Origin of the sequence: Bacillus sp. AP8 (assembly GCF_000321185.1) — a bacterium.
GTDB lineage: Bacteria > Bacillota > Bacilli > Bacillales > DSM-1321 > Bacillus_AD > Bacillus_AD massilioanorexius.
On record NZ_CAPG01000072.1, the window covers coordinates 1 to 45599 of the forward strand.

At 33.8% G+C, this 45599-nt stretch carries 41 protein-coding genes, 1 pseudogene and 2 riboswitches; of the genes and pseudogenes, 15 read left to right on the top strand and 27 right to left on the bottom strand.

Annotation, left to right across the window (positions count from 1 at the left end; all coding sequences use genetic code 11):
- The first annotated feature begins 99 nt into the window (after positions 1-99).
- Positions 100-708, top strand: a complete 609-nt coding sequence (locus tag BN349_RS17190) for a LysE/ArgO family amino acid transporter (RefSeq protein ID WP_019243574.1) — start codon at positions 100-102, stop codon at positions 706-708.
- A 67-nt stretch (positions 709-775) separates the two neighbouring features.
- Here BN349_RS17190 and BN349_RS17195 read toward each other — a convergent pair whose 3' ends face one another.
- The 3 genes from BN349_RS17195 to BN349_RS17205 form a co-directional block, all read right to left on the bottom strand.
- Positions 776-1909 carry an MFS transporter gene (locus BN349_RS17195; protein WP_019243575.1) on the bottom strand — a complete coding sequence of 378 codons (1134 nt, stop codon included), beginning with the start codon at positions 1907-1909 and terminating at the stop codon, positions 776-778.
- A 330-nt stretch (positions 1910-2239) separates the two neighbouring features.
- Positions 2240-2383, bottom strand: a complete 144-nt coding sequence (locus tag BN349_RS25955) for a hypothetical protein (RefSeq protein ID WP_019243576.1) — start codon at positions 2381-2383, stop codon at positions 2240-2242.
- A gap of 452 nt (positions 2384-2835) precedes the next feature.
- Positions 2836-3993 carry a CapA family protein gene (locus BN349_RS17205; RefSeq protein ID WP_019243577.1) on the bottom strand — a complete coding sequence of 386 codons (1158 nt, stop codon included), beginning with the start codon at positions 3991-3993 and terminating at the stop codon, positions 2836-2838.
- Between the two features lie 310 nt (positions 3994-4303).
- Positions 4304-4381, top strand: a riboswitch (glycine riboswitch).
- Between the two features lie 110 nt (positions 4382-4491).
- Here BN349_RS17205 and BN349_RS17210 point away from each other — a divergent pair.
- Together BN349_RS17210 and BN349_RS17215 are read left to right on the top strand one after the other, a co-directional pair.
- Entirely contained in the window at positions 4492-4767 is a 276-nt protein-coding gene (locus BN349_RS17210) for an ACT domain-containing protein (RefSeq protein ID WP_019243578.1), read from the top strand.
- 17 nt (positions 4768-4784) lie between these two features.
- On the top strand, positions 4785-6146 hold the full coding sequence (locus BN349_RS17215; RefSeq protein WP_019243579.1) for a PFL family protein: 1362 nt from the start codon (positions 4785-4787) through the stop codon (positions 6144-6146).
- Positions 6147-6365: 219 nt separating this feature from the next.
- Here BN349_RS17215 and BN349_RS17220 read toward each other — a convergent pair whose 3' ends face one another.
- The gene (locus BN349_RS17220) at positions 6366-7682 is read right to left on the bottom strand and encodes a uracil/xanthine transporter (RefSeq protein WP_019243580.1); all 1317 of its coding nucleotides are present in this window, start codon (positions 7680-7682) and stop codon (positions 6366-6368) included.
- 483 nt (positions 7683-8165) lie between these two features.
- Here BN349_RS17220 and BN349_RS17225 point away from each other — a divergent pair, with 483 nt between their 5' ends.
- Entirely contained in the window at positions 8166-8375 is a 210-nt protein-coding gene (locus BN349_RS17225) for a hypothetical protein (RefSeq protein WP_019243581.1), read from the top strand.
- Positions 8376-8794: 419 nt separating this feature from the next.
- Here the strand turns inward: BN349_RS17225 and pdxR are convergent, their stop codons facing one another.
- Positions 8795-10204 carry a MocR-like pyridoxine biosynthesis transcription factor PdxR gene (gene pdxR / locus BN349_RS17230; protein WP_019243582.1) on the bottom strand — a complete coding sequence of 470 codons (1410 nt, stop codon included), beginning with the start codon at positions 10202-10204 and terminating at the stop codon, positions 8795-8797.
- A 255-nt stretch (positions 10205-10459) separates the two neighbouring features.
- Here pdxR and pdxS point away from each other — a divergent pair, with 255 nt between their 5' ends.
- The 4 genes from pdxS (at position 10460) to BN349_RS17250 (ending at position 14730) form a co-directional block, all read left to right on the top strand.
- Entirely contained in the window at positions 10460-11347 is an 888-nt protein-coding gene (gene pdxS / locus BN349_RS17235) for a pyridoxal 5'-phosphate synthase lyase subunit PdxS (RefSeq protein WP_019243583.1), read from the top strand.
- 1 nt (position 11348) lies between these two features.
- Positions 11349-11948 carry a pyridoxal 5'-phosphate synthase glutaminase subunit PdxT gene (gene pdxT / locus BN349_RS17240; protein ID WP_019243584.1) on the top strand — a complete coding sequence of 200 codons (600 nt, stop codon included), beginning with the start codon at positions 11349-11351 and terminating at the stop codon, positions 11946-11948.
- A gap of 444 nt (positions 11949-12392) precedes the next feature.
- Positions 12393-13265, top strand: coding sequence for a dimethylarginine dimethylaminohydrolase family protein (locus BN349_RS17245; protein WP_019243585.1), 873 nt, complete (start codon positions 12393-12395; stop codon positions 13263-13265).
- A 58-nt stretch (positions 13266-13323) separates the two neighbouring features.
- Positions 13324-14730, top strand: a complete 1407-nt coding sequence (locus tag BN349_RS17250; protein ID WP_019243586.1) for an amino acid permease — start codon at positions 13324-13326, stop codon at positions 14728-14730.
- A gap of 108 nt (positions 14731-14838) precedes the next feature.
- On the opposite strand, the gene BN349_RS17255 is transcribed toward BN349_RS17250, so the two are convergent.
- The 10 genes from BN349_RS17255 to pssA form a co-directional block, all read right to left on the bottom strand.
- Positions 14839-15786: an ABC transporter substrate-binding protein gene (locus tag BN349_RS17255; RefSeq protein ID WP_019243587.1), complete on the bottom strand. Its 948-nt coding sequence runs from the start codon at positions 15784-15786 to the stop codon at positions 14839-14841.
- A 3-nt stretch (positions 15787-15789) separates the two neighbouring features.
- The gene (locus BN349_RS17260) at positions 15790-16338 is read right to left on the bottom strand and encodes a hypothetical protein (RefSeq protein WP_019243588.1); all 549 of its coding nucleotides are present in this window, start codon (positions 16336-16338) and stop codon (positions 15790-15792) included.
- A 251-nt stretch (positions 16339-16589) separates the two neighbouring features.
- A riboswitch (cobalamin riboswitch) is annotated at positions 16590-16783 on the bottom strand.
- Between the two features lie 352 nt (positions 16784-17135).
- Positions 17136-17747, bottom strand: a complete 612-nt coding sequence (gene wrbA, locus BN349_RS17265) for an NAD(P)H:quinone oxidoreductase (protein WP_026089363.1) — start codon at positions 17745-17747, stop codon at positions 17136-17138.
- A 124-nt stretch (positions 17748-17871) separates the two neighbouring features.
- A complete protein-coding gene (locus tag BN349_RS17270) occupies positions 17872-18483 on the bottom strand; it encodes an alpha/beta hydrolase (RefSeq protein ID WP_019243590.1) in 612 nt (203 codons plus the stop codon).
- A gap of 17 nt (positions 18484-18500) precedes the next feature.
- Positions 18501-19112 (bottom strand): flavin reductase family protein, encoded by a 612-nt coding sequence (locus BN349_RS17275; protein WP_019243591.1) that lies wholly within the window; start codon positions 19110-19112, stop codon positions 18501-18503.
- Between the two features lie 20 nt (positions 19113-19132).
- Complete coding sequence (locus BN349_RS17280; RefSeq protein WP_019243592.1) at positions 19133-20071, bottom strand: ring-cleaving dioxygenase; 939 nt, start codon at positions 20069-20071, stop codon at positions 19133-19135.
- Positions 20072-20265: 194 nt separating this feature from the next.
- Positions 20266-20691, bottom strand: a complete 426-nt coding sequence (locus BN349_RS17285; RefSeq protein WP_019243593.1) for a MarR family winged helix-turn-helix transcriptional regulator — start codon at positions 20689-20691, stop codon at positions 20266-20268.
- A 270-nt stretch (positions 20692-20961) separates the two neighbouring features.
- On the bottom strand, positions 20962-21189 hold the full coding sequence (locus tag BN349_RS17290) for a hypothetical protein (protein ID WP_019243594.1): 228 nt from the start codon (positions 21187-21189) through the stop codon (positions 20962-20964).
- A 70-nt stretch (positions 21190-21259) separates the two neighbouring features.
- Entirely contained in the window at positions 21260-21505 is a 246-nt protein-coding gene (locus BN349_RS17295; RefSeq protein ID WP_019243595.1) for a hypothetical protein, read from the bottom strand.
- 286 nt (positions 21506-21791) lie between these two features.
- The gene (gene pssA, locus BN349_RS17300) at positions 21792-22520 is read right to left on the bottom strand and encodes a CDP-diacylglycerol--serine O-phosphatidyltransferase (RefSeq protein WP_019243596.1); all 729 of its coding nucleotides are present in this window, start codon (positions 22518-22520) and stop codon (positions 21792-21794) included.
- A 604-nt stretch (positions 22521-23124) separates the two neighbouring features.
- Between pssA and BN349_RS17305 the strand changes: the two genes are divergently transcribed.
- Complete coding sequence (locus BN349_RS17305) at positions 23125-24030, top strand: EamA family transporter (RefSeq protein ID WP_019243597.1); 906 nt, start codon at positions 23125-23127, stop codon at positions 24028-24030.
- A gap of 180 nt (positions 24031-24210) precedes the next feature.
- On the opposite strand, the gene BN349_RS17310 is transcribed toward BN349_RS17305, so the two are convergent.
- The 9 genes from BN349_RS17310 to BN349_RS25005 all read right to left on the bottom strand — a co-directional run bounded on the left by BN349_RS17310 (position 24211) and on the right by BN349_RS25005 (position 33603).
- Complete coding sequence (locus BN349_RS17310; protein ID WP_019243598.1) at positions 24211-24945, bottom strand: amino acid ABC transporter ATP-binding protein; 735 nt, start codon at positions 24943-24945, stop codon at positions 24211-24213.
- Between the two features lie 47 nt (positions 24946-24992).
- Complete coding sequence (locus BN349_RS17315) at positions 24993-25721, bottom strand: amino acid ABC transporter permease (RefSeq protein ID WP_019243599.1); 729 nt, start codon at positions 25719-25721, stop codon at positions 24993-24995.
- 65 nt (positions 25722-25786) lie between these two features.
- Positions 25787-26632, bottom strand: coding sequence for a transporter substrate-binding domain-containing protein (locus tag BN349_RS17320; protein WP_026089364.1), 846 nt, complete (start codon positions 26630-26632; stop codon positions 25787-25789).
- Positions 26633-27179: 547 nt separating this feature from the next.
- Positions 27180-28364, bottom strand: a complete 1185-nt coding sequence (locus tag BN349_RS17325; protein ID WP_019243601.1) for an MFS transporter — start codon at positions 28362-28364, stop codon at positions 27180-27182.
- Positions 28365-28667: 303 nt separating this feature from the next.
- Entirely contained in the window at positions 28668-29411 is a 744-nt protein-coding gene (locus BN349_RS24220; RefSeq protein ID WP_019243602.1) for a DUF975 family protein, read from the bottom strand.
- A gap of 357 nt (positions 29412-29768) precedes the next feature.
- Positions 29769-31019 carry an FtsW/RodA/SpoVE family cell cycle protein gene (locus tag BN349_RS17335; RefSeq protein ID WP_019243603.1) on the bottom strand — a complete coding sequence of 417 codons (1251 nt, stop codon included), beginning with the start codon at positions 31017-31019 and terminating at the stop codon, positions 29769-29771.
- A 5-nt stretch (positions 31020-31024) separates the two neighbouring features.
- Positions 31025-31432, bottom strand: a complete 408-nt coding sequence (locus tag BN349_RS17340; protein ID WP_019243604.1) for a PadR family transcriptional regulator — start codon at positions 31430-31432, stop codon at positions 31025-31027.
- 4 nt (positions 31433-31436) lie between these two features.
- Positions 31437-31970, bottom strand: coding sequence for a sigma-70 family RNA polymerase sigma factor (locus tag BN349_RS17345; protein ID WP_019243605.1), 534 nt, complete (start codon positions 31968-31970; stop codon positions 31437-31439).
- 166 nt (positions 31971-32136) lie between these two features.
- Positions 32137-33603: an S-layer homology domain-containing protein gene (locus tag BN349_RS25005; protein WP_019243606.1), complete on the bottom strand. Its 1467-nt coding sequence runs from the start codon at positions 33601-33603 to the stop codon at positions 32137-32139.
- Between the two features lie 259 nt (positions 33604-33862).
- On the opposite strand from BN349_RS25005, the gene BN349_RS17355 reads away from it, so the two are divergent.
- The 4 genes from BN349_RS17355 (at position 33863) to BN349_RS17370 (ending at position 37330) form a co-directional block, all read left to right on the top strand.
- Positions 33863-34294: a hypothetical protein gene (locus BN349_RS17355; protein ID WP_019243607.1), complete on the top strand. Its 432-nt coding sequence runs from the start codon at positions 33863-33865 to the stop codon at positions 34292-34294.
- Between the two features lie 380 nt (positions 34295-34674).
- Positions 34675-35358 carry a hypothetical protein gene (locus tag BN349_RS17360; protein WP_019243608.1) on the top strand — a complete coding sequence of 228 codons (684 nt, stop codon included), beginning with the start codon at positions 34675-34677 and terminating at the stop codon, positions 35356-35358.
- A 12-nt stretch (positions 35359-35370) separates the two neighbouring features.
- The gene (locus BN349_RS17365; protein WP_019243609.1) at positions 35371-36987 is read left to right on the top strand and encodes a DUF6792 domain-containing protein; all 1617 of its coding nucleotides are present in this window, start codon (positions 35371-35373) and stop codon (positions 36985-36987) included.
- 1 nt (position 36988) lies between these two features.
- Positions 36989-37330 carry a hypothetical protein gene (locus tag BN349_RS17370; protein WP_019243610.1) on the top strand — a complete coding sequence of 114 codons (342 nt, stop codon included), beginning with the start codon at positions 36989-36991 and terminating at the stop codon, positions 37328-37330.
- Positions 37331-37419: 89 nt separating this feature from the next.
- On the opposite strand, the gene BN349_RS17375 is transcribed toward BN349_RS17370, so the two are convergent.
- The 3 genes and pseudogenes from BN349_RS17375 to BN349_RS24230 form a co-directional block, all read right to left on the bottom strand.
- Positions 37420-39801 (bottom strand): polyprenyl synthetase family protein, encoded by a 2382-nt coding sequence (locus BN349_RS17375; protein ID WP_026089365.1) that lies wholly within the window; start codon positions 39799-39801, stop codon positions 37420-37422.
- 416 nt (positions 39802-40217) lie between these two features.
- Entirely contained in the window at positions 40218-41672 is a 1455-nt protein-coding gene (locus tag BN349_RS17380) for a protein adenylyltransferase SelO (protein WP_019243612.1), read from the bottom strand.
- An 863-nt stretch (positions 41673-42535) separates the two neighbouring features.
- Positions 42536-43729: pseudogene (locus BN349_RS24230) on the bottom strand (IS110 family transposase).
- Positions 43730-44336: 607 nt separating this feature from the next.
- Here BN349_RS24230 and BN349_RS25010 point away from each other — a divergent pair.
- Both BN349_RS25010 and BN349_RS24235 read left to right on the top strand, forming a co-directional pair.
- Complete coding sequence (locus tag BN349_RS25010) at positions 44337-44648, top strand: hypothetical protein (RefSeq protein WP_157381030.1); 312 nt, start codon at positions 44337-44339, stop codon at positions 44646-44648.
- A complete protein-coding gene (locus BN349_RS24235; RefSeq protein ID WP_051024286.1) occupies positions 44621-45562 on the top strand; it encodes a chloride channel protein in 942 nt (313 codons plus the stop codon). Before BN349_RS25010 ends, BN349_RS24235 begins: the two co-directional genes overlap by 28 nt.
- Positions 45563-45599: the final 37 nt, after the last annotated feature.

The window sequence follows — 45599 nt, forward strand, 5'->3', positions numbered from 1 at the left end:
TATTTTTTCTTTTCCGATAAACGACATAATGCACGTGAATTTATCTGAATAGTAAGATAAAATGAGTTGACCGTCGTTTTTCTTAAGGAGGATTTATATATGTTTACCGCCATTATTCATGGAATTATTTTAGCATTTGGGTTAATTATTCCACTTGGAGCACAAAACATCTTTATTTTTAATCAAGGAGCAACTCAGCCTTCCTTCAAAAAAGTATTACCCGTAATACTCACCGCCTCTCTTTGTGATACGCTCCTTATCTTATTAGCCGTTTTAGGTGTTTCTGTTATTGTATTAACGATTCCAATCCTTCAAACTACATTCTTCATAATCGGTATCTTATTTTTACTCTATATGGGGTGGACCATTTGGAATAGCCAATCTTCAGACATGAATCAGCAAGCATCTGCTCTTTCAGCAAAAAAACAAATTCTTTTTGCCATGTCTGTTTCACTTTTAAATCCTCATGCCATACTTGATACTATTGGAGTGATTGGCACAAGCTCACTAAACTATAGCGGGATAGATAAAATTTGCTTTACGGTTGCAACCATATTTATTTCATGGCTTTGGTTTTTTAGTCTTGCTATTGTAGGAAAGAAAGTTGGAGAAATTGATCAAAGCGGCAATTTATTAAATAAAATTAACAAAGTATCTGCCATCATTATTTGGGGAGTTGCCATTTACTTAGGTTATCAACTATTATAAAAAACTATGACATCATAAAAAACGAAGAAACCATGAATGGGTTCCTTCGTTTTTATAATAAAACTTCTTATACTTCGAGTGGATTTACTTTATTCATTTTTTTAGCTTGAGTATGATAAATTTGATATAACACTAATGCAAAAACAGATAAAATTGCTCCTGATATGAATGGCAATCCCATCGAAATAGAGAACAGCCAGCCACCTAATGGAGGACCAATGATTCTACCAAATGAATCAAAGGAAGACAATAAGCCCGTGACGTTCCCATGACCAGATGTAGAATTTTTTGTGAGCAGAGCTGAAATAGCTGGACGAATTACACCATTACCTAATCCAAAGATGGTTAGGAAGACAGCTGATGTCCAGAAATTAGTAGCAAATAAAATTAACACAAAACCTATTGTTGATACTATTATTCCAATACGAATAACAGCACCTTCTCCAAATTTCTTCGTTAATGTACCAACTAAACCACCTTGAACAACTGCACTACCTAATCCCATAATCATGAAAATATAGCCTAGATGTACAGTATCGATGCCCGCTTTTTTTGCTGCGAAATAAGCAAAAGTGGCTTCGAGACCAGCTAACGATAGTGTAATAATCAATTGTAAAATAAACATAATCGAAAGTGGACCATTGAAAGCTTTCCACATAGATTCTTTGTTCTTTTCTATATGCTGAGCTCTTTTTTCTTTAGATAACGACTCTTTTAATATCAAAGCCACTAATACTAAAGTAATTAAACTAGATATTCCGGCAATATAGAAAGGTAAAGATAGATTCGTTTTAGAGAATATTCCACCGATTGCTGGACCAAAAACGAAACCTAGACCAGTTGCTGCACCAATAATCCCCATTCCTTTACCACGATCTTCCGGAGTAGTAATATCTGCAACATAAGCCATAGCTGTTGGCATGTTTGCTGCTGATAAAATACCACCGACAATTCGGGCTACAAATAAAAGCCATAAAGAATCTGCAACTGCCATAATGAAAAAGGATGCTGAAAGTCCCGCTATACCAATTAACATCACTGGCTTTCTACCAATACGATCTGAAATTCGTCCCCATATTGGTGCAAAGAATAATTGCATTAAAGAATAGACGGCCATTAAAAGTCCTAGCTCTGTTGGACTGCCGCCAACTTGTTCAGCTACAAAAGGAAGAACCGGAATGATAATCCCAAATCCAACCATAACCAAAAACATCACCAAAAACAAAACCGGTAAAACTTTTTTGTTTTCATTTTTTTTACTCCTTTCAAAATGAGCCGCCAACTTGGTTAATTTATCATATAAAATCCCATTTTCTAATTACTAATTCTTATATTAGTTTAAATCCAATTAATCAAACTTGACTATACGAAAATTATATATAATATTACTGTCTTAATCAACAAATTAAGATCATTTTTATTTTATCTACTTGTTGAATAAAAAATCTCCTTTTTTTACAAGGAGATGTTAAATACTTTCTTTAAATAAAAAATAGATATCATTACTTTTTATGTCTTTTTCTTTTTTTATCTACATATTTTCATCAGCCATCACGATTAGCTTATCAAACATATTCTCCATCTTAGATAATACGCTTTCTAATTCCTCATTAAATTTTTGATAATTTGTACAGATACAAATATAAATAAATTCATCACCAGAAATATGATACATCGTCCCTTCCACATCTCTAAAAAGGACTTTACTTATTTCAGCAAACCTTATTAAATACTCATCCCCGATTTATCATGCATAACAAACGAAAAATTAATAATAACCAATGTCAAAAACTCAAACAAACTCATGATTTGTAATTGTTTATTTGTTTGTAGAGATAGATTACTCAATACATATAGAAATTTCTCACGAACAAACCAGATAAAATGTGTGCAAAGATACGGCAAATTCAATCATTGTGTAAATCCAAGATATACAAACAAGCCATTACCATTTCCTTGACCCATTCATTTTCTTTTTCTCCTAGGAAAAATTATCTTCTACTAATTTGATTTCCCTGCTTATACAATATTTAAACAGCCCCTAATACCAATGCCATTTTAGGTACTTGTATTGCATTGAATAAAAAAACACGACTCCTTCATTAATGAAGAAATCGCGTACTATTTCTATTGTTTTTCATATTGTAGCCAATCTGATCCATTAATTTGATTTGAAGAATCAATCACTTTCTGTTTTACTCTTTGCGCTTCATCACCAGTCAATCTCAACGGTTGATAATTATTACGATTCTTTACGGAAGAAATAGAAAATGGAATGACCTTAATTTCTTTAACATCCATCAGCTGTTTGCCTTTAAAATGAAACGTTTGCTGGAAAACATATGTATCCTTATCGCTTGGATTTCGATTTCCACCAAACATAAAGTTCCCTAAGCTATAGACAATAAACTTTCCTTTATACTCTTCTATCCCTTGAATAACATGGGGATGGTGTCCGAGAATTAAATCAGCGCCGCTATCAATGGCAAACTGAGCTAATGTTCTCTGAGATTGCATCGGTACGTATTCACGTTCGATTCCCCAATGAAAATGAACAAGTACAATATCTGCGCCTTTTTCTCTCAGCCCGTTTATACCCGCTTTTACTATCTCTCTTGTTTCAGGATTGTCTTCCCATCCTTCATATCCGACCGCACCGATTTTAAGCCCTTTGACCTCTTGAACCATAGAATCATCATATCCAAAGTAAGGAATATTTTGACTTTCCAGTGTAGCTTTCGTATCCTGATAACCTTTCTCTAAATAGTCAAAAATATGGTTATTAGCAATATTCACTGCTTCTATACCACCTAAATGTAGTATTTGTGCGTATGATGGATCTCCTTTAAAACGAAATTTCTTTTGCGCTTTTTGTGTCGCATTCGTTAAAGTTGTTTCTAAATTAACAGTGGTAAAATCATCTTCTTTAAAGACATTATCAAGCTCTGCCACAAAATAAGGTAATCCATTCTTTTGGGCTTCATCATCAAACGAGCCTGAATAAGAAAATGTTTCATCTCTCCCTAGAGTAAAATCTCCAGCGGCACTAATGGTAAGTGTCTTTTCAACCTCGGGCTCTGGTTCTATAGGTTTTGAATCAGGTTTATTTGTCTTAACGTTCTCCGACTTATTCTCTGTTTCTTGTTTTATTGAGCCTTCTGTTTTCATAGAATCGTTCTTCAGAAAAAAGTTATACAAAATGATGGCTGTAGCAATAAGAATCAACCCTATAATTACAAGACTCCATTTCGATTTTTTAGTTCGTCTGTTTCTTCGCCTTTCCATAACACAACTCCCTTCAATCACCATATAAGTATATCAGTTAAAAAGATAATAAAAGTGAAAAGTTTAAAAAATTAGTATTTTTTCACAAAACATACTTTTATTTGAAATGACAAAGGTATCTATAAGAGTGTCACATCCTTTAAACTGCCACATTTTATTAATTGACCTTATTAAAAATCAGTGATAGAATTTTAAATTATTTCACAAAAATAATTTGATTGGATATTCCAATCAGATTATAGATGGCAACTTTTAGTAAACATTAACAAAACAATAGTAAGCGATGAATGCTATGGATCACACTATAGCAGGAGCAGCTTCTGGAGAGATTGCAAATATGCAACGCCGAAGGATTCACAATCTCAGGCAAAAGGACAGAAGAGTAACGAGTATCATTTTGTTATTCTGAAGCCTGATGAGATTGGAGAAATTCCAATCTTTTTTTATTGGCTTATGAGATTTCTCATAGCCTTCTAACTACATTATGGGGTGATACAAATGAGTCAAAGAAAAGCAATTGTTAGTGTAATTGGACATGATCAAGTAGGAATTATTGCAAAGGTAACAAATATACTTGCTGAAAAAAATGTGAATATTTTAGATATTAATCAAACGATTTTGAATGACTTTTTCACAATGATGATGTTAGTAGACGTAACAGACTTTGAAAATCTAGATGAACTTCAACATGACCTATCATCTTTAGGGGAATCACTAGGATTAACCATAAATCTACAGCTTGCTGAAATTTTTAAAGCTATGCATCGTGTGTAAGGAAAGGAATGACGAACATGAATATTGCATTAAATGAAATGATGGAAACTATTCGTATGGTTCAACTTGAAAACCTAGATATTCGTACAGTCACAATGGGTATCAATCTAAAGGATTGTGCGGATTCTGATTTCGAAAAAATGAACAAAAGGGTATTTGAAAAGATTACGACATATGCTAAAGATTTAAAAGCAGTGGCTGAAGCAGTTGAAAAAGAAATGGGAATTCCCATTATTAATAAGCGTATTTCTATTACTCCAATTGCTGAAATTTTAGGAACTGCAACAAAAGATCAAGCTGTAGAGCTTGCCCAAACACTTGACAAAGCTGCTGTGCAACTTGGCGTAGATTTTATCGGTGGCTATTCAGCTCTTGTTCACAAAGGTATTTCGAAAAGTGACCAAACTTTATTAGATGCTATCCCTGAAGCATTAAGTGTAACAGAACGAGTATGTTCTTCAGTCTCCATTGGTAGCACACGAGCAGGAATCAATATGGATGCTGTTCGTACCATGGGTGAAGTAATGAAAAAAGCCGCTGAACTAACAAGTGATCGTAATGGATTAGGCTGTGCTAAGCTTGTTGTATTCTGTAATCCTGTAGAAGATAATCCATTTATGGCAGGCGCTTTCCATGGTGCTGGTGAAGGCGAAGTTGTTATAAATGTCGGTGTTAGCGGACCTGGTGTTGTATTAAGCGCCCTCAAACGTCACCCTGACGCTGATCTTGGTGAAGTCGCAGATGTTATTAAAAAAACAGCATTCAAAATCACTCGTGCTGGTGAATTAATAGGACGTGTAGTAGCAAATCGACTTGGAGTACCATTCGGAATAATGGATTTATCACTGGCTCCAACGAATGCACAAAACGATAGTGTTGCAGAAATTCTAGAAGAAATCGGCCTAGAAAGCGTCGGTACACATGGTACAATCGCTGCATTAGCACTAATGAATGATGCCGTGAAAAAAGGAGGAGCCATGGCAAGTTCTTATGTCGGTGGCTTAAGCGGAGCATTCATTCCTGTTAGTGAAGACAACGGAATGATTCGTGGAATTCTTGATAACTCTCTTACTTTACCAAAGCTTGAAGCAATGACATGTGTATGCTCAGTTGGTCTAGATATGATTGCTGTTACTGGAGATGCAACGGCTGCTACTCTATCAGCAATCATCGCAGATGAAGCAGCAATTGGTATGATAAATAAGAAAACAACAGCAGTTCGCATCATACCTGTTCCAGGAATGAAAGAAGGGGATATGGTGGAATTTGGTGGGTTATTAGGACGTGCTCCAGTTATGGGTGTGAATCCATTCCATTCAGAAAAAATGATTCGTCGAGGCGGACGTATACCAGCTCCGTTGCAATCCATGATTAATTAATCAGACATTCATAAATGGTGGTGTGCAGATTTGCCACCACCATTTGTTTCTTGTGATGAGATATTTTTGAATGATATCCCCCATTTTTGAGTGAACTCTCGTGATATATTCTTTTTCTGAGCGATACTTCTGTTTTCTAAGCGTTCCTATTTTTTACACAAAAAATAAAAAACGTAAATGATTCATCACCAAAGGATAAATCATTTACGTTATATATTATCATTGATTTGCAGATATATTGTTTTCTATTGTTTCATATTTTGACCAATTAACCATTTTTTCAAGTACTATCGATATGATTACTCCCATTATTAAACCATTTGATAAAAACGGTCTTAATATCGCAGGAAGACTATTAAAAATTTGAGGTGAAACATTCATAATAGAAATTCCTACAAGAAGTGGTACAGCAATTCTAAATATTGTATTTGAATTAAAAACAACACCATTTAAACTACTATATGCCGTTCCAAACAACTGTAAATAAGCTACAAATAATACAGCATTACCAACAGTAATTGGCATTGTTGCTAGCAATGATCCGATGATTGGAACTAATCCAATCACAGTTAAAATGACTCCGCCTAGGATAAACGGTTTTCTATCAAAGATTCTTGTACTCTGTAAAAAACCAATTGATGAAGTAAAAGGAGTATATGGTACTAATCCAAATCCTGTACCAAACATAGTAAAAATAGCCGTTATAGCAATAGAGCATCGATAATCTTTAGTGGTTCTTTTTTCATCAAGAAGCTCTGAACCAGACTTAATTGAAGCCATTGTGTTAGTAAGATTCATCATTACAGCAATAAAAGCTACAATGACAATACCCCATTCTAAATTTGGCTGACCTAATGGAAATAAGGATAAGGAAAATCCACCTGAATGAGCGATATCCTTTAAGTCATTCGGAAAAAGCAATGCAAAGCCAATCCATCCGACTACCAACCCGAGTAAGATTGAAAAATTGCTTAGCAATCGATTCCCTTTAATTTTTAACAAGCTAACGAGAAGAACAATGCCAATCGAATATAGGCTAATCGGAAGATCAAGAGCACCTGTTTCATCCATTTTGAGCATGCCTTTAAAAAAAATCAAAATAAGTTGAAAAGATAATAAGAACAAATATACCGTCATGACCATTGGTTTAAAAATAGTTTGCAAAATATGTATCCAATTACAGGCGGCAAATAATAAAGTTACTGCACAAGCTAAAAGGGTTCCTGTAACAATTCCACCACCGATTGACGTTAAACTAAGCCCCATTGTTGATGCGGAAATTCCTAAATTTAGAATAACCCCCCATAACAAACCTGAATGCCCTTCCATTAATGGAAGCCTATGCCCTATCCATCCCTGAAAAACGCTTGCAATTCCTGTCAAAATCAATGACACTCGAATCATATTTTCTAAGGAACTAGCATCTAATTGAAAAACGCCTGCTATTGAAATGGGAACAACAATGGTATTGGCAAAAATAAAGAAAAACCATTGAACTGATGAAAAAAAAGTAAAATATATTTTTTGTTTTTCCATATAAACTCCACTTTCCCATTAATAATATTATGAATTCTTTGGAATAATTGGCAAAACCTTTAAAAACACATTATATAAAATTTTTATAATACTGTAATTTATTTTGCTTAAAAATATATTCACTACTATCCTACTATACCAAATATGTTTCAATTACTTTTTTCACATACAGATTGTCTGCTCTGCAAGGATGTTTTTTAGCATTCCTAAAAAAAGGTATTAGATAGCGTAACATGTAAACTCTATCATAAGTTCTTTTTTTAGGCTCTGTTTCTGAAATTAATTCTCTTTTTCTGTATCTAAACTTTAAGCTTTCACACTCTCATACGTTCACCCTGATTGTCACTTGAACGACTTTGCCCATATTCACTACCAATGAAGGAAAATGATTGGTGCAAGTATTGTTTTACCTATTTACATTCAAAATATTCATAGAAAAAGTTCTTTATTCTCTGGATTAATATATTACCTGGTGCCATTTTAATGGGGATTATGGGACCTATCACAGGTCGTATATATGATAAATATGGGGATCGTTGGCTTTCCATTATTGGTTTATTTATCTTAGTTCTCTCTACCATCCCATTTATGAATTTAGGTTTAGAAACTAGCATGGTTTGGATTTCATTCATCTATGCAGCACGTTTCTTAGGTATTTCAATGATTATGATGCCACTTACTACTGCGGCCTAACCACATGATAAGTCATGATACAGCCGTTAATAATACATTAAGAACAGTCGCTGGATCAATTGGTACTGCTATATTAATTATTATTATGATTATGTTACTAAATTGCATTCTCCTAGTGCAGCCCTAATGGAAACAGATAAATTAACTTACATGAAACAAATGGCTAATGCGGCTGTAGATGGTCTAAATGCATCTTTTGTTTTTACTATTGTTCTAGCAACCCTATGTTTCATCTTAGCCTTCTTCTTAAAAGATCGCCAAACTGACTAAAAAAGCAAAAATATTTTTTAGAAAAAATATTACTACATTGTTCTTTAGAATACTTCATTTCAAGTTCTCAATTATTTATTCCTAAAGGCAGAGTCCTCCAAGATGTAGGACTCTGTTTTTTCCCTTCTAAAAATCTAATCACATAGTAGTCATTTTTTCTTTTCAATAATATTCCAGCTTGCTAATAATAGATGAATGGCTTTTTCTATTTCTTCCTCAGGAATTCCTGCAAAGCCCATGACAATAGTAGGTAGCATGTCTTCATTCTTTACCAGCATATAAGATGATAATGGATATACTTTAAGTTTAGCCGCTGCCGCTCTTTCTACTAATTCTTTTTCCGTCATTCCATTGTTAACAACTAGAACGACGTGTAGTCCGGAATGACCACCTATGATAGATATTTGATTATTATAGACCTTTAAAATGTTTCCTACTAAATCTAACTTATGACGATATACCTTTCTCATTCGATTCAAATGTTTTTCAAACATTCCTTGTTTAATAAATTCTGCTAGAATAAGCTGGTCAATTCGCGAAACCGTTGAATGATAGAAGGATAACTCAGTTTCATAACGATGTAGTAAATGTTTTGGTAAAACCATATAACTTATTCGTATAGATGGCATGAGTGATTTAGAAAAAGAACCCAAATATATAACTTTATCGCTCTGATCCATACTTTGAAGGGAAGGAATCGACTTCCCACTATAGCGAAATTCACTATCATAATCATCTTCAATAATATATCTTTTATCTGAAGCAGCAGCCCAATTTAATAGTTTCACTCTTCTATTCACCGGGAGAATGTTTCCATAAGGGAAATGATGCGAAGGTGTTACATAAGCTACATCAATGTCGGACTGTTCTAACCCTTCTATAATTAGTCCATCTTCATCAACAGCTAAAGGATATACTTCTTTAGGATATGTTTTTAAGATGCGATGTATTAGGTGATAACCCGGATCTTCCACGCCATAGATTGTATCGTCCTCTAATAAAACAAGTAATTGCTGTAATAATATTTCAATCCCTGCACCGATAATAATTTGCTCAGCTGAACAAATAACACCACGAGCATGATACAAATAATTCGCAATTTCTTTTCGTAATGCATACTCCCCCTTAGAATCGCCTAATAACAGAATTTCCTGCTGCTCAATCGAAATAAACTTTCTAGAAAGCTTGCGCCATACTTCAAAAGGAAAATTACTTGTATCGATTTGACTCGGATGAAAATGATAACGAAGCTGTACTTTATTTTCTTTTTTTTGATTTGGCATTTGCACTTTCGGTATAAATTCTAAATCGTCATAAGCCATAACAAAATACCCTTTTCGAGGAATAACTTCTAAATATCCTTCTGCCGTTAATTGGTTATAGGCTGTATCTACAGTATTTTCACTAATTTGAAGAAATTCGGCGAGTTTACGCTTAGATGGCAATTTAGTTTGATATGGTAATCTACCGTTCATAACTTCATTTTTAATATATTCATATAATTGTTCATATAATGGTACTTCACTTGATCGATTTAAATTACAGGATAACATCTCCATTTTTCTAATCCCCCACTTTCTGACCCCATCATTTTATCAAAAACTGACCCTTTTAATACAGTCTGACTCTTTTTATACTAAAAAACAAGATAAACCGTCACCGTTCCTTTTTGGTTAAATAGTTATCTTTAAGAAATTGTATTACCTTAACGTATGAGTTTACGATCAATTACTCCTAATCAAAAAGGAGTCACGCGGTAGGCATGTCAGGTGTAGGGTTAGAAAAAAAATAAAAATCAGAAAGGTTTGAATGATATGACAAATACACAAGCAAGTGAAGTAGTTAAACGTGGTATGGCACAAATGCAAAAAGGCGGCGTAATCATGGACGTTGTTAACGCTGAGCAAGCAAAAATCGCTGAAGCAGCTGGAGCAGTCGCAGTTATGGCATTAGAAAGAGTACCTTCAGATATTCGCGCAGCTGGTGGAGTAGCTCGTATGGCTGATCCACGTATTGTAGAAGAAGTAATGAATGCTGTATCTATTCCAGTAATGGCAAAAGCTCGTATTGGACATATTGTTGAAGCTCGTGTTCTAGAAGCTATGGGTGTAGATTATATTGATGAAAGTGAAGTATTAACACCTGCAGATGAAGAATTTCACTTATTAAAAAGCGCATACAAAGTGCCTTTCGTTTGTGGGTGTCGCGATTTAGGTGAAGCCGCTCGCAGAATTGGTGAAGGTGCTTCTATGCTTCGTACAAAAGGTGAACCTGGAACAGGAAACATTGTAGAAGCTGTTCGTCACATGCGAAAAGTAAACGCTCAAGTTCGTAAAGTGGTAAACATGAATGATGATGAATTAATGACAGAATCTAAACTATTAGGTGCTTCTTATGAGATTCTAAAACAAATTAAATCAGAAGGTCGCTTACCTGTAGTAAACTTTGCTGCTGGCGGTATCGCTACTCCTGCGGATGCGGCTCTAATGATGGAACTTGGTGCAGACGGTGTTTTCGTTGGATCAGGTATCTTCAAATCTGAAAACCCAGAGAAATTTGCTGCTGCAATCGTGCAAGCAACTACTTACTATACTGACTATGAGTTAATTGGACAATTATCTAAAGAGCTTGGTACTGCCATGAAGGGAATTGATATTTCAACATTACATCCTTCTGAAAGAATGCAGGAGCGTGGTTGGTAAGATGAAAACAATCGGTGTACTTGGATTACAAGGTGCGGTTCAAGAGCATGTCAATCAGATTGAAGCAGCAGGACAACGTGCGATGATTATCAAGCATCCTGAGCAGCTTATAGAGATTGATGGTCTTATTCTTCCAGGTGGTGAAAGCACAACGATGAGACATTTTATTGATTTATATGATTTTCTTCAGCCACTTAAACAATTCGGTCAAACTAAACCAATATTCGGTACTTGTGCCGGAATGGTTCTTTTAGCAAATGAATTAACAGGTGAAGAAGAAGCCCATCTTCAACTTATCGACATTACTGTGAAAAGAAATGCCTTTGGTCGTCAAGTAGATAGCTTCGAAGCTCATTTACAAATAAATGGTATGTCAGAATTATATCCTGCTGTCTTTATACGGGCTCCATTTATCGAAAAAGTTAGCAGTGAAGTTGAAATACTAGCAACATATGAAGGGAATATTGTTGCTGCTAAACAGAACAATATTCTTGTTACATCCTTTCATCCAGAGTTAACAAAAGATCAACGCTTTATGGACTTGTTCATCAAAATGATTAAACAAGAACAAAAGCGCCCTAATCAGCCTCGACCAGCATAAGCCAAACAGACTAGAAGGTTGCTCTTTAACCTTCTGAACAGATTGACTTATGACCTCGAGTGCTGGACGCTGAAGCAAGAATTCAACATTTTCAAACCAAACGTTCTACAAGTCAAAATTTGATTATTTCCTAAACGAGAACAAATAAGTTTTTGTTCGACAAGACAGAACTATCTTGACCTATAGCTTTTCATTCAAAAGCCATCCACTTTAAAAACGGGTGGCTTTCTGCTTCGTTAAATTTAGTAAGCTGGCGAGTTTTCATAAGAAGTTTATCATCCTCTTAGTCATTTGCGTCTCCATAATATGTTTCTTTAATTTCTTCTGCACCTCCTTTATTTTAATTATTCAAAATAAATTGACAATTATTTTTATCTACTATACTATCAAATTATATTTTTTCATATTAAGGAAAGATATTCCACAATGCGGAAGGTGATGAAAATGAGTTATTGTCAATCTATGTACAAAAAGCTAAATACCGTTATTATTAAACATCCAAATGACGCTTTTATTAGCCAAGAACATTTAAGTAAGGAATGGAAAAAATTCAATTATATCGAGGAACCGAATTTTGAGTTAGCACAAAAAGAGTATGAACATTTTCTTTCCATTCTTAACAGACATATTGAAAAAATAGAGTTTCTTCCTTTTTCAGAGAATGTAGGTCTGGATTCTATTTATGCTCATGATCCTGTTAAGTTTACAAGTAAAGGAGCTATTATACTTAAATCTGGAAAAAAAGTACGACAACCAGAAGCTGAGGTATTCAAGCAATTTTTAAAAGAAAAATCAATCCCTATTCTTGGTGAATTATATGGAGAAGCCGTTGCAGATGCAGGAGATCTCGTCTGGCTAAATGATCGAACACTACTTATTGGAAGAGGCTATCGAACAAATGATGAAGCCATTCACCAAATTAAAGAAATGACAAAAGAAGTAGTCGCTGAAGTGATAGTCGTTCAACTTCCTCACGATCAAGGCGAAGAGGAGTGCCTTCATTTAATGTCCTTTATATCCATCGTTGATTCTAATTTGGCTGTTATTCATTCCAGATTAATGCCCGTTTTTTTACGTCAACTTTTAATTAAACGCGGATTTGAACTCGTTGAAGTACCCGAAAAAGAATACCATAATTTAGGATGCAATGTCCTTGCACTAGCACCCAGAGTTTGTGTCATGATTGAGGGAAATCCAAGTACAAAACAACAATTATTAAACGTCGGAGCGACAGTTTTTGAATATAAAGGGCGTGAAATTTCCTATCTGGGAACTGGTGGACCAACCTGCTTAACCTGTCCTGTAGTAAGGAAGTAAGCCATAATCTACTAGTTATGTATCTATACCACAATAGATTTTGAAGGATGTGTAGCTATTGAAAAATAACGATATACGACATAACCAATTGAATCGATCAATGAAAAATAGGCATCTATTTATGCTATCTCTTGGTGGCGTTATTGGAACGGGCTTATTTTTGAATGCCGGCTTTACAATCAATCAAGCTGGAGCAGGTGGTGCTTTAATAGGGTATTTAATTGGCGGCATCATCTTATATTTAGTAATGGTTTGTTTAGGAGAGCTTGCTGTATATATGCCAGTTACCGGTTCTTTTCAAACTTACGCAACAAAGTTTATTAGTCCCGCAGCTGGCTTTTCATTAGGATGGATGTATTTTATTGGCTCTGCTACAACAGCCGGAGTAGAGTTTACTGCTGCTGGAATATTAATGCACCGTTGGTTTCCAGATATACCAACTTGGATTTGGTGTTTCATTTTTATTGTGTTATTATTCGGCATTAATGCATTAACAACAAAAGGCTTTGCAGAAGCTGAATATTGGCTATCCGGTATAAAAGTTGTAGCTGTACTATTTTTTATTGTCGTCGGATTTGGTGCAATATTTGGAGTATTAGATTTATCAGATCGTCCAGCTCCACATTTCAGTAATCTAGGCTGGAATCATCTTTTTCCGCAAGGAATCGGAATCATATTTGTGACGATGATGAATGTTATTTTTTCCTATCAAGGATCTGAATTAATCGGTATCGCTGCTGGCGAAAGTGAAAATCCTCAAAAGAATATACCTCGCGCAATCAGAAATGTATTATTAAGAATTATTATATTCTATATCTCTTCTATTCTTGTATTATCAGCAGTATTTCCTTCTACTGAGCTAGGTTTATTAGAAAGTCCGTTCGTAACTTTAATGGACCTTGCTGGAATTCCATTTGCACCCGACATCATGAACTTTGTTATTTTGACTGCCATTTTATCTGTAGGAAATTCCTGCTTATATGCTTCAACTCGTCTGCTTTGGTCCATGGCTCATGAAGGAATGGCTCCAAAAGCATTCGGCAAACTTACAAAGCGAAAGGTGCCATTCATTGCACTCGTATTTACCATTATATTCTCACTATTATCTCTGTTAACAAGCTTTATAGCTGCTGATACTGTATTTGTATTACTTATGTCTATCGCAGGTATTTCAGTCACAATTTCTTGGATTGGTATAGCTTTCTCACAATTTATGTTTCGACGAAAGTATTTGAAAGCAGGAGGTAAACTGAATGATTTAAAATATAAAGTACCTTTTTATCCGATCGTTCCCATTGTTTGTATCCTTTTTTGCATAACTATATTAATTTTTCTAGCATTTGATTCCACTCAACTAACTGGACTACTAATCGGTGTAGGTTTCTTTATACTTTGTTATGTATTTTATGCTCTAAAATGGAAACACACTAGCACACAAACGACAGATTTTCATATTGAAGAATAGCCCCCAAAAAACCGCGGATGATACATTCGCGGTTTTTTTAACGGTTATTTCATTAGTTTATTTACATGTACAGTATCAAAATCACAACATTATGACTTAACAAAACTATTATTTAAATAAATCAGGATATACAGCTTTAGCTACAAGCTCTACAGCTTCCCCAATACGCGGTCCTGGACGAGACATAATATCAGCATCTAATTGGATAACTTGATTATTCTTCACTGCATCAAGGTTATTCCAGCTTTTCCGATTTTTAATTTCATCTACCGGATTATCAATATAATTTACTGTTGTTAATATCACTTGTGGGTTACGCTTAATAATTTCTTCCTCAGTAGGCTTCATCCAACCTTCTTTATCCGCAAAAATATTCTCCACTCCAGCACTGTCTAAGATTTCTTGCTGGAATGTTTTTGCACCTGTTGTATAAATATCTGGAGAAGGACTAATTTCATAGTAAACTTTCGCTTTTGTATCTATACTAGCTACTTTTTCTTGAACAGAAGTAAATTGTTCTTTAATATGAGAAATAATTTCTTTCCCCTTTTTTTCTACTCCCATTACTGCCGCTAATTGTTCAATGTCTCCATATACGTCATCAATAGTTGCTGCTGATTGAATAACGAAAATAGGAATTCCTGCATCTTTTATTGGTTGAAGGACTTTTTCATCACCGATTGTATAGGCAATTACAACATCAGGCTTCAAAGCTATTACTTCTTCTGTATTTACGTTAACTGAGTCCGAAACTCGTTTGATTTCTTTCGCTTTTTCAGGATAGTTATCATAATCTGTAACACCAACAAGCTTATCTCCCACACCTAATTCAAACAAAATCTCTGTGTTACTTGGTTGTAGGGAAACAACTGTTTCTGGAACTTTGTCAAAAGTAATTTCTGCTCCTGTATCATCTTTGACTTTATATGCTTGCACTTCGGTTTTTGCATCTTTTGATTCATTTTGCTTTTTTGTTTGATTATCACTGCCACACGCAGTTAAAAACAAGGCTAATAATAGAGCGGAAATCAAGCTAAATAATTTCATCTTCTTCATTCGTTATTCCCCCGACTTTTTCTTTTTTCTCGTATCATAGGATTTACTTATAAATTCAACTTCAGTTAATTCCTTTTGCTTATTCACATATACAGCCATTACAAATAGAACGTTTGCTAACAAATGCGCATAATCAAATAGAATTTTCTCAACATCCATTTCTAAGCTCACTTTGTGTAGAGCTCGGACAGATTTCTTCGCTTCACTTCTACAAGTATGCAATACACAAGCGGCAGTAGATCCTTGCGGAAGCACAAATGTTTCTATCCTTTCTTTAACTTCAGAAACATAGAAGTCGTACATGGAGCTAAGACGGTCGAGATCTTCCTCAGTTATCGCCACTTTACCACGAGCAGAACCATTAAGGTGATAAGCCATTTCAATTAAGTACATTAAATCCTTATGAACAATGGAAATGTCTTTCGTTAATGAGGCAGCTAGCCCAATCCGTGTTGCTAAAGAGTCCGTTCTAATCTCAAAGTCAACAGTTGATGCCGATTCTCTCATATACGGATAGCATAAAAAGCGTAAGTCTTTCTTTACCATATACATATGAACCTCCTTATATATTAGCGATGGACCTCTCGTATTTCTTGTAGTGTCATAAATTACAAGATTAAGCCAATATTCCTCTTATATGACCACTTTCTACTATTTGATAGAATTCCTATTGTCATATAGAAACATCTTCTTTTCTCATAAAAAAAGCCACCCAAGATTATTGGCCGGCATTCGTCATCCATTATTTTATAATTAAATAAGATGAAAATTTGCCATACAATCCTCTTAACTTCCGAAGAGTAAAATACGATGAAAAAAAAGTAGGTATCCTGGCTTGTGCGTCATCTTACTTTAAGAACCTTCCCATTTCAAACACAAATGCTTAAAACAGTGGTATTTTCTTATTTCATCAGCACTTACAGTTGCGGAAACAGCTTCGGACTTACACCGAATTCCCTTTTAACTAATCTAATAGTCTTTTTTCTCTGCAAGGTTTATTCACTTATCTTCTATCATAACATGGCAATAGATGCATATTATAGTAAGTTGCTCAATAATACATACTTCCATATATGACACTATAGATTGATGTATACAAGAATCCTCTAGATAGCCAAAAACGTTTAATCAGGCAATCAGTATATGTCTAAGTTAAACTATGATTGGAAGATCTCTTTTGTAATCCATATCTTATTTTCACCTTAAATAAGATTTTACAGATTACTACTTACATTTCTCTTACAAATAGACTTTCGTACACATTGAGGTCAATGAAAGATTATTTTACTTCATACCCACCCTCAAAAGATAAAGGAGTCTCATCAACGAGGCTCCTTTATTAAAAATACTTATTGATTTGCTTTTTTTATCGCTTCAGCGATAGTGACTGTACGTTTCGCTTGATGCTTAATTGCCTCTTCAACGTCTTCAACCATTTCACCTTGTTGATTAACAGTTACACTAGTTCCGTATGGATTTCCTCCTGCTGCAAATGTTACAGGATCAGTATAACCAGGAGCTGCAACGATTGCACCCCAATGATACATAGTTGTATAAAGAGATAAAATAGTTGCTTCCTGACCACCATGTGCATTTTGGGCCGAGCTCATTGCACTAACTACTTTATTGACTAATTTTCCGTTGAACCATAAACCACCTGTTGTATCCAAGAAATTCTTCATTTGACCAGGCATGTTACCGAAGCGAGTTGGAACAGAGAAGATAATGGCATCTGCCCATTCTAAATCCGCTAGAGTAACCTCTGGAACATCTTTCGTTGCTTCCAGATGAGCTTTCCATGCAGGATTCGACTCAATTGCAGCTTGGGGTGCTGTTTCAGCTACTTTCAATACTTTGACTTCTGCTCCAGCAGCTTTAGCACCCTCTTCTGCCATTTTAGCCATTTTGTAATTTGTACCACCTGAACTATAATAAATAACTGCTAGTTTAACATTTTCCATTTTCACATTCTCCTCACCATTAGTTTTTTTAGTAAATAATCTATTTAAAAACCCCATGTTGTATTCACCCTTCTCGTATATTTCTAGGAATCACCTCCCAAAAGGATTCCTAATATCAACCAATCTAATTACTAAAAATGCTTTTATACCACTTCGCTGCTTCTTCAACCTCAGTGCGAGTTAACGAATGACCAAAATTCTCCCAATATATGGATACATCAGAACCCGCTTGATTTAGTGTTCTCAATAATTCTTCTGATTCTTGCGCTGGACAAATAGGATCATTCTTACCTGCTGCAATAAATGTAAAAGTACCTGTTAAATCTGGTAAATCAATTCCTCTTCTTGGTACCATTGGATGATGCAGAATGGCTCCTTTTAAGGAATGGCTATAATGAAATAACAAACTTGCTGCAATATTAGCTCCATTCGAATAGCCAATAGCTACAACATTTGATCGATCAAAATCATATTTTTCTGCAGATTCATCGATAAATTCATGTAGCTGCTTTGTACGAAAAATTAAATCTTCTTCGTCAAAGATCCCTTCAGCTAAACGACGAAAAAATCTTGGCATGCCATTCTCTAGAATTTCTCCACGAACACTTAATACAGCTGCCTCTTGATCAATAATATCCGCTAATGGTAATAAATCATGTTCATTTCCACCCGTTCCATGAAGTAACAGCAATGTCCGACTTGTTTTACTTTTTCCAGGTATAAAAAGATGTTTCAAAATAATACCCCCTATTCTTATTCTGGTCTCTCTATTGAAAAGACTTTACCTAATGTGGCATAATTACTTCCCGCTAAACGACTCACAGCATTTAATTCTTTAGCATTAATTCGTCCCTTGTCATAAAGACTATCTTCAATATGATATTGAACAATTTTCCCTATCACAAAATCACATCCGTTGTTCTCATCTCCCCCAAGTTCAACTATTCTCTCAAGTACGCACTCCATTCTGATCTTCGCTTCTTTAACTCCGGGCGTAGAAATCTTTTTGCTCGAACAGATGGTAAGTTCCGTTTTTTCTATTTCACTTTCATGAGGTAACAGATTTGCCGCTGTTTGATTAACTTGCTCAACTATATTTTCATCGACTATATGAACTACAAATTCCTTTGAAAAAGCAATATTTCTAGCTGTATCCTTACGCTCAACACCATTTCTTCTTTGAATAGATATCGAAATAAGTGGAGGATTAGAAGAAACAATATTAAAAAAACTAAATGGTGCTGCGTTCAAGGTGCCATCTTCTGAAGTGGAAGTAACAAATGCAATCGGCCTAGGAATAATGCTACCTATTAAAAATTTATAGTTATCTCTTTCACTTAAAGATGTAGGATCAATTGACACCATATTTAACACCTCTTATCTACTTAATCTAAGCTCCGTACATGAACAGGAATCAATATTTCTTCTAATTTTTCTCGATGTATTTCGTACTGAGATGGAAGCATTAAATTTCCGCCCATTGTTTCTTGTGATTCATCATGAGCAAATCCCGGAGGATCCGTTGCAATTTCAAACAATATTTCACCATGCTCTCTAAAATAAATCGCATTAAAATAATTCCGATCTCGAACAGGTGTTACACCGTAACCATGCTCACTCACATATCGCTTCCAATCTAATTGGTCCTCATCATCTTTTGCTCGCCAAGCAATGTGATGAACAGTACCTACTCCCATTTCACCATTTGGTAGCGATGAAATTTTAACATCAATTACATTTCCAATATCTCCAATTGATTGAAAACGAATAATATCTTCTTCTTGACCAATGCGTTCAAGCCCCATCACTTGCTCCAATAATTGAGCTGTATGCTCAGGTCTCTTGGAATATAAGGTCGCTCCACCAAAACCTTTTATCGCTACATCAGAAGTGACCTCACCAAAACTCCATGAATTTTGTTGTCCTTCCGCTCTTTCTACTATCTCTAATAAAAGTCCATGTGGATCTTCAAATGAAAGATACTGTTCACCAAATCTTTCTGTTTTTGAAAACTTAATATTAAATTTTGCTAGTCTTTTTTCCCAAAAGGACATAGCTCCAATTGGTACCACATAAGATGTAACACCTACTTGGCCTGCACCAATTTTCCCTTTATGCGCACCTGCCCATGGAAAAAAAGTTATGATTGTCCCTGGAGTTCCTCCTTCATTTCCAAAATATAAATGATAAGTACCCGGATCATCGAAATTTACTGTCTTTTTTACTAAACGCAAGCCTAGTACACCTGAATAAAAATCAACGTTTTCCTGCGGATGACCAACAATTGCTGTAATATGATGTATACCCATTGTTTTTTTGCTCATGTTCTTTTCTCCTCCGTTTTTGTTCGAATACACAAATGACGTCTCTTATTAACATCACATTGCCTTTTCCTACCACCACAAAACCACTAATTCATATATCTCTATTTCGAGATATTATTTTAAATGAAAAACCGTTGCCGGTTTTTTTGTGTCCTTTTTGATTGAAAAACAGATTCATTTCATTTGTAATGACATTAACTGTTACGAAGACCAATTTTTTTTAATAAATCAATAGTTGTTTCTAACTCTTCTTGTGATAAATTCTCAAAAATTGTTTCAATCGTCTTTTTATGCTTTGGAAAAGCTTCTTCGATAAATGCCTTTCCTTCTTCTGTAATAGAAGCATAAGTTACGCGGCGATCTTTTGGACAAGCACGTCGTGCAACAAATCCTTTATCCTCTAATTTATCAACTACATACGTAATACTACTGCTAGCTAATAATATTTTCTTACCAATATGCTGAATAGGTTGATCACCTTTATGATATAGAAGTTCAAGTACAGCAAATTCAGTTGGGTTTACGCCATACTTTCCCATATCTTGCTTTACTTTATCTTGAACGGACTGTGACGCACGTAAAAGAATAACTAATGCTTTTAAGGATAAGTTGTTTTCCATTTTAGCACTTCCTTTACACTATTATCTCGAGTAAATTTATTTCGATTTCGAGATAATAATAACCGAAATAAAAAAGAAAGTCAAACCATTTTAATTACTTTTTTTAATTTCATCATACTTGTTATCTATCTTGAACATTTTCCACCTTTACTATTCTCTAAGAGACTGTTTTTTAGGATGTTAATGCAAGACATTTACAAATTTCTGTCCATTTATTTCTAAAAAAGGATATTCGCTATTGATAATAACCAAGTATTCTTTAAATCTATTTTAATTGTTTAAAGCAAATCTTTGTTCAACAAACTTTCCAAGTATGCTTATACTAATCATTACAACTGCAATCACAATTATTTTTAATGGATTTACTATAATCTGAAACAAATCATTACCTAGTACACTAAATACGAAAGTCATACCAAAAATTCCAATGGCTGATGCAATTGGAAATACAGGAAGCAAACAAAGCATTGCTACTATTAGGATACATTTTTGATCCATCCAAGCAGAATATTTCTTAACACTGTCTTTTTCACGATATTTTTTTTAAAATGGACGTTCACCAAAATATCTAAACATCCAATATAAGCTCCAGGCTCCAGGCTCCAGCCAGACAACCTACATAAGATAGTATAAATCCTGTAAATAACCCAAATGAAGCTGCATTAGCCATCATAAATGCGGTTAAAGGTAAAAAAGGTAAAAAGGCTTCAATAAACGGGAGAAAAGCACCTGAAAGAGGACCTAATCTCCCATAAGAATCTATTAACGTGCTTAAGCTATCTAACGTAAAAATTTGTTGAATTTCATAGATCATGGTAGTTCCCCTTCCTTATCCATATTTTTCATTCCTACAAGGCAATCTTGAATCTACATTTAGTATAAGGGAGAGCGAAAAAATGTGATATGTCTTTCCCTTACATAACCTTACACTTTTGTAAGAGATACGAAAGTGTCTTATGCATCAAGAAAAAAGGGTCTTTAAAGATTCTATTTTAGAAAACAAAGCCAATAAAAGAAGCAAGAATTTATAAATGAAATAAATCCTTGCTTAATGTTTACACCTTTATCGATATAATAAATGCCTTACATGTTATTCTTTCTTACTTTTTCTTCATCGCTTGCTTTCGTTTTTTCTTTTTTCGTTTTCTAGGTATTGTTTCTTTTTCTTTAATAAAACGAACAATAATAAATGCTAAATAGATCACTAAGGACACGTAAAAAAGAAGCGGTACTTGTTTAAATCCAGTTTTCCATAATAACAAGAACATGTAAACCATAAAAATACTTGTTAGTATCCCGTTTTTTGGAAGCTTAACATCTTTTAAGCTTGGTATTTTAACCTTACTTACCATTAATAAGCCTAATACATAAAACATAATCATAAAAATAATGATATTTATATGATGGCTAAATAAAACAAAAAATGTTACGAGTCCACCTGCCATTGTAATGGGGATTCCTGTGAAGTATTCCATAGATTCTTCTGTTTTTGTTAGATTAAATCTAGCTAAGCGATATGCGCCAAATAGTGGAAATAACGAAGTCATAATAACCCCTACTATCACCATATCAGTAAAATAGCTATGAACCACTAAATATGCGGGTGCCACACCGAAGGAAACAATATCAGCTAAAGAATCCAATTGTTTTCCTAAATCGTTTGATACTCCCAAAATACGAGCTACTCTTCCATCAACTGCATCTAACATAATAGCAATAAAAATTAATATTGCCGCATTGCTAATATCTCCATTCATTGAAAAATGTAGAGATAAAAATCCGCAAAATAAATTTCCAAAAGTAAATAAATTAGGTATATGCCTTTTCATATATTTCTTCTTTCTTTATGATTGTTTTTATCCGTTATAATTGCTTCATTCTTCGGTTCATACTATCGAATATATTTCTATACATAGTCGAATAATCATATTGGTTATAATATGTATTCTTTCTAAGGAATCCATAGGTAATTCCTTTTAATCAATAAAGTCCTCCCTTTTCTTGCGCTTTAGGATTTTATCTACCATTACGTCTGTCTTCCTTAAAGTATACATATACTTTCTCAATTAATACATATTATATAGATAAATAACATTTTCTTAAATTCTTTTTCCTTACAATGCCTTACACTTTTGTAAGAATGATAATAAGCAAGCACCATCCTTCAAGCCAAAGATAGACTTTCTCTTCTTATTTCCTCTAGAAGCTAAGGTGCTACAGCTGGATTAACATTTCCCCTTACCGCATGACTCCATTTCCTCTATTTACAATCCTACTTTAAAATATTTCCAACTCTTTGTTTACTGACAACGACGAATCTTAAATATGTATAATTGTAATGTTTTGAAAATAATTTATCGACTGTTTTTTACAACTATTATACATGAAAGATTGTCTCTATAAAAAGGAAACTTACAACAAGGAGCTAGCATAATGTGGTTTATTTTTTCACTCTTAACAGCATTCGCTTGGGGTGGTGCTGATTTATTTTATAAGAAAGGGTCAGACAGTAACGATAAAACTAGTCATATCAAAATCGTAATTATGGTTGGAGTAGTAATGGGGATTCACGCTACAGCCTATATATTTTTCAAAGGAATAGCTTTTGATCCTATTGATTTAGTAACATACTTGCCTGTTTCTGCACTCTACATATTATCCATGACAATTGGTTATATTGGATTACGATATATAGAATTATCTATTGCATCGCCTATTCAAAATTCTTCAGGTGCAGTTACAACCATCTTGCTTTTTATTTTTTTCACTCACAAATTAAGCATCATACAAATACTCGCAATTATAGTGATTACTTTAGGTATTATTAGCATTGCTATTTTAGAAAAAAAAGAAGAGGTCACGCTGAAAGGCCATTCCAAACCAATCAACCCAAAATATCAAATAGGCTTTTTAGCCATTTTATTCCCGATATTATACTGTTTAATTGATGGTCTTGGAACCTTTGCCGATGGGGTATATTTAGATGAATTAAAACTTATTAGTGAAGATGCTGCTTTAATTGCTTATGAATATACCTTTTTGATTTGCGCTTTCTTTTCTTTTATTTTTCTTACATGTGTTAAGAAAGAACGTTTTTCTATCTTTAAAGAAAGAGACAAAGGAACAGCAGCTATCCTTGAAACAATTGGTCAATTTTTTTACGTTTATGCAATGTCAGCTAATGCAATCATAGCTGCACCATTGGTTGCATCTTATAGCATTTTCTCAATCATATTATCTCGAATCTTACCTAAAAAAAAATTAAATAGAAAACAATATATCATCATTCTTTTTGTTGTTATCGGTATAGCATTACTTGGTCTTTCTGATGAAATGTAAGCAAAATACAAGCGCCGGATTAGAGACGTATAGACTGGAGCTTTTAGACTGAGATAAAAAGGGAAAATAACCAATCCCAAAAAACTTTATAAATTTTTATACTTAAAAGCCATTTCATACGACATATACATATAAAGTATTTATCGTATGAAATAGCTTTCGTTTTTTATACTACTACGATTATTTCAATGTACGTTTTAAAAATGCTTTTGTACGTTCTTGTCTAGGATTATTAAAAATTTGTTCAGGTGTTCCTTCTTCAGCAATAACGCCTTTGTCCATGAAAACGACACGATCAGATACTTCCTTCGCAAAATCCATTTCATGAGTAACAATTAACATCGTTAAACCTGTTTTAGCTAGCTCTTTCATAACCTTTAGAACTTCGCCAACCATTTCTGGGTCAAGCGCGGATGTCGGTTCATCAAAGAGCATAACATCTGGCTCCATAGATAATGCTCTAGCAATCGCCACACGTTGTTTTTGTCCACCTGATAATTGTTTTGGTTTAGCATGAATATATTTATCCATTCCAACAACTTGTAAATATTTCAATGCAACTTTCTCCGCTTCTTCTTTAGAACGTTTTAATACTTTCTTTTGTCCAACAACACAATTACTTAACACATCATGGTTGTTGAATAGGTTGAATTGTTGGAAAACCATACCTAATTTTGTACGATATTCATAAATATCATGCTTATCATCTAAAATATTTTCGTTATTATATATAATTTGTCCACCAGTTGGTTTTTCTAATAGATTGACACAACGCAAAAGAGTCGATTTTCCTGATCCGGACGAGCCAATGATACAGACTACTTCTCCTTTTTCCACTGAAAAATTGATATCTTTCAATACTTCATGTGTACCGAAGTGCTTGCTTAAGTGTTGAATATCAATTACTTTTTCCATACTTCCTCACCATCCGATACCTATCTAATAGCTTGTGATTTTATAATTTACACCTGCATTTGATTACCATTGATATTATAATTCTCGGGACCATCTAATTTCTTTTCGATATATCGTAAAATAGTTGTTACCGTGAATGTCATGACAAAATAAATTAAACATGCGACAAAGAATGACTCAAAATATCTAAAGTTATTTCCCGCAATTGATTTTGTAACGAAGAATAATTCGGTTACAGAAATAACATTTAATACAGAAGTATCTTTAATATTGATAACAAATTCATTTCCAAGTGCCGGTAAAATATTTCGGAAAACCTGTGGAAGAACAATATTCCACATCGTTTGGACATGATTCATTCCTATAGCATGAGCTGCCTCGAATTGTCCTTTATCAATGGAAATAATACCACCACGAACAATCTCCGACATGTACGCTCCTGTATTAATCGTTACAACGAATACAGCTGCAACCATAAGATTCATTTGAATATCAAAGGCTAAGGCTGATCCATAATAGATAACCATAGCTTGCACGATCATTGGTGTGCCTCGGAAAAAAGCAATATAAAAGGCAAGAATACCATTTACTATTTTTAAAATTACTCGCTTAGCACCTCGATCGGGCATTGGAATAGTGCGTATAACTCCAACTATTAAACCGATAACGGTTCCTAATATCGTCCCCAACATAGATACTAAAAGTGTAACTCCAGCTCCACGAAGAAACATTGGACCATTTTCAGATACTATCTTGATTATCCACTCTAAACTCATTTTGATCCTCCTCAAAAAGTACAATAAAACCGAATGCATTACATACACTCGGTTTTAAACATATATTACTTCGCTGCTGGTTGATTCTTAATGGCAGTATCCATAATACTCATGCGATCTTCCTCTGAAATGCCTGCTAAAATTTCATTGATTTTCTTAGTTAATTCACTATTTTTCTTAACACCTACAGCAATCGCTGTATCATCATCACTTGTCACAAATTTATCTGTAAACTCTACCATTTTGAAATTTTTATTTGCTGATTGAGCACTTACTCCCTCAGGGCGCTCTGAAACGTATCCATCAATCATGCCAGATTCAAGCGCAACCCTCATAGCTGGAAAATTATCCATTGCTGGCTTTTGGCCTACGCCTTTAATTTGTTTGATTACTGAATAGTGGAATGTATTTAATTGAGCAGTTACTTTTGCCCCTTTAAAATCTTGAATTGAAGTAGCATCTACATATTTCCCACCATTTTTTACAACCATAACTAAATCTGACTTATAGTAGTTATCAGAGAAATCAATTGTCTTTTTACGTTCTTCTGTCGGAGACATACCTGCAATAATGGCGTCAATTTTGCCTGAAGTTAAAGCTGGTACTAATCCATCCCATTCAATTTTAACGATTTCTAAGTCTTTTCCTAAACCTTCAGCAATTTTCTTTGCAATCTCTACATCATAACCGCCGGCATATTCTGCGTTACCAGAAATTTTTACACCACCATTTGAATCATCATTCTGAGTCCAGTTAAATGGAGCGTAACCAGCTTCTAAACCTACTTTAAATGTTTCTTTCTTTTCGTCTCCATTAGAGCTTGTCTTCGAGCTATCATCTGATCCACATGCCGTTAAAAAAACAAGCATCGATAATGCCATTGCTAATAATAAAGATATTTTCTTTCTCATAATAAATTTCTCTCCTTCGCCCTTTTCCAACATATTTAACCTCTCATTAACAATAAACAAACTAGCAAAGATAAAATAGTAACCCTTCATCTTTTTTCGGAAATTTAAGAAAAATCAATACAATCCTTTTCTAGATGTATATGCCATACATTAAGTCTTTAGGCCAAAAGTCTATCAACCTTTATGTAAAACATCTAAACCTAAAAGGAGCCATGCCTCAGAAATAAGACGTGCACTACAAAGTGATTGGCTTATTTGTAAGCATGGCAGCTGTAAGGTCAGCATGCGCTCACCTGATTTCTACTCATGTTATTAACAAGTGTATAATTTCTTATTCTATTATAAAATTTATATCATTTAGTGTATAACAACACACCATACTCGTCAATAAATAAATAGAATATTTCGCACATTCCGACAAATTATGCATTTTTCTATCAATATATTAATTACTTGCTTAGTTCACAATTCTTGCTATGAATACTAAAGAAACAGGTGTTTATCTATAGATAAAAATAAATTATTTCAATATATATAGATTACATTCTTATTTCTTCAAAAGTTGTGCGTATCGGTAATTTACATAAATTGCAGCCATGATCCCTAAGAGTGCTAAAATTCCATCAAAAATAAATATATGTGAAATAGCACCCTTTTTAGCAATCATTCCAGTAATAAGAGGAAGTAAAACTGACGCTATACTTGACGCCGTTGCCACTAAACCTGTTACAGCTCCTTTTCTTTGCCAAAAAAGTTCTGTCATAATAGTAATGGCCAGTTGCAGTACTCCAGCTGTAGAAAACCCTAACACAAATGCTGTTATCGTTAGTACGGTAGATGAATGGATGGTTAAAATAATACTCACTGTAATGACTGAAATAATTGGATATAGAACAAGGACAGTAACTGGCTTCACAATTTTATTTAATACAAATGCTAATAAGAGTACAGAGGAGAGCGCGCCAATACTATAGTAACTAAGTAATTTTACAGATTCATTTACAGACATATTTAATACTTCTTGTCCATAACTAGGTAACCATATTTGTGCTACAGTAAATAAAGCTGTAGAAGTAAAGCCGATAATAATAAGAGCTATTCCTTCTTTCAATAGCTTTGGCTGAGAAGAGAATATTCTCACAGCATCACGCTCGCTACCCTTCTTTTCAATAAAACTTTTCGGAAAGGACGCTTTAAGCAAAATAAAAATATTTAATCCATATATGAACGCAGGAATAAAAAAGGCGAAGCCATAAAATTGACCTTGATTAGATAGAAATAAGATAAGAAATGGGAGCAATGTAGCCCCTAATGACATGAATGCCTTCACTAAAACATTCGCAGAACCTGCTGATTTAGTGAAAATTTCAACTAAAGCTGGATACGAGCCAGCATCCATCGCAGCATTAGCTACACCTGCTACTAACGCAAAAAGTAATGCTAATTTATAGTTTGGTAATAACGGTATGCAAAAAAGAAAAATCCCCATAGCTATACTCGAAAATAGGATTAGTGGTTTTCTACCAATTTTATCTGATAAAACACCCAAGCTACTATATGTAAGTAATTTTCCAAAGCCAATCGCTGCAATAATATAACTAATTCCTGTTTTATCAGTATCCCATTGTACAGTTAAATGTGACATATTTGACGATAGGATAATATTTACCATGCCAAGTAAAAAATAATTAACGTATAATCCCGTTGCTGCTCTTAAATATTGATTTTTCATCTTTCCACCCCAAATGCAAGTTCAACGATCATTCAGCTTACAAACTATACTCCTACTAAATGATACTTATACTATATCCTACTCTTTTTTCTTATTATTAATAAACGATATTTCCAATATCCCATCACCTCTCTTTGGCCGAGTACAAGCTTATGCGCTACAAAAATGGCGATAACAAAAGCGTAAATAAAATTATATACGCTCAACACACTTTTCATACTTTTCTGATTTATTTTTAGGATAAAATACTATTTCAACAAAAAAGAAGCCTTCATTATGAAGACTTCTTTTTATGCATATAGGTTATTCAAGTGAATGTTGATCTTCGTTAACTTCATCTAAATCATTAGATTTCGGTTTAACAAAATCATCATAAAAGGCTGCAAGAGATGTCATGTAATATGGCATGACGTAAATCCCAATTCCTAGGAATAAAACGAGTCCAACTATTAGTAAAACTGTACCTAGCAACGCTAAAGCAACCGCGTCATTACTATAAGATGTTATGCCTATCATGAAACAAATAAATCCTACAATGGCTATAATAATCGGAATAATATACCACCAAATAAACGATAGCATTAAGAAGAATAAATTCTTTTTCTTTCCATTCATTAATCTGCGACTCTCTGTAATCGCTTGTAGTGAACTCATTTCTTGATGATCACGCAAAATAAATAGGGTCATAGAATAGGCAAACCCTTTTATAATTCCAGGAATAATTAATAGAAGAGTCCATAATAACGTAAAAACTGTTACTAATACAGAAGCTAAAAGATTCCTAATATAGTTACCTTTAAACCCTGCGAATAGTGTCTCGATTTTCGGATTTGGTAGCCTTTTAACATCTAAATAAAACCAGCTATAGCCAACGGATAGAGGAGCACTAACTACAATTAACAAAATGATAAGTAACCAAGAATACTCTTCTGGTATCGCCCCTATGATATTACTGATTATTGCATAGATGAAATAAACTCCTATTGCAATTCCCCATTTACCTTTTAAAGCCTTTTTGGCCGTTTCTTTATGCTGACGTGCTTTCATCAAATCCACCTCCCATATTTTATAATTATCACTTTTTTTAAGATTCATTCATCTTATTTAAATAGGCTGCCAATTAACATTACCTTCATAAATTCGTTTGAGTGAATTTTTTCCAAAAATAACATTTTCACCAAAAACAGTCCATTCAAAAATAAAATTATAAAGATTTTGTTTAGGATATGCAATAGGTCTCTATTCACTTCTTTCTTAAAATTCCTAACTTACAAATCTCGCATGCTGTTCATTTACTTCTTTATACCTCAAAATCTAGTAATTAAAACAGACTAAAAGGGCGCCACAAAAAAAGCCCTAGCAAAGGGCTTTTTAATGTAAAACATAATTAGTCATGTGTGCTTATTAGTAAGATGTAATGAAATTTTTTCTTCGATATACACTTAGAAAAATTCCTACGATGATGGCATAAAGTAATGTTGGCATTATGCCATAACTAATAAAGGGTAAGGACATTGAAATAATCGGTAACAAACCGATTGTCATAAAAAAATGATAAATAAATTGAACAGAAAAGAGAGTAACCCCTCCAACTATAAGCATTTTTCCAAAGAAGTCATTTATATTCCTTACAACAAAAATCATTCGTATCATGAATAATGTCAACACTATTATTAAGATAATCGCTAAAAGCCAGCCGTAATGATACGTAAAGCTAACCAAAACAAAGTCTGTTAGTGATTCCGGAATTTGTACATTGGTATTTGCGTTGCCGAACCAACCGGCATCTAGCAACAGCTCTTTCATATATAAATATAAATAACCACCACTATCACTATATTTTTCGGGATCTAGAAAGCCTATTAATCTATTTTTTACATACGGCCACATGATAAATGTGCTTATTACTGCAGTCCCAAGAACAGATAATGTAAAACCAATTATCTTTTTAAAACTTAAATGACTATACCAAATCATCACAAAAAACATCAAACTATATATAAAAGATATTGATATTCCCCCTACAGAAAGAAACATAAACAAGGTGATGAAGAAAATGCCTCCTGCTTGCCAAAGAGTCATTTTTTTATGATTAAAGAAAGTTGCCCAAAAAAGGAAAAAGAATGGTAAAGCTGTCGAACTACTAATAGAAAGAGGTCCAGCTATAAAATATGGATTACCCTTCACATAAGTATTAGGGAGAATCTGAAGTATGATTAAAATACCCAAACCTACTCCTAAAAATAACCATTTATATTGAATCAGCTTTCGGTAATCATAAAACATTAGTCCAAAGGCTATCCCTACTCCTAATATTGTAATAATCCCTTTATTTATGATAGTTGCTACATCCATATTTCCAACACTTAATAAAGGTAAAAATCCTAAACTCATTGTCAGAACTAATAGAATAATCATAAGCCAATCAACTCTTGGACGATGAATTTTATTTAGCTCCATCCCCAGTTGGATTGGACTTCCCATCTGTTCTATCGCCTTTGCTTCCGCTTCTCCACCTGTTAATCCGTTCTTTATTAAATGTTTCTTAACTCCCTTTATATGGAAATCCAATTCTTCAGATACATATTTTTTTGCTTCCTTCGATCGAATTTGATTCATCACTTCATTTAGATAAGATTCGCTTTTATTCTGCATTCTTTTCACCCTTCTAACAACTCACGAAAGGTTATTTGCTTTCTTTGTTGTTGTTTTTCTGCTTTCTGCATGACTTTTCTTCCTTTATCATTCAACAGATATAATTTCCCTGAATCTTCATCCCATCTTGAACAAATATATTGTTGTTGCTCTAACCGATGAATAATCGTATATAAAAATCCTTCATTGTCCTCAAATCTCTTTATTCCTCTTCCTCTTAAAAGCTTGGATAGCTCATAACCATTTTTTTCAGAGATAAGTAACTGCATAATGGCTAATATAATCTCTTCATCTGTTTCTTTTTGCTTATGGATTTTTTCCAAAACTCGATTTTGAAGCTGATTAGTAAAGTGTAAATCTTGATAAATCGTTTTTTTCATCGATTGTCGCAGCCCTTTTAGCCGTTCTTCCATTGCTCTACTCCTCCAATCTTTCCTTTAATAGTTCTTTTGCTTTTTTAAGCCTTGTTTTAATCGTATTTTCATTCACTTCTAATACCAACGATATTTGTTTAATGGGCAATTCCTCAAAGTAAAAAAAGTGAATCACCTCTCGATATTTGATCGGTAAGCTCATAACTGCTAAAACTAATCGAACATCCTCATCTTTTTGAATAACAGTTTGCTCGACCATTTCCTTTTGAGAGCTTCCTTTATTTGATTCTTCTTCAGCAACCATGACATTTTTGTTATACCAGCTTTTTAAAAAGTCCTTACAATGATTAATGGCAATTCTCCAAAGCCAAGTTTTAAATGTAGATTTTCCGTTATAAGTAGAAAGAGATTTATAGCATTTTATGAAAATATCTTGCGTTAAATCTTCTGCTATCGCTTTATTATTCACATAGGAATATACTAGCTGTAATAAATCTTGACCATATCTATTCATAATCTCACTGATGACTACTTCCGTATTTTCCGTTTTAATTATTTCAACTGTTAGTTCCTCCACTACTTTCTCTCCTTCCTATTAAATTAGACGAGGCTCCCTTAAAAAAGTTTTTATAAATATCTTTTTCATATTATTTCCCATCTTCTTTATACAGAAAGCCTTTTATTTATTCGAAAATAACTCTGTACTATTAGTACTTATAAAAATATTGTAAAATGAGATTTTTTTATTTATGTAAAACAACATTAAAAAAGAGACTCCTAAAGGGTCTCTTACTTAAACTATTATTTTTATGATTTAAAAATGGAATTTTCTCATCCACAACTGGATTGCCTTTTCCATCCAAAATTCCTGGGCCAGATGAATTCAACACGGTCTCTAAAGTAAGAGTATGTTTGAAATCTTCATCAGTTAAGTTCTCATTTAGTTTGATCATGTATTCATTCTGATAGGAGCCCTGATTATCAGCGATTGCTGTGATTTTCCAATTTGCCTCATCCACTTGATAATCACCAACATACAGATTTAAATCCGCAGGTGATATCCATAATCTATTAATAGGTTCACTGAATGTAATCTTTAGTTGGTCTCTTTTAACTACTTCTACTTTTTCTACATATGGCCGAACATTTTCAACAAAGTAATCATTAGTAGAAACCGTATCCATTACAGCGCCTTCTATACTTTGAACACCACTAATCTCAATATCTAACGTGCTATTTTCTTCAACAGTTTCATAATCCATTGTTAAAAATACCAAGTTGTTATCAAGAAGCTTTGCCGTACGAACTGATTTTCCAGCAACTTTATAATTATGTGGATTTTCAGCAGATACTTTCTCTAGCTCTACATCTGTATTAAATGCCACTCCAACTGTTACATTATTATAATAACTCAAAACTTCAACTCTATTACCATGTGTCGAAATAGCTGGTGGAGTATGTTTATCACTTTCAATATTTAAAGTTGGCTTGATCAATTCAGGTGTAACACCGAAATCTGGATCAACATCTGAATCATCTTCTACAGGCGGTTCTAGATCTGGATTTACCTCCGGTGGATTTGGCTCAACAACAGGTGGTTCCTCTGGATTACTACCATCCCCAGCACTTCCAATAATTTGAGCTGCACGATATAAGAAAATAGCATAATCTCCACGAATCGTGTCCTCATATGTTCCGAATTCTGCTTGATTCTTCCCTACTGTAATTTTATGTTTAACTAATGCAGATACAGCTTCTTGATATTGAGGAGCCACATCTGTAAATGAAATCTCTGCGGAACCTTTTAAATTAAAACCTTTTTGAATCCACATCGCAATTTCACCACGAGTTACATAATCATCACTACCAAATAAAGTATCTGTCTTTCCAACTGTAATTCCAGCTGCTTTTAATGCATTCACATATTTTACAGCACGTGAAGGTACATCTTTAAATCCTGATGCTGGTGCCTTATCACCATCTAAATCTAGTACTTTCGCTAGCATAACAGCGGCATCAACTCGTTTAATCGCTCTATAAGTGCCAAATTCCTTTTTATTAAAGCCAGACACACCTTTAGATACTACAAAATCTACTGCTTTCATATATTTGCTAGGCACGTCTATGAAACTATGAGCAAAAACGGATGTTCCAAAAGAAGATACAGCTACTACTGCAGCCGCAGATGATAAAAATAATTTATTTTTCAACTACTATAACTCCTTTATTTATGATAAAAATAGCATTTACTAAAAATGACATTTTCCATTTTATCTCCAGTTAATGGCTATTACTACGGCAACTATTTCCTTTTATAGGTAAACCATCTAAGCTATGAATTCACATCTACTTTGAAAATTGTTCAAATCTATCCATTCATCAAGATACCAAATAAGGAAAAATAAGGATTCAACCTTAGTCTATTGCTGTTAAAATTGTATATATACTCATACTTACAGAGGAGGAGCTATGAAAAAGAAATGGGGATTATTGGCCTTAACTGTTCTTATTCTGCTAGCCATCGGAGGATATTTATTAATGAAACCAACTGAAAACGAAATACTTAATAAAGTGGATGAGAAGTTTACTAATGAATTATTATCTCAAATAAAAGGGGATACAGACTTTCTTCACTTCAGCTCTAAAACTAAAAAATATAATATGAAATTTCCAAAAGGATATTTGATAGATAAAAGTCTATATGAAAAAAATGACGATCGCTTTGAATATATGCTTGCTAAAGATGAATACTTTATGAGGTTGAGTGCAGAAGATGAAGTAAAAAAAGAGATTGCTCGCGATTTTGTTGTGACGTATTCAGAAAATAAGGCTCGTGAAACAGAGAACTCCTTAAGAACTTTCCTAAGTGACTATGCCTATAACAATGAACATAAAAAATAGATTTAACTGATTGTATTGCATATGTAGGTAAAACATATGTTTCAATTAATGGTACTGATATAAAAAAAGAAGATCCTACAAAAAATGGTGCAAATAGCTTTTTTGCGTTAGTTGAAGATAAAAAGACCGGACAAATTGTTGAGATTGTATATTCTGTTCGCTGTGTTCAAGATGATAATAGTTGTTCTATAAATAGTAAAAATGAAGAAGCTCTTTTTAAGACGATTTACGAAAGTGTCACTTTTCAATAAGGGTTTCTATTCACCTTCAGATATTAAACCAATCTCACTCATAATGCGAAAATAAGGAAAAATAAGGATTTATCCTTAGTCTATAGATGTTAAAATTGTATATATATTTATACTTACAGAGGAGGAGCTATGAAAAAAAAATGGGTATTATTGGCCTTAATTGTTCTTATTCTGCTAGCTATAGGAGGATATTTATTAATGAAACCAACTGAGAACGAAATACTAAATAAAGAGGATGAGAAGTTTACTAATGAATTATTATCTCAAATAAAAGGGGATACAGACTTTCTTCACTTCAGCTCTAAAACTAATAAATATAATATGAAATTTCCAAAAGGATATTTGATAGACAAAAGTCTATATGAAAAAAATGACGATCGCTTTGAATATGTGCTTGCTAAAGATGAATACTTTATGAGGTTGAGCGCAGAAGATGAAGTAAAAAAAGAGATTGCTCGCAATTTTGTTGTGACGTATTCAGAAAATACGGCTCGTGAAACAGAGAACTCCTTAAGAACTTTTCTAAGTGACTATGCCTATAACAATGAACATAAAAAAATAGATTTAAATGATTGTATTGCATACGTAGGTAAAACTTATGTTTCAATTAATGGTACTGATATAAAAAAAGAAGATCCTACAAAAAATGGTGCAAATAGCTTTTTTGCGTTAGTTGAAGATAAAAAGACCGGACAAATTGTTGAAATTGTATATTCTGTTCGCTGTGTTCAAGATGATAATAGTTGTTCTATAAATAGTAAAAATGAAGAAGCTCTTTTTAAGACGATTTATGAAAGCATCGATTTTCGATAAGGATGTGATTTTATGGAAAAAACTCCTTTTTTGAATGATAACTCTCGAAATCGTTTAGCCGGTTTAATTTATGAAGATGATATCTCTAAAGATGATATTAATCAGATAATAATTGAAGAATTAGGAGTCAAAGATATTCCTAATTTCAAAATTTATCCATCAAAACAAGATCCATCAGGTTTTGAAGGAATAGCTATACATTTCGCTGATACTCATAAGAAATTAAATGAAGTGTACTTTGTAGCTAGAGGAACAGAATCTACAAGTTTCGAAGACTTATATGCAGATGCAGCAGGAATAGCGGCTGGTAGTAATACTGAACAATTAAAAGCTGCCGAAAAAATGTATAAAGAAGTAACCACAAATATTCTGAAACAACAAAGTAAAAGTAAAACAAATTTTCCAGAATTAACATTACATGGTGATGGACATTCACTTGGTGGCAACATAATTACTAGCTTATCACTAAAAACTGGTACATTTAATTCTGTTCGTGGGTTAAATGATGCTCCTGTAAACGTGTATCAATTGTATAGATATGACCCTGTCTTTAATGATTATATTAATAGACTCACAAACTATAAAAAAATAAACAAGATCCCCGAAAAACAATTACTAAAGTATGCTAACACTTTCTATCAAAATCAAAGTGATAAAATTACTCATGTACGTGTTAAAGGTGAACCACTTTATAGTCAATCATTTAAAGGGAAAATGTACATAGGAAAAAGCATAATCGTTTTAGGCGATCAAAACACGAATAACTTCCCTGATATAGGTTCCTATCCTTTTGAAAAGTTAAGTAAGTATTTCCCCGTATTTTATCTAGAAAAACTAAGATACAATTCTGGAACAAGTCAAATATTAAGCGGTATTAGAAATATCGATGAAAATTTAGGGTTATCTGGAACAGAAGCCTTAATCAATGATATTAAAACTAGTTATAATCAATCAGAGTACTTTAAAGCTATTACTTCAACATTGAATACATCGAATGATGTTAACTCAGGAATATTAAATATACTAAATTCTCCACTTGCTCTTTTTTATCAAGGTAGACAAATCTATAATCATTTTGATCTTGTTGGAAATCATGGAATTGAAGTACTCATCAATATGTATAAAAATCAAGATCCTACCCATAGACAAAGCTTCTATAACTTCACAGACCCCACTTCAGGAAAACCTATCATAATGGAAAAAAGCGCTATGAAACAATTTCTCATAGGCTGCTTTGAATCATTAGAAAACAAGGAACTAGCTATAGCTAAATTAGATGATTATATCGAAAACACTACTCAACGGCTCTATCAAGATAGCGTCAATAAATTACTAGCTAAAATGAACGAAAAAGAAGCTAATCCAGATGCATTTTTTTCAGAGGTTGGCGGTTTAGGATTCTTTTCATGGGTTTCCGATAGTAGAGTGGTAGTAGATGGTTTAGTATTTGATAAAGATATAAGGGGCTTTTCAAATAGTGTTAACTCATCTCTTGATGAATTAAAAAGCATGCTACTAAATCAACGAAAGCATCTAAAAGAGTTCATTGAGAAAGTGTTATCTCTAGGAGAAAAGATATTTGAGAAAGATGAAGAATTAGCAGCTATCATCAATAAGGCGGGGGTGTAATATGTCCTCAGGTGTTAAGACAGGTAAATATGATTTTACTTTTACGGAAGATTATCTTATTGAAGAAATGAAATATCATTTAAAAAACATTGTAGAAACTAGCATAGAATCAGATGAAAGATTACTTTCTGCAAAGAAACAATTGGATAATCAATCTGGCGAATTCATAGATTCTTTAAATGATTTTCTTTTACGCTATACCTCCATAAATCAAATGTTCATCCAAGATCATCATCGTTACAACATGGAGCATATTCTTTCTATGACACACTTTATTGAAAACACTTATGAAAATAGAAGCTATAATTTGTATTATCATATCGTTGAGCTAGAAAAAAAATAAAACTCATTTTGTTAAAAGCAGCTGCCTTTCGACTGAAGGGACAGCTGCTTTATGTTAATGTCTATTTCAACTAAAAAATACATTTCATCTTAATGATCTCGATGCACAATATAGTTCAATAAATGCTTCAGAAAAACGGTGTTTCGAGGCACCTGCTGCAAGGCTTCCATCGCCAAACAATATTGATTCCACATTTCTTTGCGAGCAGCCTCTTGTCCTAGAATAGTCACGAACGTTGAGTTATTATTCTCTATATCTTGACCAATTGGCTTTCCAAGGACATTTTGCGTACCTTCGACATCAAGTAAATCATCTTTAATTTGAAAAGCAATACCAGCGTGACGAGCGTATTTTTTCAACGCTGCTATTTCTGGCTCTTTAGCTTGTGCAAGAATAGCTGGCATGATGAGAGAAGCCTCAAATGCAATTCCTGTTTTAAAAAAGCACATGCACTTCAACTGTTCTATTGTTAATGACTGTCCTTTCGTTTCTAAATCCATTGCCTGTCCTTTACACATATCCATTGTTCGTTGAGCTGAATAACGAATTAAACGAAGTACAGACTCTGAATCAAACTGTTTAAGAGCTGTTTGCTCTTCAATCGCTTTCTGCGTCAGAAACAGACCTGTTATTTCTGCAATCGCCGTATTATAAACTTGATGTAGCGTTGCACGTCCTCTACGAGTAGAAGCATTATCTTGTGACGGTAAATCATCAAAAATAAGCGAGGCAGTATGCATATATTCTAACGATTTCAAAAGTGGTATAATCGCCGACTGATCTAATCTATATCCATTAATCCCCATAACCCATGTCATGATAGGTCTTAAACGCTTACCGTCACCTTCCAAACTATAGTTAGCAGCTTCAATGATAGACTGTTTCATAAAAGTATCTTGCTTATTTTGAGTAATAGGAAGATTATTGTTTATCTCATTCCTAACGTTTTTTAGTGTATCTAAAAATTTATCTTGTTCCTTCCGTTCCTCTCTAAGAGTTGTAAGCATATGATCACGAAGTAATTTATCAAAGAAATCTACATCATCTGCTTTCTTTACTAAATCTTGAATGACAGAATGAAATGCAGGGGTACTTGAGGCTAAAACATCCATAATTTCTTTATATTTTTCATTTCCAAGTCGTTCTTTGTATCGTTTCAGGCCATTAATAGCACGGGCTAAAATCACCTTTCGAACCTTTGCATCAGAGCGATACACGTCATGAATCAAATAGCTAATGACCGTCCAGTATAATTCATAAGGATTGATTAAATCACTACGCTTATTATGATATTTCATATAATATGTATAAGGTGTAACTGCACCAGCTTTCATATCGTCAAACAAATCAGCAAAATCATCCGCTAGCTGATTGTATATACCATAATAAAATGTACGGCTATCAAATCCCTTATCTTCATCTGCACTGATTACTGAGCGGACAATCAAGCGTGAGGAAGCCGATTTTAAAATGACTGGAATATATATTTCTTCATTCGTGTAATGGGCATTCTCTAGATCCTTATCTCGATCTTCTTCTTGAGATTGAAAAAACACATAAGATTGCTCAAAAAACTGTTTGCTTGTCTCAGGTCGTTGCTGATTTTTAATATACTCAAACGCCTCTCGGAGCTCGGAATGAATATATTGCATCAACCGTGCATTTTTTCCAGACCATTCCCCTAATTCTGGGACAGATCCTGTAAGGAGCGTCCTACGAATTAAGTCAGAGTACTTTTTTTTCTCTTTTTCTGATAACACTTCGGAATCTAGAAGGTCATCAATGAAAGGATAGGTCAGCCCATAGGAATACCCTAGCTTAATCGCTTCCTCAAGCTTTGATGTTCTTTCATAAGGAGGTATATCCTCATCCATCTCCTCCACCACATGCATAACAACTCCACCTATAAGCTTAATTAACTTCCGTTGAGCTTGTTCTCTATCCATACCTTCTGGAATATGGTTAGATGCTGTCTTTATTTTATCCATCACCCAAATGAGTGTTGATTCTACCCCTTCTTTCTGAGCCCATCTATACAGCTTCGCCATACTAAATGTTTCCTTGTCACCATTAGTAGTTTTCATTAATTGCTTTTTCAAATGAGCAACTGCACGTTGAACCCGTTCTTGTGTTTCAGGCATATCCAACGCTTTTCCTAAGTCCCTCATAAAAATATACGCAACACTTCGATCTAGATAATTTTCTAGTTTTCCAGAGTAATTTAGCCATTGAATATACTTATAATAGTCTTTAGAATCAGGTTTTCTTTTTCCACGTGAAAAAAGGGAGAAAATAGACGAACGATGAACATGTGTCGACTTCCAAGATTGTATATCTTTTGTCAATATAGGTACATAGCTCTTTAACTTAACTTGTTTATATAGTGTTTCAAAATATTGAGTAGCACTCTGCTCAGCTTGCCGATAACATTCATCAGCATTTTCTATTAATTTATTATTCATACGGTACATTACCTCAATCTATTAGTCTCATTTTATCTTATGCACTATTATTTAAACTCATCTTCAATGTTTACATTTAAATGACATTTACATTCTCGAACTTTATTAGTGCCACTCTATTCCTATACCCTAAAATCCAAGTATTATGAGCTGAATTTTTTGTAAACATTACATTTAGGGTACAATCCTGCGACTTTACATTTCTACTCTTAATACTACGTTTCAATTCAATTAAAGTTTTCAACTAAATATTGGCTAAGATGGATAACTACGCACTTTCTACGTACAAGCATTGAGCCCTCTTCGCATTTCAATTGCCTCTAGGAATTTCTCAAGTAATATAGCACTGAATCTTTTTATAAAAAAACCTCGAGATTGGTTAGATACATCTTTGCAATCTCGAGGTTACTATTGTTTTCGTCTAATCACGTTCCGCAAAACGTCCGATAAGGTTTATCTGATGGTTCAGGCACTTTACAATACTCATCTTGTTCTGGTGTATAAGCATATGGATCTGAGAGTACATTAAGCAATCTCTCTATGACACTATAGTCGCCGTCTACAGCAGCTTTGAGTGCTTCCTCTACCCTATAATTACGTGGGATAACGGCTGGATTGCTCTTTCTCATCAAATTATGGGAAGCTTCTCTTGATTGCTCTTGTCTACCAAGTCTTTCTTGCCACAATTGATACCACTCTTCAAATTCTTCCTTATCATACAGAACCGTATGCTCCAGTTTATTAAAAGTTAGCGCACGAAATGTATTTGTGTAGTCTGCCTGATACTTTTCCATCATCTGAAGAAGAACTTTAATAAGAGCTTCATCTTTTTCTTCTTCATTAAAAATACCGAGTTTTGCTCTCAAGCCATTATACCATTTACTTTGGAACAGCTTAGCAAAATGAGACAGTGCATCCTCTGCAATCTTAATGGCTTCTTCCTGTTTATTATGAAGTAATGGTAATAAGGTTTCAGCAAAGCGAGTGAGATTCCACAAAGCCATATATGGCTGGTTACCAAACGCATAACGCCCCTCCTCGTCAATAGAGCTGAATACAGTTGCTGGATCATAAGTATCCATAAATGCACAAGGACCGTAATCAATTGTTTCTCCGCTAATTGTCATATTATCGGTGTTCATCACGCCATGGACAAAGCCTACAAGCTGCCATTTTGCTAGTAAATCAGCTTGACGCTGAATAACCATTTGAAGAAGAGCTAAATAGCGATTCTCATCATCTGCAACATCTGAATAATGCCTATTCAACGTATAGTCAGCTAAGGCACGTAAATCTTCTACTGTTCCAAAATTTGCAGCATACTGAAAGGTACCAACACGAATGTGACTAACCGCCACTCGAGTTAGAACAGCTCCAGGTAGATAAGTTTCACGAGCTACTGCCTCACCAGTTGTCACGACCGCTAAGCTGCGGGTTGTAGGAATTCCAAGAGCATGCATCGCTTCACTAATAATATATTCACGCAGCATCGGCCCAAGTGCCGCACGACCATCTCCACCACGCGAGTATGGTGTTCGACCTGGTCCTTTCAATTGAATATCAACGCGATCACCTTGTGGAGTAATTTGCTCACCAAGTAGAATAGCTCGACCATCTCCTAGCATTGTAAAATGCCCGAACTGATGCCCTGCATAAGCTTGTGCCAAAGGGTTAGCACCTTTAGGAATTCTGTTACCTGCAAACACCATAACAGCCTCTTCGCTTAGAAGTTCATCTGGATTCAAGCCTAATGATTTAGCCAATGAGTTGTTAACAATAATTACTTTTGGAGACTTAACTGGGGTTGGATTTATGTTTTTATAAAAGAAATTCGGCAATCGAGCATAACTATTATCGAAGTTCCAGCCTATTTTAATCATAGAATCCCCTTTCTTTTGTGTTCTTTCTATTTCATTTGTCATTACCTTATTATAGACTTTTGGCTGGTTTTATATGTTATTTGAGGATTGCAAGAATGAATGAAAGGAAAGCGTAGTTCACTATCCACATAGTTAATGACTGTATAATAAAGAAAACGCTTCTTAGAGGTGATTGAAGCTTGAAACATCTAATGTGAAAATCTAAATGTTCTTTTGGAGTCTTTTGCAGGCTGAGCCTTATCCCGAGGAGTTGATGGCAATGAAGCCTACTAACAAAAATCGAGGTCAATCCTACTATCGACATCATCGTAGATGAGTTATCCAGCGTAAAGTAAAAATATCCAAGCAAATAGGATGGTACTCTAAATTTGATAGGAAATTTGCTAAAAGAAAAATGCACTGTTCCTGTCAGATGTGCTCGCCAAAAACAAACAGAGATGGTTTTCCTCTTTCACAAATCAAGACATTGGAACGTTTAGATAGCCAATTGCATAACTTTCATAAAGAGATAGAGTATTGAATTTTTTAAGAAAGAGCCTTGAATTCTTTTATTAAAAGTCAAGAAAATGTTTAAAATCATTTATAATTAAACAACCAAATATAATGTCACACATTTTATAAGTCAAAAGAGAGGATAGATGAACAGGATTAAAATACCTGTATTCATCTATCCTTTTTTGTACAACAAATGACCTCATTTACCACAACAAAATGTTTTCTGTTGTTCAACTAAACCAGCTAATAGGTTGTCAACATCTTTCTCTTAAACAATAAATTATTTATGCTATACTGTTTTTAGGCATACCAAATAACCCTCCAGATATCTTATGGAAGGTTTTTCTTTATATGGCTAAAAAATCTTTCTAAGCTATATCTAGGAAATATTCTTTCCTTTTTAGTAAAGCATAAATCCAGTGAAGAAGTTTATTAATGCAAGCGATAATTGCCACTTTCGAAGGCTTTCCTTCTGAACGTTTCTTGTCGTAGAACTCTTTGAGTTTTTTATTTCTGGAACTCCTTATTCCACATAAAACAGCTAGATATAAACTGTGCCTTAGCCTACTGGAACCTCGTTTCGTTATCCGATTCGTCGTCGCTGTAAACTTGCCAGAAATGGACACTGGGATCAATTCCAGCGTAGGCCACTAATTTCTTAGGGTGATTAAACCGATCAATCTCACCGATTTCGGAAATAATCGTGGTGGCGATTTTTTCTCCGATTCCAGGGATTGATTGGATAATCTTATATTCTTCTATTTCATATGTCAGGGAGACCATTTGGCTCTCTAAATCTGAAAGGTGTCCTTGGTAGTGAAATAGGATGTCTATATACATATTAAGATTGATAAGATGACTTAGATAAATCACTTTTTGAAATGGATTTTGAGAAGCTGAATGGATCAATTTCTTGGCTTTCTCTTTTTCCCACTGAATCGAACGAGTTGGACAATACCCTTTTATTCGTTCTGCCAATTCCTCTACATCAGTTTTTAGAATCTTCTCCGATGTTGGATATTCTCTTAATATCGATAAAGATACTTTCGAAAAAAGATCTCCAAATACCTTTCGGTAATCAGGAAAAGTCTGATCTAAAATCGTATGAAATTGCAGTTTTGCTTCTACATATTCGTCACAATTTCCTGTTGTCTAGATAGGTTACGAAGGTTCAATAGCTGAATTCCCCTCATTTTATAAGGTTCAAAGTCCTCTTTGTAATAGAGGACACATAATTGATACGCATCAAATGCGTCTGTTTTTACCTTTCTTAAACTGGATTTCTTTGCTTGATGAGAAATGATTAGATTTAACAGAATATAAAGTAAATCGTTCTCTTCTAAGCATTGAATAACAGGAGTATGGTAATGCCCCGTTGATTCCAATATGACTGGCATCTGACCTGTCATTGATTTAATTTCCCCTAAGAAACTTACAAACCCATCTAATTCTTCGCGATTATGCTTAATTGAAAAGCTCTTTCCATAAGGCTTTCCTTTATCTAAAAAAGCCTGAATTTCACTCTCTCCTTTAGCTACATCTATACCCACAACTGGGTCCATTCTTTCTCCTCCTCTTACGTATTCACCAGTAACCCCTATTACCTCCAAGTAGTATTATAGCTTCGCTTGTTATACGAGATCTCAGCCCCAACCAGCCTCAAACATAATTCTACAAGTAGGGGGTGAACAGTTTAGTTGACGGGATCAATGTCCCACGCCCCCGTACGTTCTACCCTGGCTACTGATAGATTAATTCGAAATAAAAAAAGTTCAACCAGAAAGTTCTGGCTGAACTATATAATACGAACGCCCCTGTTTGTTTAAGAACATTTATTCACAAACTCTAATATAGAAATACATCAAATCTAATAAAGTTAGCAGAACCGTATCACTTACTTGTGATACGGTTCTTTATTATTTATAGATTTATTAATAAAAAACATTGGTACTTAGAATTCATATGAATATTTATTATCAGATAAAACTTTATTTCAATGAGTATAGACATCTAGATATAAAGAAAAAATAATTTGGAAGTCATTTATGAAAAATTATGATATTAGATAAAATAATTAGATTGTATGAATATAGAAAAAGAAAGGAAGATATATAAAGAAATTTGTTAGCATTATGGTTCTTAAAATTCATGATAAAGGATAAGAAAAGCATGAAAAAACTCTTGAGTTTATGTGTTGCTGGAGTTTATAGCATATTTATAGGCGTTGCTATTGGAACAATTACATGGATATTTTTAACTTTAATATTCAGCGGAATAGACTTTATATGGTATGACTTTGTATTTAAGGAAAATAAAAAGCATTTAACTTTATTTGTATGTATTTTAGGTGGTGTTATAGTAGGTCTGTGCCAAAAATATTTTGGAAAATATCCAAAAACAATGCAAGATGTTTTAGTAGAGTTTAAAAAAATAAAAGAGTTGAATACAAATCGTTGCCAAAATCAGCAATATCAGCATTAATTGTTCTTTGGTTTGGGGCAAGTCTTGGACCAGAAGCTGCTTTAAGTGGAATTGTAGGGGGATTAGTTACTTTATCTGGTGATTTACTTAAATATGGGTTTAAAAGAAAAGAAATCGAAAATGATTTAAATGAAGCATTAATCCAATCAAGTATAGAATCAACTGTGGGTATTATATTTGCAGCACCATTATACGGATTTTATAGTTTAATAAGTGGTAAGGATAAAATAAAAAGATTTAAGACAGTAATATATATATTAACTGTATCTTCAGGTTTTTATGTATTTAAATTATTATCCCATATTGATAACAGAGGAACATTTGTAACGAAATTTGCAGATGCTAACATAGGCAAATTAGAATTAATTTTCTTTATTCCTCTTTTGATAGTAGGACTTCTTTTAGCACTATACTACAAAAAAATGGGCAGTGTTTTAAAGAAGATACTAAAACCTTTAGAAAATTATAAAGTAGTAAAATCAGTTCTAGGAGGAGTTATATTAGCAATATTAGGTATAACAATACCTTATATATTCTTCTCTGGAGAACATGACTTAAAAGATATAATAGTAAATTGGGAAAGTTTAGGATTATTTTGGCTTCTTATAATATGCCTATGTAAGCTTTTAGCAACAGAAGTATGTATTTTAACAGGATGGATTGGAGGACATATTTTTCCTGTAATGTTTTCGGGAGTTGCTATGGGACTTGCAATTTCAAGTGTATCTACAGTAGACCCTGTATTTTCAGCATGTATAGTTGCTACTACTTTTATGAGTGCAATAATGGGAAATTATATTGTAACAATATTTTTGCTTATATTATTTTTCCCAATAAACCTTGTTATTTTTATAGTAATATCAGCTGTATTAGGGGTTGCACTTATAAAAAAGTATAATAATCTAATACAATAACATTATTTTAAAACATCTTAGCTATTTCCCTCCTGCA

Excerpts from the sequence above, each read along its gene's own strand:
- BN349_RS17280 (WP_019243592.1), bottom strand. The coding sequence starts at position 20,071 with ATGAGCAAAAAAACAATGGGTATACATCATATTACAGCAATTGTTGGT.
- BN349_RS17275 (WP_019243591.1), bottom strand. The coding sequence starts at position 19,112 with ATGGTGTCAATTGATCCTACATCTTTAAGTGAAAGAGATAACTATAAA.
- BN349_RS25955 (WP_019243576.1), bottom strand. The coding sequence starts at position 2,383 with ATGTATCATATTTCTGGTGATGAATTTATTTATATTTGTATCTGTACA.
- BN349_RS17370 (WP_019243610.1), top strand. The coding sequence starts at position 36,989 with ATGTCCTCAGGTGTTAAGACAGGTAAATATGATTTTACTTTTACGGAA.
- BN349_RS17340 (WP_019243604.1), bottom strand. The coding sequence starts at position 31,432 with ATGGAAGAACGGCTAAAAGGGCTGCGACAATCGATGAAAAAAACGATT.
- BN349_RS17260 (WP_019243588.1), bottom strand. The coding sequence starts at position 16,338 with ATGTATATGGTAAAGAAAGACTTACGCTTTTTATGCTATCCGTATATG.
- BN349_RS17360 (WP_019243608.1), top strand. The coding sequence starts at position 34,675 with ATGAAAAAAAAATGGGTATTATTGGCCTTAATTGTTCTTATTCTGCTA.
- BN349_RS17375 (WP_026089365.1), bottom strand. The coding sequence starts at position 39,801 with ATGTACCGTATGAATAATAAATTAATAGAAAATGCTGATGAATGTTAT.
- BN349_RS17205 (WP_019243577.1), bottom strand. The coding sequence starts at position 3,993 with ATGGAAAGGCGAAGAAACAGACGAACTAAAAAATCGAAATGGAGTCTT.
- BN349_RS17195 (WP_019243575.1), bottom strand. The coding sequence starts at position 1,909 with ATGGTTGGATTTGGGATTATCATTCCGGTTCTTCCTTTTGTAGCTGAA.
- BN349_RS17190 (WP_019243574.1), top strand. The coding sequence starts at position 100 with ATGTTTACCGCCATTATTCATGGAATTATTTTAGCATTTGGGTTAATT.
- BN349_RS17365 (WP_019243609.1), top strand. The coding sequence starts at position 35,371 with ATGGAAAAAACTCCTTTTTTGAATGATAACTCTCGAAATCGTTTAGCC.
- BN349_RS24220 (WP_019243602.1), bottom strand. The coding sequence starts at position 29,411 with ATGAAAGCACGTCAGCATAAAGAAACGGCCAAAAAGGCTTTAAAAGGT.
- BN349_RS17285 (WP_019243593.1), bottom strand. The coding sequence starts at position 20,691 with ATGGAAAACAACTTATCCTTAAAAGCATTAGTTATTCTTTTACGTGCG.
- BN349_RS17335 (WP_019243603.1), bottom strand. The coding sequence starts at position 31,019 with ATGCAGAATAAAAGCGAATCTTATCTAAATGAAGTGATGAATCAAATT.
- BN349_RS17245 (WP_019243585.1), top strand. The coding sequence starts at position 12,393 with ATGAGTTATTGTCAATCTATGTACAAAAAGCTAAATACCGTTATTATT.
- BN349_RS17220 (WP_019243580.1), bottom strand. The coding sequence starts at position 7,682 with ATGGAAAAACAAAAAATATATTTTACTTTTTTTTCATCAGTTCAATGG.
- pdxR (WP_019243582.1), bottom strand. The coding sequence starts at position 10,204 with ATGGAGATGTTATCCTGTAATTTAAATCGATCAAGTGAAGTACCATTA.
- pdxS (WP_019243583.1), top strand. The coding sequence starts at position 10,460 with ATGACAAATACACAAGCAAGTGAAGTAGTTAAACGTGGTATGGCACAA.
- pssA (WP_019243596.1), bottom strand. The coding sequence starts at position 22,520 with ATGAAAAGGCATATACCTAATTTATTTACTTTTGGAAATTTATTTTGC.
- BN349_RS17310 (WP_019243598.1), bottom strand. The coding sequence starts at position 24,945 with ATGGAAAAAGTAATTGATATTCAACACTTAAGCAAGCACTTCGGTACA.
- BN349_RS17290 (WP_019243594.1), bottom strand. The coding sequence starts at position 21,189 with ATGGATCAAAAATGTATCCTAATAGTAGCAATGCTTTGTTTGCTTCCT.
- pdxT (WP_019243584.1), top strand. The coding sequence starts at position 11,349 with ATGAAAACAATCGGTGTACTTGGATTACAAGGTGCGGTTCAAGAGCAT.
- BN349_RS17305 (WP_019243597.1), top strand. The coding sequence starts at position 23,125 with ATGTGGTTTATTTTTTCACTCTTAACAGCATTCGCTTGGGGTGGTGCT.
- BN349_RS17355 (WP_019243607.1), top strand. The coding sequence starts at position 33,863 with ATGAAAAAGAAATGGGGATTATTGGCCTTAACTGTTCTTATTCTGCTA.
- BN349_RS17225 (WP_019243581.1), top strand. The coding sequence starts at position 8,166 with ATGGGGATTATGGGACCTATCACAGGTCGTATATATGATAAATATGGG.
- BN349_RS17215 (WP_019243579.1), top strand. The coding sequence starts at position 4,785 with ATGAATATTGCATTAAATGAAATGATGGAAACTATTCGTATGGTTCAA.
- BN349_RS17210 (WP_019243578.1), top strand. The coding sequence starts at position 4,492 with ATGAGTCAAAGAAAAGCAATTGTTAGTGTAATTGGACATGATCAAGTA.
- BN349_RS17255 (WP_019243587.1), bottom strand. The coding sequence starts at position 15,786 with ATGAAGAAGATGAAATTATTTAGCTTGATTTCCGCTCTATTATTAGCC.
- BN349_RS17380 (WP_019243612.1), bottom strand. The coding sequence starts at position 41,672 with ATGATTAAAATAGGCTGGAACTTCGATAATAGTTATGCTCGATTGCCG.
- BN349_RS25010 (WP_157381030.1), top strand. The coding sequence starts at position 44,337 with ATGAAAAAACTCTTGAGTTTATGTGTTGCTGGAGTTTATAGCATATTT.
- BN349_RS17295 (WP_019243595.1), bottom strand. The coding sequence starts at position 21,505 with ATGATCTATGAAATTCAACAAATTTTTACGTTAGATAGCTTAAGCACG.
- BN349_RS17325 (WP_019243601.1), bottom strand. The coding sequence starts at position 28,364 with ATGAAAAATCAATATTTAAGAGCAGCAACGGGATTATACGTTAATTAT.
- wrbA (WP_026089363.1), bottom strand. The coding sequence starts at position 17,747 with ATGGAAAATGTTAAACTAGCAGTTATTTATTATAGTTCAGGTGGTACA.
- BN349_RS17320 (WP_026089364.1), bottom strand. The coding sequence starts at position 26,632 with ATGAGAAAGAAAATATCTTTATTATTAGCAATGGCATTATCGATGCTT.
- BN349_RS17315 (WP_019243599.1), bottom strand. The coding sequence starts at position 25,721 with ATGAGTTTAGAGTGGATAATCAAGATAGTATCTGAAAATGGTCCAATG.